This is a genomic window from Streptomyces sp. OZ13, from assembly GCF_052068155.1.
GTDB lineage: Bacteria > Actinomycetota > Actinomycetes > Streptomycetales > Streptomycetaceae > Streptomyces.
On record NZ_JBQHCZ010000011.1, the window covers coordinates 170,410 to 227,010 of the forward strand.

Annotated in this window: 50 protein-coding genes and 3 tRNA genes (2 of these 53 cut by a window edge); 26 read left to right on the forward strand and 27 right to left on the reverse strand. The window is 71.6% G+C overall.

All coding sequences use genetic code 11. The features are described 5' to 3' along the window. Positions 1–106, reverse strand: the beginning of a protein-coding gene (locus tag ACTMTU_RS24005) for a heme-degrading domain-containing protein (RefSeq protein ID WP_441265544.1). 383 nt of this gene lie to the left of the window's left edge; the window shows 106 of its 489 coding nt (coding positions 1–106); it begins with the start codon at positions 104–106; its stop codon lies off the left edge, out of view. Continuing rightward, positions 103–1,194, reverse strand: coding sequence for a Gfo/Idh/MocA family oxidoreductase (locus ACTMTU_RS24010; protein ID WP_441265545.1), 1,092 nt, complete (start codon positions 1,192–1,194; stop codon positions 103–105). Before ACTMTU_RS24010 ends, ACTMTU_RS24005 begins: the two co-directional genes overlap by 4 nt. Before the next feature lie 68 nt (positions 1,195–1,262). Here ACTMTU_RS24010 and ACTMTU_RS24015 point away from each other — a divergent pair, with 68 nt between their 5' ends. The 14 genes from ACTMTU_RS24015 to ACTMTU_RS24080 all read left to right on the forward strand — a co-directional run bounded on the left by ACTMTU_RS24015 (position 1,263) and on the right by ACTMTU_RS24080 (position 15,357). Next, positions 1,263–2,429, forward strand: coding sequence for an ROK family transcriptional regulator (locus tag ACTMTU_RS24015; protein WP_441265546.1), 1,167 nt, complete (start codon positions 1,263–1,265; stop codon positions 2,427–2,429). 132 nt (positions 2,430–2,561) lie between these two features. After that, positions 2,562–3,461 carry a hypothetical protein gene (locus ACTMTU_RS24020; protein ID WP_441265547.1) on the forward strand — a complete coding sequence of 300 codons (900 nt, stop codon included), beginning with the start codon at positions 2,562–2,564 and terminating at the stop codon, positions 3,459–3,461. Positions 3,462–3,590: 129 nt separating this feature from the next. Then, positions 3,591–4,364: a GntR family transcriptional regulator gene (locus ACTMTU_RS24025; RefSeq protein WP_441265548.1), complete on the forward strand. Its 774-nt coding sequence runs from the start codon at positions 3,591–3,593 to the stop codon at positions 4,362–4,364. Between the two features lie 144 nt (positions 4,365–4,508). Further along, positions 4,509–5,621, forward strand: coding sequence for a TIGR03364 family FAD-dependent oxidoreductase (locus ACTMTU_RS24030; protein WP_441265549.1), 1,113 nt, complete (start codon positions 4,509–4,511; stop codon positions 5,619–5,621). Continuing rightward, positions 5,618–6,307: an HAD family hydrolase gene (locus ACTMTU_RS24035; RefSeq protein WP_441265550.1), complete on the forward strand. Its 690-nt coding sequence runs from the start codon at positions 5,618–5,620 to the stop codon at positions 6,305–6,307. The genes ACTMTU_RS24030 and ACTMTU_RS24035 overlap by 4 nt, the downstream gene beginning before the upstream one ends. After that, on the forward strand, positions 6,304–7,383 hold the full coding sequence (locus ACTMTU_RS24040; protein WP_441265551.1) for an ABC transporter ATP-binding protein: 1,080 nt from the start codon (positions 6,304–6,306) through the stop codon (positions 7,381–7,383). Before ACTMTU_RS24035 ends, ACTMTU_RS24040 begins: the two co-directional genes overlap by 4 nt. After that, the gene (locus tag ACTMTU_RS24045) at positions 7,376–8,314 is read left to right on the forward strand and encodes a 2-aminoethylphosphonate ABC transporter permease subunit (protein WP_441265552.1); all 939 of its coding nucleotides are present in this window, start codon (positions 7,376–7,378) and stop codon (positions 8,312–8,314) included. The genes ACTMTU_RS24040 and ACTMTU_RS24045 overlap by 8 nt, the downstream gene beginning before the upstream one ends. Continuing rightward, positions 8,301–9,098 (forward strand): ABC transporter permease, encoded by a 798-nt coding sequence (locus ACTMTU_RS24050; protein WP_441265553.1) that lies wholly within the window; start codon positions 8,301–8,303, stop codon positions 9,096–9,098. Before ACTMTU_RS24045 ends, ACTMTU_RS24050 begins: the two co-directional genes overlap by 14 nt. A 14-nt stretch (positions 9,099–9,112) precedes the next feature. Continuing rightward, positions 9,113–10,171 (forward strand): 2-aminoethylphosphonate ABC transporter substrate-binding protein, encoded by a 1,059-nt coding sequence (locus ACTMTU_RS24055; protein WP_441265554.1) that lies wholly within the window; start codon positions 9,113–9,115, stop codon positions 10,169–10,171. A 139-nt stretch (positions 10,172–10,310) separates the two neighbouring features. Further along, positions 10,311–11,864, forward strand: coding sequence for an alkaline phosphatase family protein (locus ACTMTU_RS24060; RefSeq protein ID WP_441265555.1), 1,554 nt, complete (start codon positions 10,311–10,313; stop codon positions 11,862–11,864). Positions 11,865–11,938: 74 nt separating this feature from the next. Then, positions 11,939–12,718, forward strand: a complete 780-nt coding sequence (locus tag ACTMTU_RS24065) for an HAD-IIA family hydrolase (protein ID WP_159691710.1) — start codon at positions 11,939–11,941, stop codon at positions 12,716–12,718. A 93-nt stretch (positions 12,719–12,811) separates the two neighbouring features. Beyond that, a complete protein-coding gene (locus tag ACTMTU_RS24070; RefSeq protein WP_441265556.1) occupies positions 12,812–13,474 on the forward strand; it encodes a hypothetical protein in 663 nt (220 codons plus the stop codon). Between the two features lie 2 nt (positions 13,475–13,476). After that, on the forward strand, positions 13,477–14,163 hold the full coding sequence (locus ACTMTU_RS24075; protein ID WP_441265557.1) for a class F sortase: 687 nt from the start codon (positions 13,477–13,479) through the stop codon (positions 14,161–14,163). 174 nt (positions 14,164–14,337) lie between these two features. Next, entirely contained in the window at positions 14,338–15,357 is a 1,020-nt protein-coding gene (locus tag ACTMTU_RS24080; protein WP_441265558.1) for a glycoside hydrolase family 6 protein, read from the forward strand. Positions 15,358–15,418: 61 nt separating this feature from the next. Here the strand turns inward: ACTMTU_RS24080 and ACTMTU_RS24085 are convergent, their stop codons facing one another. From ACTMTU_RS24085 to ACTMTU_RS24095, 3 genes are all read right to left on the reverse strand, one after another. Continuing rightward, entirely contained in the window at positions 15,419–17,371 is a 1,953-nt protein-coding gene (locus ACTMTU_RS24085) for a galactose oxidase-like domain-containing protein (protein WP_441265559.1), read from the reverse strand. Further along, positions 17,368–19,323, reverse strand: a complete 1,956-nt coding sequence (locus ACTMTU_RS24090) for a glycosyltransferase family 2 protein (RefSeq protein ID WP_441265560.1) — start codon at positions 19,321–19,323, stop codon at positions 17,368–17,370. Before ACTMTU_RS24090 ends, ACTMTU_RS24085 begins: the two co-directional genes overlap by 4 nt. A gap of 472 nt (positions 19,324–19,795) precedes the next feature. Then, a tRNA-Lys gene (locus ACTMTU_RS24095) sits at positions 19,796–19,869 on the reverse strand. A gap of 195 nt (positions 19,870–20,064) precedes the next feature. Between ACTMTU_RS24095 and ACTMTU_RS24100 the strand changes: the two genes are divergently transcribed. The 4 genes from ACTMTU_RS24100 to ACTMTU_RS24115 all read left to right on the forward strand — a co-directional run bounded on the left by ACTMTU_RS24100 (position 20,065) and on the right by ACTMTU_RS24115 (position 24,070). Continuing rightward, a complete protein-coding gene (locus ACTMTU_RS24100) occupies positions 20,065–21,348 on the forward strand; it encodes a peptidoglycan-binding protein (protein WP_441265561.1) in 1,284 nt (427 codons plus the stop codon). A gap of 69 nt (positions 21,349–21,417) precedes the next feature. Then, on the forward strand, positions 21,418–22,803 hold the full coding sequence (locus tag ACTMTU_RS24105; protein WP_441265562.1) for an SPFH domain-containing protein: 1,386 nt from the start codon (positions 21,418–21,420) through the stop codon (positions 22,801–22,803). A gap of 121 nt (positions 22,804–22,924) precedes the next feature. After that, positions 22,925–23,512 carry a lytic polysaccharide monooxygenase auxiliary activity family 9 protein gene (locus tag ACTMTU_RS24110; RefSeq protein WP_189467560.1) on the forward strand — a complete coding sequence of 196 codons (588 nt, stop codon included), beginning with the start codon at positions 22,925–22,927 and terminating at the stop codon, positions 23,510–23,512. Positions 23,513–23,674: 162 nt separating this feature from the next. Beyond that, on the forward strand, positions 23,675–24,070 hold the full coding sequence (locus tag ACTMTU_RS24115; protein WP_441265563.1) for a hypothetical protein: 396 nt from the start codon (positions 23,675–23,677) through the stop codon (positions 24,068–24,070). A gap of 110 nt (positions 24,071–24,180) precedes the next feature. Here ACTMTU_RS24115 and ACTMTU_RS24120 read toward each other — a convergent pair. The 6 genes from ACTMTU_RS24120 to ehuB all read right to left on the reverse strand — a co-directional run bounded on the left by ACTMTU_RS24120 (position 24,181) and on the right by ehuB (position 28,280). After that, a tRNA-Lys gene (locus ACTMTU_RS24120) sits at positions 24,181–24,254 on the reverse strand. 93 nt (positions 24,255–24,347) lie between these two features. Continuing rightward, positions 24,348–25,106, reverse strand: a complete 759-nt coding sequence (locus ACTMTU_RS24125) for an IclR family transcriptional regulator (RefSeq protein WP_159691728.1) — start codon at positions 25,104–25,106, stop codon at positions 24,348–24,350. A 166-nt stretch (positions 25,107–25,272) separates the two neighbouring features. Further along, positions 25,273–26,037, reverse strand: coding sequence for an ectoine/hydroxyectoine ABC transporter ATP-binding protein EhuA (gene ehuA, locus ACTMTU_RS24130; RefSeq protein WP_441265564.1), 765 nt, complete (start codon positions 26,035–26,037; stop codon positions 25,273–25,275). Continuing rightward, positions 26,027–26,677 carry an ectoine/hydroxyectoine ABC transporter permease subunit EhuD gene (ehuD, locus tag ACTMTU_RS24135; protein WP_441265565.1) on the reverse strand — a complete coding sequence of 217 codons (651 nt, stop codon included), beginning with the start codon at positions 26,675–26,677 and terminating at the stop codon, positions 26,027–26,029. Before ehuD ends, ehuA begins: the two co-directional genes overlap by 11 nt. Next, the gene (gene ehuC / locus ACTMTU_RS24140) at positions 26,674–27,429 is read right to left on the reverse strand and encodes an ectoine/hydroxyectoine ABC transporter permease subunit EhuC (protein ID WP_441265566.1); all 756 of its coding nucleotides are present in this window, start codon (positions 27,427–27,429) and stop codon (positions 26,674–26,676) included. Before ehuC ends, ehuD begins: the two co-directional genes overlap by 4 nt. Continuing rightward, positions 27,426–28,280 (reverse strand): ectoine/hydroxyectoine ABC transporter substrate-binding protein EhuB, encoded by an 855-nt coding sequence (ehuB, locus tag ACTMTU_RS24145; protein WP_441265567.1) that lies wholly within the window; start codon positions 28,278–28,280, stop codon positions 27,426–27,428. Before ehuB ends, ehuC begins: the two co-directional genes overlap by 4 nt. 69 nt (positions 28,281–28,349) lie before the next feature. Between ehuB and ACTMTU_RS24150 the strand changes: the two genes are divergently transcribed. Then, positions 28,350–28,850 (forward strand): DUF3830 family protein, encoded by a 501-nt coding sequence (locus ACTMTU_RS24150; RefSeq protein ID WP_441265568.1) that lies wholly within the window; start codon positions 28,350–28,352, stop codon positions 28,848–28,850. A gap of 3 nt (positions 28,851–28,853) precedes the next feature. Here ACTMTU_RS24150 and ACTMTU_RS24155 read toward each other — a convergent pair whose 3' ends face one another. Both ACTMTU_RS24155 and ACTMTU_RS24160 read right to left on the reverse strand, forming a co-directional pair. Then, entirely contained in the window at positions 28,854–30,239 is a 1,386-nt protein-coding gene (locus tag ACTMTU_RS24155; protein ID WP_441265569.1) for an amidase, read from the reverse strand. Then, complete coding sequence (locus tag ACTMTU_RS24160; protein WP_441265570.1) at positions 30,220–31,182, reverse strand: D-2-hydroxyacid dehydrogenase; 963 nt, start codon at positions 31,180–31,182, stop codon at positions 30,220–30,222. Before ACTMTU_RS24160 ends, ACTMTU_RS24155 begins: the two co-directional genes overlap by 20 nt. A gap of 95 nt (positions 31,183–31,277) precedes the next feature. Here ACTMTU_RS24160 and ACTMTU_RS24165 point away from each other — a divergent pair, with 95 nt between their 5' ends. Both ACTMTU_RS24165 and ACTMTU_RS24170 read left to right on the forward strand, forming a co-directional pair. Beyond that, complete coding sequence (locus ACTMTU_RS24165) at positions 31,278–32,075, forward strand: maleate cis-trans isomerase family protein (protein WP_441265571.1); 798 nt, start codon at positions 31,278–31,280, stop codon at positions 32,073–32,075. Further along, positions 32,072–32,791 carry a maleate cis-trans isomerase family protein gene (locus tag ACTMTU_RS24170; protein ID WP_441265572.1) on the forward strand — a complete coding sequence of 240 codons (720 nt, stop codon included), beginning with the start codon at positions 32,072–32,074 and terminating at the stop codon, positions 32,789–32,791. The genes ACTMTU_RS24165 and ACTMTU_RS24170 overlap by 4 nt, the downstream gene beginning before the upstream one ends. Positions 32,792–32,872: 81 nt before the next feature. Here the strand turns inward: ACTMTU_RS24170 and ACTMTU_RS24175 are convergent, their stop codons facing one another. The 6 genes from ACTMTU_RS24175 to ACTMTU_RS24200 form a co-directional block, all read right to left on the reverse strand. Continuing rightward, entirely contained in the window at positions 32,873–33,853 is a 981-nt protein-coding gene (locus ACTMTU_RS24175; protein WP_441265608.1) for a hydroxyacid dehydrogenase, read from the reverse strand. Between the two features lie 44 nt (positions 33,854–33,897). Next, positions 33,898–34,767 (reverse strand): carbohydrate ABC transporter permease, encoded by an 870-nt coding sequence (locus ACTMTU_RS24180; RefSeq protein ID WP_441265573.1) that lies wholly within the window; start codon positions 34,765–34,767, stop codon positions 33,898–33,900. 2 nt (positions 34,768–34,769) lie between these two features. Beyond that, a complete protein-coding gene (locus tag ACTMTU_RS24185) occupies positions 34,770–35,669 on the reverse strand; it encodes a carbohydrate ABC transporter permease (RefSeq protein ID WP_441265574.1) in 900 nt (299 codons plus the stop codon). Between the two features lie 66 nt (positions 35,670–35,735). Beyond that, positions 35,736–37,067, reverse strand: coding sequence for an ABC transporter substrate-binding protein (locus ACTMTU_RS24190; protein ID WP_441265575.1), 1,332 nt, complete (start codon positions 37,065–37,067; stop codon positions 35,736–35,738). 218 nt (positions 37,068–37,285) lie between these two features. Then, the gene (locus ACTMTU_RS24195) at positions 37,286–39,058 is read right to left on the reverse strand and encodes a glycoside hydrolase family 35 protein (protein WP_441265576.1); all 1,773 of its coding nucleotides are present in this window, start codon (positions 39,056–39,058) and stop codon (positions 37,286–37,288) included. 37 nt (positions 39,059–39,095) lie between these two features. Beyond that, the gene (locus tag ACTMTU_RS24200; protein WP_441265577.1) at positions 39,096–40,154 is read right to left on the reverse strand and encodes a substrate-binding domain-containing protein; all 1,059 of its coding nucleotides are present in this window, start codon (positions 40,152–40,154) and stop codon (positions 39,096–39,098) included. 200 nt (positions 40,155–40,354) lie between these two features. Here ACTMTU_RS24200 and ACTMTU_RS24205 point away from each other — a divergent pair, with 200 nt between their 5' ends. From ACTMTU_RS24205 to ACTMTU_RS24215, 3 genes are all read left to right on the forward strand, one after another. Next, positions 40,355–42,799 (forward strand): polysaccharide lyase 8 family protein, encoded by a 2,445-nt coding sequence (locus tag ACTMTU_RS24205; protein WP_441265578.1) that lies wholly within the window; start codon positions 40,355–40,357, stop codon positions 42,797–42,799. A 104-nt stretch (positions 42,800–42,903) separates the two neighbouring features. After that, a complete protein-coding gene (locus ACTMTU_RS24210; protein ID WP_441265579.1) occupies positions 42,904–44,013 on the forward strand; it encodes an LLM class flavin-dependent oxidoreductase in 1,110 nt (369 codons plus the stop codon). 210 nt (positions 44,014–44,223) lie between these two features. After that, positions 44,224–45,909, forward strand: a complete 1,686-nt coding sequence (locus ACTMTU_RS24215) for a glycosyl hydrolase family 18 protein (RefSeq protein ID WP_441265580.1) — start codon at positions 44,224–44,226, stop codon at positions 45,907–45,909. A gap of 103 nt (positions 45,910–46,012) precedes the next feature. Here the strand turns inward: ACTMTU_RS24215 and ACTMTU_RS24220 are convergent, their stop codons facing one another. Then, positions 46,013–47,791 carry a putative bifunctional diguanylate cyclase/phosphodiesterase gene (locus ACTMTU_RS24220; RefSeq protein WP_441265609.1) on the reverse strand — a complete coding sequence of 593 codons (1,779 nt, stop codon included), beginning with the start codon at positions 47,789–47,791 and terminating at the stop codon, positions 46,013–46,015. Between the two features lie 445 nt (positions 47,792–48,236). Between ACTMTU_RS24220 and ACTMTU_RS24225 the strand changes: the two genes are divergently transcribed. After that, entirely contained in the window at positions 48,237–49,502 is a 1,266-nt protein-coding gene (locus tag ACTMTU_RS24225) for a M6 family metalloprotease domain-containing protein (RefSeq protein ID WP_441265610.1), read from the forward strand. A 62-nt stretch (positions 49,503–49,564) separates the two neighbouring features. Here the strand turns inward: ACTMTU_RS24225 and ACTMTU_RS24230 are convergent. The 7 genes from ACTMTU_RS24230 to ACTMTU_RS24260 form a co-directional block, all read right to left on the reverse strand. Beyond that, positions 49,565–49,638 (reverse strand) — tRNA-Lys (locus ACTMTU_RS24230). After that, positions 49,629–50,246, reverse strand: coding sequence for a bifunctional DNA primase/polymerase (locus ACTMTU_RS24235; protein ID WP_441265581.1), 618 nt, complete (start codon positions 50,244–50,246; stop codon positions 49,629–49,631). Before ACTMTU_RS24235 ends, ACTMTU_RS24230 begins: the two co-directional genes overlap by 10 nt. Positions 50,247–50,643: 397 nt before the next feature. Then, complete coding sequence (locus ACTMTU_RS24240) at positions 50,644–50,985, reverse strand: hypothetical protein (RefSeq protein ID WP_441265582.1); 342 nt, start codon at positions 50,983–50,985, stop codon at positions 50,644–50,646. A gap of 80 nt (positions 50,986–51,065) precedes the next feature. Further along, positions 51,066–52,448 carry an AAA domain-containing protein gene (locus ACTMTU_RS24245; RefSeq protein ID WP_441265583.1) on the reverse strand — a complete coding sequence of 461 codons (1,383 nt, stop codon included), beginning with the start codon at positions 52,446–52,448 and terminating at the stop codon, positions 51,066–51,068. Then, complete coding sequence (locus ACTMTU_RS24250) at positions 52,445–54,043, reverse strand: hypothetical protein (RefSeq protein ID WP_441265584.1); 1,599 nt, start codon at positions 54,041–54,043, stop codon at positions 52,445–52,447. The genes ACTMTU_RS24245 and ACTMTU_RS24250 overlap by 4 nt, the downstream gene beginning before the upstream one ends. Then, positions 54,034–55,200, reverse strand: coding sequence for a hypothetical protein (locus ACTMTU_RS24255; RefSeq protein ID WP_441265585.1), 1,167 nt, complete (start codon positions 55,198–55,200; stop codon positions 54,034–54,036). Before ACTMTU_RS24255 ends, ACTMTU_RS24250 begins: the two co-directional genes overlap by 10 nt. Beyond that, positions 55,130–56,020 (reverse strand): phosphatase PAP2 family protein, encoded by an 891-nt coding sequence (locus ACTMTU_RS24260; RefSeq protein ID WP_441265586.1) that lies wholly within the window; start codon positions 56,018–56,020, stop codon positions 55,130–55,132. Before ACTMTU_RS24260 ends, ACTMTU_RS24255 begins: the two co-directional genes overlap by 71 nt. Before the next feature lie 132 nt (positions 56,021–56,152). Here ACTMTU_RS24260 and ACTMTU_RS24265 point away from each other — a divergent pair, with 132 nt between their 5' ends. Next, positions 56,153–56,601, forward strand: partial view of a histidine phosphatase family protein gene (locus ACTMTU_RS24265; protein ID WP_441265587.1) — the 5' portion only. 148 nt of this gene lie beyond the right edge of the window; 449 of the gene's 597 nt are visible here — the first part of the coding sequence; its start codon is at positions 56,153–56,155; its stop codon lies beyond the right edge, outside the window.

The following is a 56,601-nucleotide window of genomic DNA, read 5'->3' on the forward strand; positions in this document are numbered from 1 at the left end:
CCCACGCGTCGGCGTGGGTGAACCGGCGCAGCGTGAGCCGCCGCTCCTGCTGGACGATCTCGTCGACGGTGAGGTGGGGGACCGGCTTCATCGTGTCCGTGTTCATGCGGTGACCTCCACGGTGACGGTGATCCCTTCACGGGCGGAACGGCGGGCGGCCTCCAGTACGTCCAGGGCGGCCGCGGCCTCCTCCGCGGTGACCGGCGGAGCGGCCTTCTCGCGCACCGCGGCGGCGACCGCCGCGTAGTACGCGGGGTAGTCGCCCGGCACGGTCTCCACGGGAGCGCCCCCGCCCGTCAGCGGCGACTCTCCCGCACCGACCCGGCCCCACATCGACTCCGGCTCCACGCCCCACGGCTTGCCGTCGTCCGGACGGCGGCCGGCGCGCAGAGCGTCCTCCTGCGGGTCCAGGCCGTACTTCACGTACCCGCCTGCGGAGCCCAGAACCCGGAATCGAGGGCCGAGCTGCGCGGTCGTGGCGCTGGCGTACAGATGCGAGCGGACGCCGTTGGCGTGCGTGATCGCGATGAAGGTGTCGTCGTCGGCCTGCGCGCCGGCGCGGCGCACGTCGGACTCCGCGTACACCCGCACCGCGGGGCCGAAGAGGGTCAGCGCCTGGTCGACGACATGGCTGCCGAGGTCGTAGAGGAGGCCGCCGATCTCCTGCGGGTCGCCCGACTCGCGCCAGCCGCCCTTGAGCTGCGGGCGCCAGCGCTCGAAGCGGGACTCGAAGCGCTGCACCTCGCCCAGCTCGCCGGCCTCGATGAGCTTCCGCAGGGTCAGGAAGTCGTTGTCCCAGCGGCGGTTCTGGAACGCGGAGAGCACGAGACCGCGCTCGGCGGCCAGGGCGGCGAGCGCCCGCGCCTCGGCGGCCGTACCGGCGAGGGGCTTGTCGACGACGACCGCGGTACCCGCCTCGAGGGCGGCGCGGGCGAGCGGGACATGCGTCTTGTTCGGTGTGGCGACGACCATCAGGTCGAGCTCGTCGGCCCGGGCCCACAGGCGGTCCGGCGATGCCTCGACGCGGACCCCGGGGAACGCGGTGCGGGCCTGCTCCTGCCGTTCCGGGCTGGAGGTGACGACCGTGTCGAGGACGAGTCCCTCGGTGGCGGCGATCAACGGGGCGTGGAAGACGGAGCCCGCCAGGCCGTAGCCGATGAGTGCGACGCGGAGGGGAGAGCCGGTACCAGTCATGCCGTCCACTTAAGCAACGGTGTTGCCAAACTGCAAGCGGGGCGGACAATGGAGGAGTGAACAGGAGCATGGCGGGAGTGGGAGCCAATCTGCCCGCGCTGCGCAGCCACAATGCGGCGCTCGTCCTCGACCTGCTGCGATCAGCGGGCGAGGGCGGCATCAGCAGGCTCGAACTGGCCGACGGCACGGGGCTCACACCCCAGGCCGTCAGCAAGATTGTCGCCCGGCTGCGCGAGGAGGGCACGGTCGCGGAGGCGGGACAGCGCGCGTCGACCGGCGGTAAACCGCGGACGGTGCTGCGCCTGGTGCCCTCCGCGGGGTACGCGCTGGGCGTTCATCTGGACCGGGACGAGCTGACGGTGGTCCTGGTAGACCTCGCCGGCACCCGTGTCGCCGGCCGGAAGGTCCCGCTGGACCTCGGAGCGGGCACCGATGCGGTCGTCACCAAGACGGTGGCAGAGGTCGGGGTCCTCCTGGCCGACGCGGACCCGGCAGGACCCGCCGGTCTCGTCCTCGGTGCCGCCGGCCTGCGGGTGCTCGGGGTCGGCGTCGCCATGCCGGGACCGCTCGACCACTTCAACGGCGTGACCCAGCGCGTCACCGGTTTCCCGCAGTGGGAGGGCTTTCCGCTGCGGGACGTGCTCGCCGGACGTCTCGGGCTGCCCGTCGTCCTCGACAAGGACACCAACGCCGCGGCCCTCGGCATCGCCCTGCGCGGCCCCGGCGACTCCTTCGCCTACCTCCACCTCGGCACCGGGCTCGGCGCCGGACTCGTCCTCGGCGGCGTGCTCTACCGGGGCGCACGCACCGACGCGGGCGAGTTCGGCCACCAGGTGATCCAGCTCGACGGGCCCCTGTGCACCTGCGGCAGACGCGGCTGCATCGAGGTGCTCTGCCTGGAAGCGGTCGCCCGTGGCGACATCGCGGGCGCCGCCCGTGTCCTCGGCGTCGGCGCCACCAACCTCGTGGAACTCCTCGACATCGAACGGGTCCTCCTGGGCGGCCGTGTCGTCGACGCCCAGGCGGACGATTTCGTACAGGGAGTGCGGGCCGTGCTCGCCCAGCGCGCCGATGTCCCCGTGACGGCTGCCGCGGGGGACGGCGAGCAGACCGTCGCCGACGGCGCCGCCCAGCTCGTGCTCGCCCCGCTCTTCGGCCGGTCGGAAGCGGTCGCCCCGGCCGCCGCGTCCCCGGAGGGACCGCAGGCCAATCCTCCGGCGCCGGAAATACGCTGACAGGAGGGGCGTTCGGCCGCTGATCGGCCGTACCGGGCCCGCGGTGCCCGCGCCGGCGGGCACACATGGCACGGTCCCGGGCCACGCCCGGGCGATCCCGGCAGTACGCGAGCAAGCAAAGGCCTGCCTCTCATGCGAACGCGCAATGCCCTCGCCCTCGGAGCCGTCGCGGCGCTGATCGCGTCCGCGGTGGTCAGCGGCTCCGCCGCCATCGCCGCCCGCGGCACCCAGCGGTCCGTCACCGCCGCGTCCACCGCGCCGGCCGAGGACCGGTCGGGCGACCGGCCCGCCGACCGCGCGCCCACCTGCGGCAAGGTCTCCGACCCGGTGTTCCCGATCGGGACCCGGATTGATGGCGGTCCCACCACCGTCCGGGCGGGGTCGGGCTTCCACTCCTGGTCGGTGGAGCTCACGAACAGCACCCGCGAGACCTGTCACCGGATCCACCCGGTGATCGTCCTCACCGCCCAGGACCGCGGACTCACCGAGGACCGCGTCACCCTCGAGTTCTACGACCCGGACGCGGAACGGTGGCGCCCGGTCGTGCTCGAGGAGACCACCGAGGACGAGATCGTCGGCGTCTTCGACGGCTTCCAGGGCTTCGTCGTACCCGCCGGCGGGACGCTCACCGTACGGACCAGGCTCTCGCTCTCCGCCGACACGCCCTCGAACACGGTCACGGTCAACGCCGCCGTCGTGCAGCGCAAGGGGGACGACGGCGACTGGGTGGGGGCCTCGGGGGACCACCGCTTCACCGTCGTGGCGGGGGAGGGGAGCCGGTCAGCCGGGCCCAGCCCCGCCCGGACCACCACGGACCCGTCCCGCAGCGCGTCGCCGGCCCCGGTCACGCCCGCCGGGGTGTCGCCGAGCCGTTCCGGCCAGCTCGCCACCATCGGCTCCGGACCGCTCACCCGTATCGGCGTCGGGGTCGGGGGCGCGATCCTGCTGGGCGCGGGCGCCCTGGCGCTCCTCACCCGCCGCCGGCGCGTCGCCCGGCCCCGCCGGCGCGTCGCCCGGCCCCGCCGGCGCTGAGCCGCGCCGGCCCACGGGCCGGCCGGGCAGCCCCCGGGGGCATCCGCTCCAGCCGCGCCCGCCGGCCGCCGGCGGCCGGTCGTGCCGGGCCGACGCCGAACGTTCACCCGGGCCTGGGAACATCCACCGGTGGACTACCCGAACGACCAGGCACCCGGCGCTCCCGTCCGCTCCGGCATCCCGGAGCACGGACGCATCCCCAAGTACTACGCGGTCAAGGCCCGTATCTCCGCGCTGATCGACGAACTCGGCGAAGGCGGCAGGCTGCCTCCCGAACGCGACCTCGCGCCGCGCTTCGACGTCTCCCGTGAGACCGTCCGCCAGGCACTGCGCGAGCTGCTGCTGGAGGGCCGGCTGCGCCGGCAGGGGCGCGGCACGGTGGTCGCCGGTCCCAAGCTGGAGCAGCCGCTGTCCCTGGCCAGCTACACCGAAGGCGTCCGCAGGCAGGGGCGCAGGCCGGGCCGCCGCCTGACCGCGCTCGACCGCTTCCCCTGCTCCGCGGCGCTCGCCGCGGAGATCGGTGTGCCGCGCGGAGAGCCGGTGTGGCACATGGAGCGCGTGCTGCTCGCCGACGACGAGCGGGTGGGACTCGAGAGCACGTACGTCGCCGTGGCCCGGGTACCGGACCTGGAGACCGACTTCGATCCCGACTCGTCCTTCTACGCCTACCTCCGCGACCGGCTCGGGATCTCCTTCGGCGACGCGGACGAGCGGATCGAGACCGTCCTCGCCACGCCCCGGGAGGCGCTGCTCATCGGCACGCCGCCCGCGCTGCCGATGCTGCTGCTCCACCGGGTCTCGCGGGACACGGCCGGTGAGCCGCTGGAGCGTGTGCGCACCCTCTACCGCGGTGACCGGTTCAGCTTCACCACGCGGCTGGACCGGGGCGCCGGCGAGGACTGAGCGGACGGCCGGGGCGCGCGGCCGGCACCCCGTCCCTCAATGTCACGAGAAGATAACGGGTCTGGTCCAAGTTTGGGTGCCCGTTCACCGGCCCGTCGCTGCACGGACCGGGGCAGGACACCGCCCACCGCGACCGTTCGAGGCGTGAGAGTCATCGTCGTAGGAGCCGGCGTGGTGGGAACCATGCACGCCTGGCACGCAGTGGAACGCGGCCACGAGGTCGTACAGATCGAACGGGAGAAGGAGGCCAGGGGCGCGAGCCTGCGCAACTTCGGGCAGGTGTGGGTCAGCGGCCGGGCCGGCGGCGAGGAGCTGGAGACCGCGCTGCGCGCCCGCGAGCTGTGGGAGGAGATCGGCGGCCGGGTACCGGGCGTCGGCTTCCGGGCCAACGGCTCGCTCACCCCCGTCCGCACGGACGCCGAACTGGCCGTCGCTCAGGCGGCCGTCGCCCGGACGGACGCCGCCGCCCGCGGCTACAAGCTGCTGACGCCCGCGGAGGCCCGGGCGGTCAATCCGGCACTGCGCGGCGCTTTCACGGCGGCGCTGTACTGCGAGCGGGACGCCGCCGTCGAGCCGCGTACCGCGCAACTCGCCCTCAAGGAAGCGCTGCTGGCCTCCGGCCGCTACACCTTCCTCGGCGGACGCGAGATCCGCGACCTCGTCGGCGAGCACGGCGTACGCGACGACCACGGCGATGTGCACACCGGGGACGCGGTCGTGCTGTGCCCCGGCGCGGCACTCTCCGGCCTCGTCCGCGAACTCGTCCCGGACCTGCCCGTACGGCGCGTCCGCCTCCAGATGATGCAGACCGACCCGTTGGGCGAGCCGCTCACCACCTCCGTCGCCGACGCCGACAGCTTCCGCTACTACCCGGCGTACGACTCCGCGGCCCTCGACGCCGCCCAGCCGCAGGCGCCGGTCGCCGCCGAGCACCGGATGCAGCTGCTGATGGTGCAGCGCCGGGACGGCGGCCTGACCATCGGCGACACCCACGAATACGAGCACCCCTTCGCCTTCGACACCGTCGAGGAGCCGTACGAGCACCTCACCGAGCTCGTCGAGGGCTTCCTCGGACGGCCGCTGCCGAGGATCCGCCGCCGCTGGGCCGGTGTGTACGCGCAGTGCACCGACACCGCCCGTGTCGTCCACCGGCAGCAGGTCCGTGACGGCGCCTGGCTGGTGACCGGGCCCGGCGGGCGCGGCATGACCTGTTCGCCGGCGATCGCCGAGCGCACCGCGAACGAACTGGGCTGGTGAGGAAGTTGACGTCCCTGAACCTCGTCGTACTGGACATGGCCGGTACGACCGTCGCCGACGGCGGCCTCGTCGAAAAGGCCTTCCGGCTGGCCGCGGAACGCCTCGGCGAGGACCCGGCCACGATGATCGACCACGTCCGGGCGACGATGGGCGAGTCCAAGATCTCCGTCTTCCGCCATCTGCTCGGCGACGGGACGCGGGCACAGCAGGCGAACGCGGCCTTCGAGCAGGCGTACGGCGAGCTCGTCGACGGCGGGCACATCGCGCCCGTGCCGGGCGCCGCCGAAGCGATCGCACGGCTCCAGGGCCAGGGCCGGACCGTGGTCCTGACCACCGGGTTCGCCCGCGTCACCCAGGACGCGATCCTCGCGGCACTGGGCTGGCAGGACCTCGTCCCGCTCACGCTCTGCCCGGCCGACGCCGGCGGCCGGGGACGCCCCCACCCGGACATGGTGCTCGGCGCGTTCCTGCGGACGGGCGCCGTGGACGACGTGCGACGGACGGTGGTCGCGGGCGACACCTCGTACGACATGCTCAGCGGCGTGCGCGCCGGGGCCGGTGTCGTCGCGGGCGTGCTGACCGGCGCGCACGGCGCTCCGGCACTGCGGGCCGCGGGCGCGACGCACGTCATCGGCTCGGTCGCCGAACTGCCCGGACTGCTCGCACGGGTGGAGCGCGCGGAATGACCGGCACCACCGCCCCGGTCCGCATCCGGTCCGGCATCCGCTTCGACTCCGTCTCCGTCGCCTACGGCGGGAACACGGTCCTCGACGCCCTCGACCTCAATGTCGAGCCCGGCGAGGTCATGGCCCTGCTCGGCCCCTCCGGCTCCGGCAAGACCACCGCGCTGAGGGCCGTCGCCGGCTTCGTCCGGCCGGCCGCCGGGCGGGTGTTCATCGGTGACCGTGACGTCACCGACGTGCCGCCGCACCGGCGCGGCATCGGGATGGTCGTCCAGCAGTACGCGCTCTTCCCGCACATGCGGGTCAAGGACAACGTGGCCTTCGGACTGAAGGCCCGGAAGACGCCCAAGCGGGAGATCCCCGGCCGAGTGGCGGAGGCGCTGGAACTCACCGGCATGGCCGCGTACGCCGAGCGGCATCCCCGTGAGCTGTCCGGCGGGCAGCAGCAGCGCGTCGCCATCGCACGGGCGCTGGCGATCCGGCCGGACGTCCTGCTGCTCGACGAGCCGCTGTCCGCGCTCGACGCGCAGCTGCGGTCGGGGATGCTCGGGGAACTGGCGCGCCTGCACCGCGAACTGCCGGACGTCTCGATCCTCTACGTCACCCACGACCAGGTCGAGGCCCTGACCCTCGCCGACCGGATCGCGGTCATGGACCAGGCACGGCTGTGGGACTGCGGCACGCCGCAGGAGCTGTACCGCAGGCCGCGGACGCACTTCACGGCGTCGTTCGTCGGCAACGCGAACCTGCTGCCGGTCCGCGTGGTCGCGGGCGGGGTGTCCTTCGCGGGCACGGACCTCGCGGTGGCCACCGACCGGGCCGCACCGGGCGCCGACGCGACGCTGTGCGTACGCCCGCACCTGGTGGGCCTGGGGGAGGGCCCGAACGCCCTTCGGGGCACGCTCTCGGAGGTCCAGTGGCGGGGCGCCACGCACCGGCTGTACGTGGACGTGGCCGGCCATCGGGTGAAGGCGGACCTGCGCGAGCTGCGCGATCCGCCGGAGCTGGGCGCGGAGGTGACGCTGCACTTCGCGCCGGAGGACGCGGTGCTGCTGGGGGCGGGGGTGTCCGATGCGTAGCACGTCCTCGCCGGCTGGGACGCCGTCCCCCGCGACGCCCGCCCCCGGCGGAGCCGCGGGCGGTGCCGCGCCTGTGGCGGCACGCGCCGGGACCGGGGCCGGCCCCGCGCCGGCGCCACGGCGGCGTCGTACGGGCGTGCCCGCCTGGGTATGGGTGCTGCCGCCGGTCGTCGTGCTGGGCCTGGTGTTCCTGTACCCGCTCGCGCTCGTCGTCCGGGAAAGTCTCGCGCCCGGGGCCTACGCGGACGTGCTGGCCTCCGAGGCGTTCCGGGACGCGCTCGTCACCACCGTGTGGCTCGCCGTCGGAGCCACCGTCGGGTGTCTCGTCCTCGGGTTCGTACTCGCCCTCGTCATCGCCTTCGTGCCGTTCCCCGGCGCCAGGGCGGTGGCCCGGTTCGTCGACGTGTTCCTCTCCTTCCCCTCGTTCCTCATCACCCTCGCCCTGCTGTTCGTCTACGGCACCGTGGGCATGGCCAACGGGCTGTGGACCGACGCCACCGGGGCCGCGGAGGGGCCGTTCCGGTTCCTCACCACCCCGTGGGGCGTACTCCTCGCGGAGATCACGTACTTCACGCCCTTCGTGATGCGGCCGCTGCTCGCCGCGTTCTCGCAACTGGACACCGCGCAGCTGGAGGCCGCCTCCTCGCTGGGCGCGCGGCCGGCACGGATCGTGCGCCGGGTGATCCTGCCCGAGGCGCTGCCCGCGCTCGCCGCCGGCGGCTCCCTCGTGCTCGTGATGTGCCTCAACGAGTTCGGCATCGTCCTGTTCACCGGGGCCAAGGGCACAACCACCCTGCCGATGCTCGTCCACAGCAAGGCGATCCTCGAGTCCGACTACGCGGCGGCCTGCGTCGTCGCCGTCGTCAACGTCGCGCTCTCCGTGGGTCTTTACAGCCTCTACCGAATGGTCGGCCGCCGTGTTGGTGCATAGCCGCACGGGGAAGTGGGCCGCCTGGGCGCTCTTCCTCGTCCTCTTCCTGCCGCTGTTCGCGCTGCCGCTGCTCGTCGTCGTCGCGGCGTCGTTCGCCACCAACTGGTCCGGAGCCTTGCCGTCCGGTCCGACCGCGGAGCACTACGCGTCCGCGCTGCGCGGCGAGTCCTTCCAGGCGCTCACCACCAGCCTGGTCACCGCCGTGACCGCCAGCCTGCTCGCGCTGCTCCTCGGCAGCTGGGCGGCGCTCGCCGCCGCGTCCCTCAAGGAGCCGGCACGGAAGGCGGTGGACGCGCTGTTCATGCTGCCCGTCGCCGTGCCCTCCGTCGTGGTGGGCCTCGCCGTCCTTGTCGCCTTCTCGCAGCCGCCGATCCTCCTCAACGGCACCCGCTGGATCGTGATCCTGGCGCACACCGTCCTCGTCACCGCGTTCGCCCACCGGTCGGTCTCCGCGGCGATCCGGCGCCTCGACCCCGTGTACGAACAGGCGGCGGCCAGTCTCGGCGCCCCGCCCCGGTACGTGCTGTGGCGGGTGCGCCTGCCGCTGCTGCTGCCGTCCCTGAACGCTGCCGCCGGGCTCTGCTTCGCCCTCTCCATGGGCGAGTTGAGCGCCACGATGATGCTCTACCCGCCGGACTGGCTGCCCCTGCCGGTGCTGGTCTTCACCGCCACCGACCGCGGCTCCCTGTTCACCGGCTCCGCCGTCGCCGTCGTCCTGATGGCGGCCACGCTGCTCGTCCTGCTCGCCGTCTCCCGCGTCCGTACCAAGGCATCCTTCCGCTAGGAGAAGCACACGTCATGCGCAAGAACCTCCGCCCGCTCGCCGCCGTCACCGGCAGCCTCGCCCTCGTCGCCGCCCTCACCGCCTGCCAGGGCGGCTCCACGGCCGCCGACGAGAAGACCGTCACCGTCTACAGCGCCGACGGCCTCAAGGGCGAGAACGGCGACGGCTGGTACGACCGGGTGTTCAAGGACTTCGAGAAGGAGACCGGCATCCGGGTCGCATACGTCGAGGGCGGCTCCGGCGAGATGGTCCAGCGTGCCCTGCGCGAGAAGCGCAACACGCAGGCCGACGTCCTGGTCACCCTGCCGCCGTTCATCCAACAGGCCGACTCGAAGGGGCTGCTCCAGGCGTACGAGCCCGAAGGCTCCGACCAGGTCGGCGACGGCGACAAGTCCGGCGACGGCAAGTGGACCTCCGTCGTCAACAACTACTTCTCCTTCATCTACAACAAGAAGGAGCTGAAGGAGGCGCCGAAGACCTGGCAGGAGCTGCTGGACGGGGAGTTCAGGAACAGGCTCCAGTACTCCACCCCCGGCGTCGCCGGGGACGGGACCGCCGTCGTCATCAAGGCCATGCACGACTTCGGCGGCCAGGAGCCGGCCATGGAGTACCTGGAGAAGCTCCAGGCCAACAACGTCGGCCCGTCCTCCTCCACCTCCAAGCTGGCGCCCAAGGTCGACAAGGGCGAACTGCTCGTCGCCAACGGCGACGTCCAGATGAACTTCGCGCAGTCCAGGTCCATGCCCAACCTCGGCATCTGGTTCCCGGCCGGGGACAGCGGCAGGCCGACCACCTTCGCCCTGCCCTACGCCGCCGGCCTCGTCACCGATGCCCCGCACACCGCCAACGGCAAGAAGCTGCTCGACTTCATGCTCGCCCGGAAGGCGCAGCAGCAGGTCAGCGAGATCGGCGGCGGCTTCCCCGCCCGCAAGGACGTCGAGCCCGTCGACGCGAACGCGACCGCGCTGTTCCGGCTGATGGAGGGCGTCGACGTGTTCGAGCCGGACTGGAAGTCCATCGACAAGAACCTCCCCGCGTACATCGACGCCTGGAAGTCCGCGACCGGTGGCTGAGAGTTCACCGCATCGCTCTGGCGACCCGCGCCCGGTAGCGAAAAGATAACGGGTACGGACCAACGCCCCTGCCTGGCAGGGGCGTTGGCGTGCGCGTGCCACCTTCCCGACGAACGCCGACCTCTCGACGGAGGAACCCGTGCCGATCAACGGCATCTCCCGCCGCACCGTCCTCGCCGCCGGCGCCGCCGGCGCCGCCACCGCGGCGACCGCGGCCACCACGACACTCGCCGCCGCCACGGCCCACGCGGCCGCACCCACCCTCCCGAACGGCACCAGCAAGGACAAGGTGCTCGTCATCGGCATGGACGGGCTGCGCCACGACCGCATCGACGCCGCCGACGCGCCGCACCTCAAGGCGATGATGGCGAACGGCACATACGGAACGTCCCTGCTGTACGCCCACCCGATGGCCGCCACCTCCTCCGGCCCCGGCTGGTCGACCATCTCGACCGGTGTCTGGCCCGACAAGCACGGCGTCAGGGACAACACGTTCACCGGCAAGAACTACGGCCGCTACCCGGGCTTCCTGGCCCGCCTCTCCCAGGTGCGGCCCGAGCTGTCGACGTACGCCGCCGTCGACTGGAAGCCGCTGGACACGCAGGGCACGGTCACCCCGGGCGCCGACGCCAAGCTCGTCCTGGACGGCGACCGCGACGGCTACACCGGCCACGACGCCACCATCGCCACCGAGACCGAATCGATCCTGCGCCACCAGAACCCGGACGTCCTCTTCGTCTACTTCGGCCAGACCGACATCGTCGGCCACAACTCCGGTGCCGCGAGCAGGGCGTACCTCGACGCCATCGCCGTCCAGGACGGCTACGTCGGCCGGCTGTGGGCCGCCGTCAAGGCCCGCCCCTCGTACGCCACGGAACGCTGGACCGTCATCGTCGCCACCGACCACGGCCACCTCGACGCGGGCGGTCACGGCGGCAGCGCCATCGAGGAGCGCCGCACCTTCGTCCTCGCCCAGGGGCCGGGCATCGCCGCCGGGGCGCGCCCGGTCGACACCCGGCTCGTCGACGTCGCCGCGACGGTCTTCAAGCAGCTCGGCATCACCCCCGACCCGGCCTGGGCCCTGGACGGCAAGCCGGTCCAGGAGCGCTCGGCCGACCCCTTCGACTCGCTGTACTCCTCGCTCTCCACACGGGTCGACGAGACCGGCATCCCGGCCGGGACCACCGGCTTCACGCACACCCCGCCCAGTGGCTGGTCCGTCGTCAACAACGCGATGGGCACCGGCGGCACGACCGAGTGGCGCGGCTGGGCCTTCGCCACCGACGAGTTCTGGTCCCGGACCCAACGCGACCAGTCGCGTGAGCTCAACGTCCGCTCCCGCGGCGTCTTCGCGGTCGCCGACTCCGACGAATGGGCGGACAGGTCCTTCTCCGGCACGTACGACTCGACCCTGGTCGGCCCCGCCTACGACGTCTCCGGCGCGAGCAGGGTGACGCTCTCCTTCACCACGCTCTACCGGCACGAGGGCGGCCAGACCGCACGGGTCCTCGCCTCCTTCAACGGCGGTACGCCGACGCTGGTCAAGAGCTACACCGCCGATGTCCTGTCCCAGCCGCAGTCGCTCGCCGTGGACGTGCCCCCCGGCGCCTCCAGCGTGAGTTTCCGCTTCCACTACACGGGCGCCAACAACTGGTACTGGGTGATCGACGGGGTAAGGATCCGGACTTCCTGATTAGGCTGGGGGCGTCGCCACAGCGCAGTCGCGGCGCCCCAGCACGCACGATCCGTACGGCAGGAGTCCGTCTGATGGCAGAGCGCAAGCCGATCGAATCCTGGCTCACCGACATGGACGGTGTCCTCATCCACGAGGGCGTCCCGATTCCCGGCGCCGACGCCTTCATCAAGAAGCTGCGGGAGACCGGGAAGCCGTTCCTGGTCCTCACCAACAACTCCATCTACACGGCCCGCGACCTGCACGCACGCCTGGCCCGCATGGGTCTCGACGTGCCGGTGGAGAACATCTGGACGTCGGCGCTGGCCACCGCGCAGTTCCTCGACGACCAGCGGCCGGGCGGCACCGCCTACGTCATCGGCGAGGCCGGGCTGACCACGGCGCTCCACGACATCGGCTACATCCTCACCGACCACGACCCCGACTACGTGGTGCTCGGCGAGACCCGCACCTACAGCTTCGAGTCGCTGACCAAGGCGATCCGGCTGATCAACGGCGGCGCCCGGTTCATCTGCACCAACCCCGACAACACCGGCCCCTCCGCGGAGGGGCCGCTCCCCGCGACGGGCTCCGTCGCCGCGCTGATCACCAAGGCGACCGGCAAGGACCCGTACTTCGCGGGGAAGCCCAACCCGCTGATGATGCGGACCGGACTGAACGCCATCGGCGCGCACTCCGAGACCAGCGCGATGATCGGCGACCGGATGGACACCGACGTGCTCGCCGGGCTCGAGGCCGGCATGGAGACCTTCCTGGTGCTCACCGGTTCCACGACGCCTGCTCTGGTCGACCGCTACCCGTTCCGGCCGTCCAAGGTCGTCGACTCGATCGCGGACCTCGTCGACCGTATCTGAGCAGGTCAGCGGCGTCGGCCGGGATCGGCGGCCGGTCCTGCGGATGCGGAAACGACCCAGACGCGTGACTCTGGCGGTATCAGGAGGTTCACGATGCGTACTGGTTCCATAGCTTTCCGTGTGGCAGGGGTGGTCGCCGTGCTGGTCATGGCGCCCGCGACCGCCGCATTCGCCGGCAACTCCGTGAAGGTCACGGTGAACCCCGCCGCCACCCGGCCCGGCGGCGAGGTCGAGATCCGCGTCGTGGGCTGCCGGGACAGATCCGGCGCCGCCCGGTCCCACGCCTTCGTCGGCGACGCCGAACTGTCGGCGAAGGGCGGGCACGGCTGGCTGACCGGCAGGGCGGAGGTCAGAGCCGACGCCGAGCCCGGCACCTACGCCCTGCGGGTCACCTGCGACCTCCGCGACCACCGGGACGCGGGCAGCGTCCAGGTCGAGCGCCACCCGCACCGGCCGTCCCACCCGGCGCGGCCGTCGCAGCCGTCGAAGCCGAGACCGTCGCACACCCCCGGGTACGAGGAACCACCGGACCGCCCGTCCCCCGGCGCGCCACCGCCCCACGAATCACCCGTCGCCCCCGTACGGGCGGGTGGCGGCGGCGCCGCCGTGCTCGCCGCCCCGGTCTCGACCGTCGACGCGGAGGACGCCGGACCCAGCACCCCGCAGACCGTCGTCGGCCTCGCCCTCGCGGGTGTGGCCGCCGTCGCCGTGGCCCTGCGCAGCGCCCGCCGCCGCCGGCGGACGGGCGCCGACTAGTCATGTCCGGCGCCGACCGTCCCGCGCCCTCGTCCCCCACCCCCGGCAACGGCCGACTCGTCACCGGAGTGGCCTGGGCGGTGCTGGTCCTCGGACTGTGGCTGTGGGGGAGCGAGGCCCCGGGCGCGCACCTCGGCAGCTCCGCGCCGACCACCGGCGACATCGCCGCGGTGGGCCGCCCGCCCGGCATCCCGATGCCCGCCCCGCACCGGCCGATCGACGCCGCGGAACCCCGGCGGGTGTCCGTTCCCGCCGTCGGCATCGCCGCGCCCGTCGTGCCGCGCGGCCTCGACGCCGCCGGAGCGGTCGACCCGCCCCCGTTGGAGACTCCGCAGACCGTGGGCTGGTACGGCGACGGCACCGAGCCCGGGGAGCCCGGCGCCGCGCTGCTCGTCGGGCACGTCGACACGGAGACGAAGCCCGCCGTGTTCTACGGGCTGAGCGCCGCCCGGCCGGGCGAGAGGATCGAGGTGACCCGGGCCGACGGTTCCGTCGCGGAGTTCACCATCGACGACGTCAAGGTCTTCTCCCGCGACCGGTTCGACCCGCAGAAGGTCTACGGCCCGCGCCAGGAGGGCCGTGCCGAACTGCGCCTCATCACCTGCGGCGGCACCTTCGACCGTGCGGCCGGCACCTACACGGCGAACGTTGTCGTGTACGCGTATCTGACGGGCGTCTCCGCGGCCTGACAGACCGCTCGGGCACGCGGCCGCCGGCGCGTGGCGGGCGCTCGTCACGGTATGCCGACGAGAGCGGGCGGACCTGAGGAGCGCCGCCCCGTGTGTGCCAGGATGGATCGACCGGTCCTGTCCGGGGGGACCCACGGGACCGGACCGTACGCACTGTGCACCAAGGGGGAGTGGATGTACCGCAGTTTGGTCGGCCTGGGTGCCCGGACGGGCGCGTGCCTGGCCGCCGCGGGAGCGGTGCTGCTGACGGCGGGCTGTTCCTCCGACGGCGACGGCGGCAAGGACGACCGGCCGGTCGTCAGCCAGCAGCCCAAGGGCGACGACCCGTTCTGGGTCAACCCGGACGGCAAGGCGGCCCGGCAGGTCGCCGCCTACCGCGAGAACGGCGAGACGGAGAACGCCGAACTGATCAGGAAGATCGCGGCGCAGCCGGCCGGCGAATGGATCGGCCCGGACGATCCGGCGGCGGAGGCCGAGGGCATCACAGAGGCGGCCGCGAAGGCCGACCGGGACGCCGTGCTCGTCCTCTACAACATCCCGCACCGCGACTGCGGCCAGTTCTCCAAGGGCGGCGCCGCCGACGGGAACGCCTACCGGGCATGGGTCGACAGCGTCGCCAAGGGCATCGGCGACCGGCGGGCCACGGTGATCCTCGAGCCGGACGCGGTGCTGCACCTGGTGGACAGCTGCACCCCGCAGGAGTTCCACGAAGAGCGGTACGACCTGCTCAAGGGAGCCGTGGAAAGGCTGAAGCGGCAGCCGGGGGCGAAGGTGTACCTGGACGCCGGCAACGCGGGCTGGTCCAACCCGGACGCGCTGTACGAGCCGCTGAAGCGGGCCGGTGTGGAGCAGGCCGACGGTTTCGCGGTGAACGTCTCCAACTTCTACCCGACCGACGCCAGCAAGCAGTTCGGCAAGAAGCTCTCGGAGAAGTTCGGCGGGAAGCACTTCGTCATCGACACCAGCCGTAACGGCAACGGCCCCTACACGGAGGGCGATCCGGCGGAGAACTGGTGCAACCCGCCCGGCCGTGCGCTGGGTGAGCCGCCGACCACCAAGACCGGCGACCCCCTCGTCGACGCCTATCTGTGGGTCAAGCGGCCCGGCGAGTCCGACGGCGACTGCAAGGGCGGCCCCAAGGCGGGCGACTGGTGGCCCGAGTACGCGCTCGATCTGGCCCGGAACACCAAGTAGAGATACGGGAGGGCCCGGCAGCCGGGGACGCGCTGCCGGGCCCTCCCGCGTTCAGGGGCCGTTACGGGACCTCGACCCACACCGCCTCGGACGGTGTGCCGGCCTCGTCCGTCACGAAGAACATGTAGTAACCGGACGGCACGAGTGCCCTGTTCCTGGGCACGGTGATCTCCACGCCGTCAGCGGTCTTCTTCATCTCCAGCGCGATCGAGCGCTGGTCGACGTCGGTGACGTGGGTGACCGCGCTGGGACGCATCAGCTTCGCCGTCTTCAGCGCCTTCCCGCTCTTGACCTTGAAGGTGCCCTTCTCGCCGCGTTCGATCGTCTTCGGCCCGCCGGTCACCTCGGGCCTGCTGTCCCGGTAGAGGTAGGGCGGGGTGTAGATCTCGATGCGCTGCTCGAAGACACCCGGCCGGGTGTTGGCCTTGTCGGAGAAGAGGGAGTCCGAGCCGAAGATCATGACCCGCCCGTCGGGCAGCAGCACGGAACCGGAGTGGTAGTTGCGGCCCACGGCCGGGTCGGCGACGCGCTTGTACGTCCCCGTCTTCGGGTCGTACGTGCGGGCCTGGAGCACATCGGATCCGCCGCGCCCCCGGTAGTCCTCCGAGCCGCCGGTGACGAGTACGGAGTCGTCGGGCAGCAGCGAGGCGCTCGGGTAGCGGGTGCCCCTGTCCAGCGAGGGTCCGTCCTTGAAGCGGGGATTGTCGGCCTTGAGGTCGACCAGCCGGGACTTCTCGCTCGACTTCTCCGACTCGCCGACTCCGCCGCCGCCGATGACCATGAACTTCTGGTCCTGGGCGGGCGGCAGCATGACCGTCGCGGAGGTCTCCATCCGGTCGGGGTCGGACAGGCCGGGGATCTTGGTGAACTTGTTGGTGTCCAGGTCCCAGACGCCCGGGTCGCGGCCCACCTCGGCGGGCCCGTAACCGGCGTTGGAGCCGGAGTAGAACAGCTTGCCGTTGTCCATCAGGAAGATCGCCGGGTAGGTGGGGAACTTCCTGATGACCCCGGTGTACTCCCAGGTCTTCGTCTTCGGGTCGTAGATCTCGTCCTTGCCGGGCACGATCTGCCCGATCTCGTCGAGGCCGGAGAGCGAGAGGACCTTGCCGTCCTCGAGGGTGGTCAGCGTGGGATACCAGCGGGCCTCGTTCATGGGGTCGACGGGGACGTACTTCTCCGCGACCGGGTCGAACTCGAAGGCCTCCTTGATGCCCTGGAAGTCCTTCTTGTCGAGGGCGAGTTTCTGGGCGATGCCGTAGACGTTGCGTGCGTCGGATCCCTTGAGGCCCTGCACACGGTAGTTGTCCTCGGTGCCGGTCTCGTACTGCTTGCCCGACTGCTCGGCCTCGACGTAGATGCGGCCGAGGCCCGCCTCGGTGCGCAGGAAGCGGCCGGTCTTCGGGTCGAAGATCTTCTTCGCCTTCTCCACCAGGACCGGGTCCTTGGAGACGAACGTCCTGCCGTTCTTCTTCCCGGTGAACTTGGTGCCCGCGGGCAGGGTCTTGGGCGCGTCCGGGTCCTCGTTGTGGACGATCATCAGGCCGCCGGCCTTGGTGACGTCGCCCTTGAGCTTCTCGTACCGCTTGGTGCCGCCCGCGACCAGCAGCTTGCCGTCGGGCAGCTGGGTGTGCCCGGCGCAGAACATGTCCTTGGGGGTGGGGATCTTCTTGAACTTGTTCGTCTCCGGGTCCCACAGCACCGACTCGAACTTCTTGGCGTCGAAGTTCTTCTGGTTGTTGCCGGAGCCGGCGATGAGCAGCACCTTGCCGGTGTGCAGCAGCGCGGCGTGGATGCTGTTGATCCTGAACTCGGAGGGGACGTCGAGGAAGTCCCAGTGTCCGTTCGCCGCCTTGTACTCCGGCTTGTTGATCTCGTAGTCGTGGTACTGCTCCGAGCCGAAGCGCCAGATGGCGGGCCCGTTGAACCCGGCGACCACCACGATCACCGCCGCGCCGATGGCTATTCGGCGGGCGCGGTTCTTGCGGTGGTTCGGCCGCGCGGGCATCGTGCTCATTTCTTACGTCCCCCAAGGGCGATCTGCATGGTCTGGTCCGTGGCCGCTCCGGGACCTGGTCGGGGGTCCGCGAAGCGGGGCCGTTGCTGCGGCACATGAGGTCCGCCGGAGCCCGGCCCGTCCGGGGGCCCGTCTCCCGTGCGCCCTCTCCTGCGCTTCTTCTTCTCCGCGGCGATGCCGTGCCGCCAGGCGAAGATGGGCGCGGCCGTGATCAGCAGCGCCAGCGACGCCCAGGTGATCATCGCCGGATGGTTGTGCCCGAACCAGAACGACGAGGCGAGCGAGCCCCCGAAGACGGCGATGAAGAACAGGTGGATGCGGAACGTGCCGAACAGGGTGTCGGGGCTGGACGAGTCGCCCTTGGGGGTCACCACGAACGAGCTCTTGCGCCGCAGCACGGCGTCCATCAGCGAACGGGCGTAGATGGGCGCGGAGAGCGCCGACATCACCATTCCGGCGAGACCGCCGGAGCCCTCCGGCTCGTGCGGCGACACGTTGTGCCGGCGGTTCCAGATGTACAGGCCGATCTGGAGGGCGGAGGCGTTGCCGTAGAGCATCATCCAGATGGCCGGGTCGATCTGCACGCCGGAGGCGCCCATGCCCAGGAACAGCGCGCAGCTCAGCGCCGCGAGGATCCAGTTGAGGGCCGACATCGGATAAAAGATGATCATCATCGTGTAGTTGAAGAGCTTGCCGGGCGGCAGGGTGCCGAAGCCCTTCCAGTACTGCTTGAGGATCGTCTCGTACGTGCCGCGGGACCAGCGCAGCTGCTGGGTGAAGAAGTCGGTCCAGGCCGTGGGGCCCTCGCCGACGGCCAAGACGTCGGGCGTATAGACCGAGCGCCACTTGTTGCCGGTGGCCGGGTTCGTGGCGCGGTGCATCTCGAAGCCGGTGGCCATGTCCTCGGTGATCGAGTCGTACAGGCCGCCGATCTGCTTGATGGCCCTGATGCGCACGGCGTTGGACGTGCCGACGAACATCGGTGCGCCGTAGCGGTTGCCCGCCCGCTGGATCAGGGCGTGGAAGAGGAACTGCTGCGACTCGGCGGCCTTGGTGACGAAGGTGTCGTAGTTGCCGTAGACCTGCGGGCCGATGACGAAGCCGACGTCCGGGTCGCGGAAGTAGCCGAGCATCCGCTCCAGGTAGTTGGGCAACGGGACGTGGTCGGTGTCGACGGAGGCGAAGAAGTCGTAGTCGCCGCCGTGCGCCTCGAGCCAGGCGTTGTAATTGCCGTGCTTGGTCTTCGCCCGGTGCGCGCCCTTCTCCTGGTTCCACCTGGCGACGCCCTTGCGGGAGAAGTGGTGGACACCGAGACGGGCGCAGACCTCCTTGACGGCCGGGTCGTCGCCCTCGTCGAGGAGCCAGACGTGCATCGGACCCCGGTGCCGGATCTTCACCGCCGCCTCCAGGGTCTTCGTCACCATCTCCAGGGGCTCCTTGCCCGGCACGAAGGAGGTGAGGAAGGCGACGCGGGTGCCGGACTCCGGCACCACCGGCACCGGGTCGCGTGCCACCAGCGTCGCGTGGGCGTTGGACAGCACGTTCATCGTCCGGAACAGCTCGATCAGACCGATCGACACGAGCATGACGATGTCGAGGACGAGCAGCAGGTCGTTCTTGAGGTTCGGGTCGCGGTCGGTCCAGTGCTGCGGCTGCATCAGCCAGGCGAACAGGCCCAGCGACAGCAGCGGCGCCGCGCCGAGCAGCAGCGCGGCACGTATCCGGTGGGGCTCCTGCGAGAGGAGGGAGCGGTACCGGACCTTGTACGGCCGGTTCGGGTCGGGCTGCGTGAGGGGGCCCGCCAGCCGGCTGTAGTGCTCGTAGTCGTAGCGCGGCAGCGCCTTCCTGGGGCGCAGCCGCGCGGTGGCGGCACGCAGGTGCGCGGGCACCCGCAACTGTGTGGTCCGCGAAGAGTCTTCCGGCTGCCCGGTGCCGTCCGGCATCGACGTCATTGATCATCCCCCCGCACGCGGGGTCGGCGCGTGCTGTGGTCGGTCGTGTCACCTGGGGCCGCAGGATCCCCTGTACCTGCTGTCCCGGGCGTGTGAGTGGTGGCTGGCCACCGTCCCTACAGACATGAAACGGTCACCCTTCGGTTGCATGATGCCCGCCTCGTGTTCCGACCGTGACGGGGCCCCCGCCCCTTGCTCCGCGCACCGGAAGCGGCCCCCGAAACCGCACCCAACTGCCCAAACCGGGCGTCCAATTGGGGTGACCGGCTCCACCATAGGTTCTCGGAGCCCCGTCATGATCGCAAGGGTGAAACGGGCCGTTAACCGATCGTATGCGCGATTTGACACCCTCTCGGGCCGGAGGTTTCCGACCGGTAGGCATTGGCCGGAAATGATCGTACGCACGGCCATGAGGGCGTCGGCGGTACGACCGAGGCCCCCTCGCCTGTGGCGAGGGGGCCTCGGTCGCGCGTGCGCCGCCAGGGACTCGAACCCCGGACCCGCTGATTAAGAGTCAGCTGCTCTAACCAACTGAGCTAGCGGCGCCTGCTGACCTGGAGAACTCTACCGGAACTCCGAGGGTGCTCCGTGCCGACACCGGCGTCGCGAGGGCGCGCCACGGCCTGTCGAATCATCGTTTTTAACCTTTGATCCGTCAAAATGCATTATGTCCAGGCCGCTGGGACACTGGCGCCCGTGAAGCATCGTCAGAAGATCTTGCTGAGTGCGGAGGGGACAGACATGGCTGCCGTACCGGTCTTCGAGGAGTTCGAGCCCGCCGCGGACTGCGACTGCGCGGGCTGCGCGCACCGCCGCCGCACGCTCGCCGCCGGGGAACACCTCTCGGCACAGGGCCGCCGCAGGGCGCTGGTCGTGGTCACCGCCGCCGGGGTCGTCCTGGGAGCCACGGGAACGGGGGCGACGGCGAAGAACGCCTCGCCCGCCGCCGTGCGATCCGGGGAGCGGACCGTGGACCCGGGGCCGCCCACCGAGCAGGGCGGCACCGCGCCGCTGCACGGCCCCGCCGGCCGGCCCGCCACCACGAAGGCGCCGCTGCGCGCCAGCACCCGCGCGGAGATCATCAACCGCGCCAAGAAATGGGTCGACGCCAAGGTGCCGTACAGCATGTCGAAGTACTGGTCCGACGGGTATCGCCAGGACTGCTCCGGCTATGTGTCGATGGCCTGGAACCTGGCGAAGAACGAGTGGACCGGAAGCCTCGCCCAGTTCGGCGACCGGATCATGCGCGACGATCTCCAGGCCGGGGACATCCTGCTCTTCCACAATCCCGCCGACCCGTCGGGCGGCTCGCACGTCACGATCTTCGGCGGCTGGACCGACTACACGCACAGCTACTACACGGCGTACGAGCAGACCAAGCCGCACACCCGCAAACAGGCCACGCCGATGGCCTACTGGAACAACTCCGCCTCCTACGTCGCCTACCGCTACAAGGGCCTCGGCACCGGCGCCGGCGGGGGGCAGCGGGACGCCGTTCCCTTCCCGGGCGTCTCCCGCGTCGGACCCGGCACGGACAACGCGTCCGTCACGCGCCTCGGCGAGATGCTCGTGGCGCGCGGCGGCAAGCGGTTCTACCGCGAGGGGCCCGATCCGCGCTGGACGGAGGCCGACCGGCGGGCGACCCAGGCGTTCCAGCGCGCCCAGGGCTGGCGCGGCAAGGAGGCGGACGGCTATCCGGGGCCGCACACCTGGCGGCTGCTGGTGAACAAGCAGGGCAAGCACATCCCCGCGGCGAAGCCGGCGACGAACGGTCCGAACGCCGGCAAGCCGGCCTTCCCCGGGCGCGCCCACTTCCGGCCCGGCCGCTCCAGCGCGTACGTCACCCAACTCGGCAAGCGCCTGGTCGAGCGCGGTTACGGCAAGCACTACACGTCCGGACCGGACCCGCGCTGGCGCGAGGCGGACCGCCGCAACGTCCAGGCGTTCCAGCGCGCCCAGGGCTGGCGGGGCAAGGAGGCGGACGGCTATCCGGGGCCGGAGACCTGGAGGCGTCTCTTCTCCTAGGACCCGGTCCCACGGCACCGGACACGAGCACACCCGACGACACAACAGCGACCAGCTAAGGCGGCAGGCATGAACACCACGACGTCGGAGCCGGAGGGCACCGTGCCGTCCGAGAGCCCGCGGCGCAACTTCGTCATCGCGAGCGAGACCACGACCGAGATCCCCGTCCACCTGCTGTTCAGGGACGACGCGGCCCCGCTGCGGCCCACCGTCGTCTCCCGGCGGCAGGGCACGGGCGAGCAGCCGAGGGTAGGGCACGAGCCGCCCGCCACGCCCGAGGGCGCCCGGCCCGACACCGAGCCGGGCACCCTCGACCTGCAGAAGACGGATCTGCGGAAGACGGATCTGCGGAAGACGGACGCCCGGAAGGCCGATACGGACCAGGCCGATCCGACCGAGCGCGGCCCCCACGAGCACCCGGACGGGCCCGATCCGCGCCGGCCGGGCCAGGACGGGTCCCGACCCCGGAAGCCGGAACGGCAGAAGCCCGGACCGCAGCAGCCAGGATCGCGGAAGTCCGCCGCCGCGGCCCGGCCCGCGCCGTCCGTCGATCCGCAGCTCGCCGAGCGCCCCGGACCCGTACTGCCGGGGTGGACGGCGCTCGTCGCGGGCGGCTGCTCGCTGGCCGGGATCGGTGCGGTGATCTGGGGGACGGGTGCGGTGCCGGACGCGCTCGCGACGCCGTTCGGGCTGACCCCGCCGCCGTACGGGGGCATCGGGATCTGGTTGTGGTGCCTGCTCACGCTCGGGGTGATCCTTGCGCTGTTCTCGCTCGGCGGACTCGGGCGGGGCGAGGTCGGCCGGGCGTGGGTGCTCACGCTCTGCGGCGACTACCGCGGCAGCGTGCGGCGTACCGGGCTGGTGTGGGTCAGCCCGCTGGTGCTGCGCCGGCGGATCGACGTACGGCTGCGGCACTGGCGCAGCGAGCCGATGGCCGTCGTCGATGCCGAGGGAACGCCGCTGCGTGTGGTGGTGCTGGTGGTGTGGCGGGTCAAGGACACGGCGCGCGCCGCGCTCGGCGTCGCCGACCACGAGGCGTATCTGCGGGAACAGGTGGAGGCGGCCACCGCACGGGTCTTCTCGCAACTGCCCGCCGACGCCTTCCTCCCGGCGGTGCCGACGCTGCGCAACGCGGAGGCGGTCGGGGACAGGCTGACGAAGATGCTGGTGGCACAGTGTGCGGCGGTGGGGATCGAGGTCTTCTCCGCGCAGCCGGTGGCCATCGACTACGCGCCGGAGGTGGCGGCGGCGATGCAGCGCCGCCGCGTCGCGGCCATCGACGCCAAGCACCGGAACACCGTGCTGACTTCGGTGGTGGACGCGGTCGAGGAGACGGTGGGCCGGCTGACGGCGCGTGGACTGGTCGATCTGGACGACTACGAGCGCAAGGCACTGGTCAAGGATCTGACCGTTGCCTTCTACACGGGTCGGGCGGGTGCCGTCGAGGCCCCGTGATTGGTCTGGACAACTCCAACGGGCGTCAATACATTGGAACTTGGTCTAGACCGGAACAAGCGATACCGCACGCGTGCAGCAAGTGCCTCGGAACTCCCCCACGTTCTATCAGGAGCCAAGCATGCGAAAGAAGATAGGCGCGGCCGCGGTCGGCCTCGTCGTGACGGGTGCGACTCTGCTCGCCACCGGCAGCGCGAGCAGCCACGGCTACACCGACTCACCGATCAGCCGGCAGAAGCTCTGCGCCAACAAGACGGTGAGCAACTGCGGCCAGATCCAGTGGGAGCCGCAGAGCGTCGAGGGCCCGAAGGGCTTCCCGGCCGCGGGTCCGGCCGACGGCAAGATCTGTGCGGGCGGCAACGGCCAGTTCGCCGAACTGGACAACCCGCGCGGCGGGGCGTGGCCCACCACCAAGGTCAGTTCGGGCCAGAACTACACCTTCCGCTGGCAGTTCACCGCCAGGCACCGCACCACCGACTTCAAGTACTTCATCACCAAGGCCGGCTGGAACCCGAGCCAGCCGCTGACCAGGGCCGCGTTGGAGTCGCAGCCCTTCCTGACCATCCCCTACGGCGGTCAGCAGCCGCCGGCCACCCTGTCCCACTCCGGCAACCTTCCCCAGCGGTCGGGCCGCCATCTGATCCTGGCGGTGTGGACGGTGCACGACACGGCGAACGCCTTCTACGCCTGCTCCGACGTGCAGTTCTGACCGCAGGCCGGTCACACCGCGGCGACCCCTTCCGCCGGGGGTCGCCGCGGTCGTGTGCCCGTTGTGCCCCGTGATGGTCATGGAAAGCGGGTGCACCTGGCAGGATCATCGGATGACCGTGAATCGATCCCTCCTCCGCCGTCCGGAGGGCCGCCCACAGCCATGCTGATCGATCTGGAGAAAACCGAACAGCTCCCCGGCGGACTGTGCCTCGCTCACGCACGCACCCCCATCGGACCGGTCGTCGCCCGCTGGTGCGGTGACCCCGCCGCGCTGCCCGGCCGGTACGACGCCGAGTGGACGGTCGACGAGGACGTGGCCTGGCTGGCCAACACGCATCCCGCCCCCGAGCAGTCCTACCGGATCGGCCCGCTGTCGGACGGTCTGCTGCTGCGCGGCCGGCTCGACGAGGTCGCCCGTGCCGCCGCCGTCCTGGACCTGGCGGGGACCTTGATCCTCCTGGACCTGGCCGGCCCGCTGCCGGACGGGGCCCTCGGGACATGGATCGACATCCACGCGGAGCGGGAGAAGGTGGCCCTCTATCCGTACGAGCTGTGAGGAGGGCCACATCGACGCAAGAAGCCGGCGCGGAACGGCCGAGGCGCACCTCGCACGGAAAACCCTGTGGGGCATCCCGGATCACCGGAATGCCCCACAGGGTTTGGTTGTGCGCCGCCAGGGACTCGAACCCCGGACCCGCTGATTAAGAGTCAGCTGCTCTAACCAACTGAGCTAGCGGCGCCTCTTTCGTCTGCCGCTCCGCGGCTGACTCATTAATAGTACCTGGTCCGAAGGGGTGCTCCGGACCAGGTACGAGGCGGCGCCGCGGACGGCTCTAGATCGCGAGCGAGAGCACCACCGGGGCCGCCCGGCGGTTCAGGGTGTCGGCGGCCGAGCGCAGCCGGTGCGCGTGCTCGACCGGGAGGGAGAGCGCCAGACAGCCCACGGAGGAGCCGGCCGTCAGCGGTACGGCGGCGCAGACGGTGCCCACCGCGTATTCCTGGAGGTCCAGGACGGGGACCGTCGGCGGCTGGCTGTCCAGCTTGGAGAAGAGCAGCCGCTCGCTGGTGATCGTGCGCGACGTGAGGCGGGCGATCTTGTGCCGGGAGAGATGGTCGCGGCGACCGTTCACGTCGAGCTGGGTCAGCAGGCACTTGCCGACCGCGCTGGCGTGGGCGGCGGAGCGGAAGTCCACCCATTCGTTCACCTTGGGCGTGCCCGGGCCGTCGGCGAACTGGGTGATCTTGACCTCGCCGTCGATGTAACGGCTGATGTAGACGGCGGCTCCGACCGAGTCGCGCAGCTCGGTCAGGGTGTCCTGGAGCTTGGCCGCCAGCGCCTCCTTGCGGGTGGCGCCGGAGCCCAGCAGGACCAGCGATTCACCGATCACATAGGCGCCGTCGGCGACCTGCTCCACATACGCCTCGCGGCGGAGCATGGCCAGCAGCGGGGCGAGGTGGCCGGTCGGCAGGCCGGTCTCCCGTGCGATCTGGACGTCGGTGACTCCGCCACTGTGCTTGGAGATCGTCTCCAGGACGCGCAAGACGTATTGCACCGAGTGGAACGGCGCGGTCGGCTCGGGCTTCAGCGCCACGGTTTCCCCCTAGCAGGTTGTTACCGCAAGCTTCCCTACCACGATAGCGGCCAAGACCCGTTCATTGGGCGTCTGTTGGCGTAAATGATGAGGCGCCCCGCGTCACACGCTGGGGCGCATCACCATGGCATATGTCAGAGGCATTCCTGACCGACGGAGTAAGAGGTCAGAGCACCGCACCGAGGAATTCGCGAGTACGTTCGTGCTCCGGATCCGAGAAGATTTTTTCCGGCGGACCGGACTCGATCACCTTGCCGGCGTCGAACATGAGCACGTCGTCGGAGATGTCACGGGCGAAATTCATCTCATGGGTCACACAGAGCATCGTGATGTCCGTGGTGCGCGCGATGTCGCGCAGCAGGTCCAGCACGCCGGCGACCAGCTCGGGGTCGAGCGCCGAGGTGACCTCGTCGAGCAGCAGAACCTGCGGCCGCATGGCCAGCGCCCGGGCGATCGCCACCCGCTGCTGCTGGCCGCCGGAGAGCTGCGTCGGCTTCGCGTCGCAGCGGTCGGCCAGCCCCACCAGGTCGAGGAGCTCCTTGGCGCGCACCTCGGCCTCGTCCCTGGAGAGACCCAGAACCCGGACCGGGGCCTCCGTCAGGTTCCGCAGCACGGTCATGTTGGGGAACAGGTTGAACTGCTGGAAGACCATGCCGATCTTCTTGCGCGCCTCGCGGCGCTCCTTCTCGGGGGCCGGGTAGAGCCGGTTGCCGTTCACCTGGATCGTGCCCTCGTCGGGCCTCTCCAGAGTCATCAGCAGCCGCAGGATCGTGGTCTTGCCCGAGCCGGACGGACCGATCAGCGTGACGTGCTTGCCCGGTCGGACCGAGAAGCAGAGGTCGTCGAGAACCGTGTTGTCGCCGAATCTCTTGGTGACGTTGTCGAACCGGATCAGGGTGTCGGGCGTGGTGCCGGTGAGGTCAGCGGACAAGGCGGCGCTCCAGGGCTCGTACGAGAAGTGAAGCCGGATAGGCGATGAGGACGAAGGCGATGCCGATCAGGGTCAGCGGCTCGGTGTACTGGAACGTCGACGCGCTCTCCAGCCGCGACTGCTGGAGCAGCTCCAGCACGCCGATGGCGGCGAGCAGCGGAGTGTCCTTGAGCATCGCGATGACGTAGTTGCCGAGCGCAGGCGTGATCCGGCGCACGGCCTGCGGCAGGACGACCGCGATCCAGGTGCGGTGGGCGGGCAGGCTCAGTGCCGTCGCCGCCTCCCACTGCCCGGGCGGCACGGCTTCGATGCCGGCGCGGTAGACCTGCGCGGTGTACGTCGAGTAGTGCAGCCCGATCGCGATCGTGCCCGTGGTCAGGGCGGAGAACTGCACGCCCCACTCCGGCAGCACGAAGTAGAGGAAGAACAGCTGCACCAGCAGCGGGGTGGTGCGGATGAACTCGGTGACGAGGTTCACCGGCCACCGGACGAAACGCGTCGGCGCCCTGAACGCGATCGCCCAGACGAGGCCGAGGGTGAAAGAGATCAACGAGCCGAGCACCAGGACCTGCAGCGTGATCAGCACGCCGTCCCAGAAGCGCGGCATGAAGTCCGCGATCGCGGACCAGTCCCAGGTCACTTCGAAGCACCCCCCGCCACCGCGGTACCGGCGAGCTTGTCCTCGGCGCGCTCACTGCCCGGGCCCTTGGCGAACAGGCCGCCGAGCAGACCGGGCGGCGACTCGATGCCGATGTTCCGTTTGGTCCTGCGCTCCAGCGCCTTCATGGAACGCGTCAGGGCGAAGGCGAGCACGAAGTAGATGACCAGGCTGATCGTGTAGATCTGCGCACTCTCCTGGGTGGCCAGCCGCACCAGGTAGGCGGCGAAGGAGACGTCGCCCACACCCAGCAGCGACACCAGGGCCGTGCCCTTGAGCAGCTCGATCAGCAGGTTGCAGAACGACGGCATCATCTCCGGCACCGCCTGCGGCAGCAGGATCAGCCGCAGCCGCTGCCACGGCGTGAAGCTCAGCGCGATGCCCGCCTCGCGCTGCGCGACGGCCACCGAGTTCAGGGCGCCCCGCACGATCTCGGCGCCGTACGCGCCGTACGACAGGCCGAGTGCCAACACGGCGGCCCACATGGGGACGAGCTGCCGGCCCATCAGCGGGGGCACCACGAAGAACAGCCAGAACATCAGCACCAGCGCGGAGGTGCCCCGGAAGATCTCGGTGTAGAAGCCCGCCAGGAAGCGGACGGTCCGTGAGCGGTGGGTGCGTGCCGTGCCGACGGCGAAGGCGACGACGGCCGCCAGCGCCGCGCTGTAGACCAGCAGTTGAACGGTGATCCAGATACCGGGCAGCACCCAGTTCTGCCAGAGTCCGGCTGTCATCGGCACAGCTCCTCGGCAGTGAGCGTGGTCATCTCGTTCTTCGTGAAGCCGAACGGCTTCAGGATGCGGAAGAGCTCGCCGCTCTTCTTCATCTTGTGGATCTCGACGTTGAAGGCGTCACGCAGTTCGGTGTCCGTCGGCCGGAACGCGAACCCGCCGCCGTCGATCTGCTTCTCGCCGTCGATGACGGCCGCGAACGGCTCGGTCGCCTCCGCCTTGGAGCTCTTCTTCACCACCTCGCGGGCGGTCAGTGCCGTGCCCGCGAAGACGTCCACACGTCCGGACTCGACGGCGTTCAGCCCGGCCACCTGGTCCTGGAGGATGACGATGTCCTTCTCCGGAATGCCCGCGGCGACCGCGTAGGCGATCTCGGCGTAGCCCGTTCCGGTGGAGAATTTCGCCTTTGTCCTCACCACGTCCTCGTAGGTGCGCAGGTTCTTCGGGTTGCCCTTGCGCACGATGAACGAGTCGAGCATCTGGTACTCGGGGTCGGCGAAGATGACCTGCGCGCACCGCTCCTTGTTGATGTACATCCCCGCGGAGACCACATCGAACTGCTGCGAGTTCAGCCCGGGTATGAGGGAGGCGAAGTCGGTCGCGACCGGCTGGACACTGTCTATCCCGAGCCGCTGGAAGATGACCCGGGCCAGCTCAGGGGCCTCGCCCGTGAACTCGCCCTGTTCATCGACATAGCCGTACGGCACCTCGCCCGCGATGCCGAGGCGCACGGTGCCCTGGGACTTCAGCCGGGCCAGCGCGTCGCCTGAAGGCACACGACTGCACCCCGCCGCACCGGCGACGGTCAGCGCGCCGGCGGCCGCCGTGCCGAGCAACAGGGCGCGTCTGCTCATCGATCCTGGTTGTCTTGTACGAGCCATGGGCGCGCGGCTACCCGGGCGCTCGTCGGGTATGCGTACGTAATGGCCGACCGATACCTGACCGTTGCCTTGAGCAAGCGAGGCGTGGAGTGCACCGCCCGCCTGCTCTTCGACAAAGCCCCGCTGACCTGCGCGGCGGTGTGGGAGGCGCTGCCGCTCGCCGGAGATGTCTACCACGCGAAATATGCGCGCAATGAGATCTATGCGCTGCTGCCGGCCTTCGCCGCGCAGGAGCCACCGCTGGAGAACCCGACGGTCACCCCCATCCCGGGTGATCTGTGCTATTTCACCTTCACGGACGTGCAGTTGGGCACGGACTCCTACGGCTACGGGGCCACCGCCGCGCACCGCGGGCGGGCGACGGTCGTGGACCTCGCGCTGTTCTACGAGCGCAACAACCTGCTGCTGAACGGGGACACCGGGTGGGTGCCGGGCATCGTCTGGGGCGAGGTCGTGGATGGGCTCGACGTGATGGCCGACGCGTGCCAGGACCTGTGGCGGACGGGGGCGGCGGGGGAGACGCTGTCCTTCCGGCGGGCGTAGCGGTCACAGTCCCGGTACGCCCGACTCGTACAGCGTGTGCGCCGCGCGCAGCACCACCGCGTCCGCGTGCCGTGGTCCGACCAGTTGGACGCCGATCGGTAGGCCCGCGTCGTCCGTGCCGCACGGCACCGACGCCGCGGGCTGCTGCGTCAGGTTGAAGGGGTAGGTGAACGGGGTCCACCCCGTCCAGCGGTGGTGCGGTGAGCCCGCGGGGACCTCCGCGCCCGCCTCGAACGCCGTGATCGGCAGCGTCGGCGTGACCAGCAGGTCGTACGACGTGTGGAAGCGGCCCATCCGCCGGCCCAGCGCCATCCGTTTGTCGACCGCCGCCAGATAGTCGAGCGCGCTGTACTCCGCCCCGGCCGCGACGATCTCCCGGAGGCCGGGGTCGAGCAATTCGCGCTGCTTCGTGCCCAGGTGCTGCACCAACCGGGCCGCGCCGCTGAACCACAGGGTGTGGAAAGCCTCGACGGGGTCGGTGAAGTCGGGGTCGGTCTCCTCCACGTACGCGCCGGCCTCCGCCAGCGCGCCCACGGCCCGCCGTACCGCCGCCGCGACGGCGGGCCGTACCGCGACCTGGCCGCCGAACGACGGTGAGTACGCGATCCGCAGGCCCTTGACGCCCTCGGCGAGGCCCGCGGCCACCGAGGAGGAGGGGCCCAGGTGGGACCAGTCCCGCCAGTCCTCGCCGGTGATCACGTCGAGCATCAGCGCCGCGTCCGCCGCGTCCCGTGTCAGCGGCCCGACGTGGGCCAGCGTCCCGAAGGGGCTCGACGGATACATCGGCACCCGCCCGTACGTCGGTTTGAGCCCGAAGACGCCGCAGAAGGAGGCCGGGATACGGACCGAGCCGCCGCCGTCCGTCCCGAGCGACAGCGCGCCCGCGCCCAGTGCCACGGCCGCCGCGCTCCCGCCGCTGGAGCCGCCCGCGGTGCGCGACGGGTCCGCGGGGTTGCGGGTCACCCCGTGCCGGGGAGAATCGGTGACGCCCTTCCAGCCGAACTCGGGGGTCGTCGTCTTGCCGAGGAACACCGCGCTGTGGGCGCGCAGCCTGGCGACCGACGGCGCGTCCTCGTCCCAGGGGCCGTCGCCGCCGATGGTCCATGAGCCGCGCAGTGTGGGGCCGCCGCGCTGCAGGAGGATGTCCTTCACCGTGACGGGCACCCCGTCCAGCAGCCCTTCCGGCTCACCGCGGTGCCATCGCCGGGCTGACGCCTCCGCCTGGGCCATGGCCTCCTCCGCGTCGACCCGGACGAAGGCGTTGACCCGTGGTTCCGTCTCTTCGATCCGTTCCAGTGCCGCGCGGGTCGCCTCGACGGGGGAGAAGTCGCCCTTTCGGTAGCCGGCCAGCAGTCGACGTGCGGTGAGGTCAGTCAGGCGAGTCGTCATGCATGGGGACGTACCCACGTTTCTTGTCCACCACGTTCGGAAGGGGCTTTCCGGCGGACCACAGCTCGTACATGTCGACGAACTGTTCCCCGAGCCGGTCGCGCCAGCCGACCGTGTCTCCGCTCATGTGCGGCGAGACGATCAGGCCCGGCGTGTCCCACAGCGGACTGTCGGGCAGGAGCGGCTCCTGCTCGAAGACGTCGAGGGCGGCTCCGGCGATCCACCGCTTGTCGAGCGCGGCGACGAGGTCGCTCTCGACCACCAGCGGTCCGCGTCCGACGTTCACGAAGCGCGCGGAGGGCTGCATCAGGTCGAAGCGCCGGGCGTCGAACATGCCCCGGGTGTCGTCGGTGAGGGGCGCCGCGCACACCACCCAGTCCGCCCGGGCCAGCAGCGGATCGAGGTCGCGGACGCCGTGGATGCCGTCGCGAGGCGTCCGGCCGACGACGGCGGTGCGGATCCCGAGCGCCCTGAGCGTGCGGGAGATGGCCCGGCCGATGGGTCCCGCCCCGACCACCGCCGCCCGTGTCCCGGCCACCGACAGGCCCTCGCGGTGGCGCCAGCGCCGCTGCCGCTGGAGGTCGAGGGTGCCGGGCAGGTCCTTGGCCATCGCCAGGACCAGGGCGGCCACGTATTCGGCGATGGGCGCCTCGAAGATTCCGCGGGCGTTGGTCACGACGGTGTCGGATTCGGCCAGTTCCGGGCAGAGCAGCCGGTCCACTCCGGCGCTCGGGGTGTGCACCCAGCGCGGTCTCGGGCCCTCGCCCGGCCAGGCCCGGCGGACCGCGTCGGAGGTGAAGTCCCACACCAACAATGCGTCCGCGGAAGGCAGTTGGTCAGCGAGAGTCTCCTCGTCCGCGTAGGCCACACGGACCTTTCCGGTCAGCCGGCCGAGCCGCGGCAACGGGTCGGCGGCCAGTACGAGAAGTTTCGGTTCGGACATCGGGCGGAAACCGCTTCCTCACGTCTGACATGTACGGATTGACCACGCTCGCACCCGAACCTACCGTCGTCAACAAGACACCAAGGGGGCCTGCGATGGATGTCTCCTTTCTGGGTGGACCGCAGCCGCAGCACGGCGTGGGTGTGGTCGCCCCGTTCGACTTCGCGCTCGACCGTGAGCTGTGGCGCTGGGTCCCCGACGACGTCTCGCTGCGTCTGACGCGCACCCCTTTCGTGCCCGTGGGGGTCTCCCTCGACCTGGCCCGTCTGGTGAGCGAGCACGAGACGCTGCGTGAGGCCGTACGGGCGCTCGGCGCGTCCGAGCCCGAGGTCATCGCGTACGCCTGCGCCTCGGGCAGTTTTGTGGGGGGCCTCGCCGGGGAACGCGCCATGTGCGAGGTGATGAACGCGGCGGGCGAGGTGCCCTCCCTCACCACCTCCGGGGCGCTGCTCCAAGCGCTGGAGGAGCTCGGCGCCTGTCGGATAGCCCTGGTCACGCCCTATACGGAATCGGTCACCCGCTCACTGGAGGCCTATCTGGGAGAAGCTGGAGTGACGGTGACGGGCTGCGCCTTTCTGGGCCTGACCCGCCACATCTGGAAGGTGCCGTACCGGGCGGTGGTCGACATGGCGAGAACGGCGGTGGTCGGTGCGGCCGACGCGCTGTTCATCAGCTGCACCAACCTGGCGACGTACGACACGATCCCGCAGCTGGAGGCCGAACTGAGGATGCCGGTGCTGTCCGCCAACCAGGTGACGATGTGGGCCGCGCTGCGTGCCATCGGCTCCCGGGCCGTCGGCCCCTACCAGGCACTTCTCATGGAGCCGGAGGCACTCGCAGGGACGCTGCCGGACGGGCAGCCGGAGCCCGAAGAACAGGAAGGCTGGACATGACGACGGTCGGACTTCTCTACCCGGGACACTCCGCGGAGGACGACTACCCACGGCTCGAGGTCCTGCTGGACAGCGACATCAGGCTGCCCATCATCCACACCGACATCGGAGAGGACGCGCACCGCGTCGACGCGCTGCTGAAGATGGGCTCGCCGGAGCGGCTCGCCGCCGGTGTGGAGGCGCTGCGGCTGGAGGGGGCCGAGTCGGTGGTGTGGGCGTGCACCAGCGGAAGCTTCGTCCTCGGGTGGGAAGGCGCCCACGAGCAGGTCCGCGAGCTCGCCAAGGCGGCGGGGATGCCCGCGTCCAGCACCTCGTTCGGCTTCGTGAACGCCGTGCGGCACCTGGGTACGCCGCGGGTCGCGATCGCCGCCACCTATCCGGCGGACGTCACCGAGTACTTCGCGGCGTTTCTCGAGAAGTCCGGCGCCGTGGTCGTCTCGGGCCGGGACGCCGGCATCCTGACGGCCGAGGAGGTCGGCACCTGGGACCGTGAGCAGGTCCTCGACCTCGCCCGTTCGGCCGACCATCCCAACGCGGACGTGGTGCTGATGCCCGACACGGCCCTGCACACCGTCGCCCACCTGGCCGACCTGGAGGAGGCGCTGGGCAAGCCGGTGCTCACCGCGAACCAGGTGACCGTGTGGGAGGGACTGCGGCTGGCGGACCGGCGTGCCTGGGGCGACAAGCTGGGCCGGCTCTTCGCCCGCCCCGACTGAGCGCCCGACCCTTGCCGGGACGGCCGGCCGGCGTTCCCCGGAGGAACTGCCGGCCGGCCGTCGTGCGGGCCGCCCCGCCGGTCACGCGGACCGGGCAAGTGCTTCCGGGTGGACCGGATCGGCGAACGGCAGACCGCGCCCGTACCGCTCCAGCTCGTCCAGCGCCGCGTGCGTCATACGGCCCAGCTCGTTGCCGAGTGAGCCGGCCACATGGGGCGTGAGCAGCACGTTCGGCAGGTCGTACAGCGGGGAGTCGGCCGGCAGGACCTCCGGGTCCGTCACGTCGAGGACGGCGTTCAGCCGGCCGGAGACCAGCTCGTCGGTCAGGGCGGCGGTGTCCACGAGCGAGCCCCGCGCCGTGTTCACGACCGTGGCCCCGTCCGGCAGCGCCGCGAGCCGGGCACGGTCGAACAGGTGGCGGGTCTCCGGCAGCTCCGGGGCGTGCAGGGTCACCACGTCGCTGCGGCGGGCGAGGGTGTCCAGATCCACCGGGAGGGCGCCGAGCCGCTGCGCCTCCTCAGCCGGGAGGTACGGGTCGTGCAGCAGGATCCGCAGGTCGTACGGACGCAGCAGTTCGACCACCCGCCGCCCGATCCGGGAAGCGCCGACCACCCCGACCGTACGGCCGTAGTTGCCGTCGGAGCCGATGACGTCGATGGGGCTCACCCAGCGGCGCTGTTCCCGGTACACGCGCGCCGTGTGCAGCACCCGCTTCCCGGCGAAGAGGACCGCGGCGACCGTGTACTCGGCGACCGGCAGGGCGTTGGCCTGCGCCGCGGAGGCGACCGTGATGCCCCGCTGCCAGCAGGCGTCGGTGATGTGGTGCTTCACGGACCCGGCCGCGTGCACGACCGTACGGAGCCGTGGCATCCGCTCGAGTGCCCCGGCGGTCAGCGGCGGGCAGCCCCAGCCGGTGAAGAGGGCCTCCGCCTCCGCGAGCCGGCCCGCGACCGCCGGGTCGGCGAAGTCGTCTACCACGCACGACGGGTCGGTGTCCGCGACGGCGAGAAGCCGGGCGAGTGCCGCGTCGTCGAACAGGGCCCGGTGGACCGGCAGGTCCATCGCGAGGACGGTACGGGGACGGCGGTACGGGTGGTGCTCGGACGTCACTTGACGGCTCCCGCGGTCAGGCCGGAGCGCCAGTAGCGCTGGAGCGCGACGAAGGCGGCGGCGAGCGGCACGATGGACAGCAGCGAGCCGGTGATGACGAACGCGTAGAACTGCGGCTCCTGCGCGAGGGTGGCGTTCCAGTTGAACAGGCCGAGGCCCACCGGATAGAGCGCGGAGTCGTTCAGCATGACCAGCGGCAGGAAGAAGTTGTTCCAGCTGCCGGTGAACGAGAAGAGGAAGATCGTCATGAACGCGGGCGACAGCATCGGCAGTGCCACGGAGCGGAACGTGCGCAGCTCTCCCGCGCCGTCGATCCGGGCGGCCTCCAGGGTCTCGCCGGGGACGTAACTCTCCGCGAAGACCCTCGCGAGATACACGCCGAACGGATTGACCAGGCCGGGGACGAGCACGGCCCAGTAGGTGTTCACCAGGCCGATCTCCGAGGCCATCAGGTACATGGGCAGCGAGATCACCGTGTGCGGGACGAGGATGCCCAGCAGCACCAGGCCGTACAGCTTCTCCTTGCCCCGGAAGGCGTACTTGTCGAAGGCATAGCCCGCGAGGACCGAGATCAGGGTCGAGGCGAGAGCGCCGGCGACCGAGTACAGCATGCTGTTCGCGAGCCAGCGGCCGAAGATCCCGTCCTGGTACGCGAAGAGATCGGCGACGTTGGAGAAGAGGTTGAACTCGGCGAGCCGGAAACCCGGCCGGCCGAACAGGTCGCCGTTGTTCTTGGTGGCGTTGACCAGCAGCCAGCTGAGCGGCATGAGGGTGTACAGGGCGACGAGGGCGAGCAGCGTGTTGACGACGGTGCGCGACGCCCAGGTGCTGGTCGAGGCGGCCGGGGAGGTGCTCGGGGCGGACATGCTCACGCCTCCTTCCAGCGGTTGCCGAGCCGTGTGATGACGAACGAGAGCGCGGCGCCGAGCAGCGCCAGCATCAGTGAGGCGGCGGCGGCGAGGCCGTAGTCGTGTTCGGTGAAGGCGGCCTGGTAGATGAACATCACCGGGCTCCAGTCCTGGGATATCGAGGACGCCCGGGTGCGCAGCACCTCCGGCTCGTTGAAGAGCTGGATCGCGCCGACGGCGGTGAACAGCATGGTGAGCACCACGGAGGACCGGATCATCGGGAGCTTCACGGACCAGCCGGTCCGCAGCTCGCCCGCGCCGTCCACGGTGGCCGCTTCCAGGGTCTCCCTCGGCACCGCCTGAAGGGCCGCGTAGAAGATCACCATGTTGTAGCCGATCCACTGCCACGCGGCGGCGTTGACGAGCGAGAAGATCACCGCGTCCGGCCCCAGGAAGTCCCAGTCGGCCCCCAAGGAGGAGAGGAGGTCGATGACCGGGCTGAGTCCTGGCGTGTAGAGGAAGCCCCAGATGATCGCCGCGATCAGGCCGGGTACGGCGTGCGGCAGGAAGTAGGCGAGCTGGAAGAACTTCTTCGCCCGGGCCATCGCCGAGTCCACCAGCAGGGCGAGGACGAGCGCGCCGCCCACCATGACCGGGATGTAGATCAGGCAGTACAGGGCCACATGCAGGAAGCCGCGGCGGAAACCGGGGTCGCCGAAGGCGCGCAGATAGTTGTCGACGCCGACGAAGAGGGTCTGCGTGCCGCCGAACCCCAGGCCCGAGGTGGCCTGTTCACGGAAGAGGCTCATCCACACCGCGTAGCCGACGGGGGCGACGAGGGTGGCGAGGAAGAGGAGGAAGAAGGGGGCGATGAAGAGCACCGGTGTGCTGCGCCGCCCGATGCCGGGCCGGGGTGTCATCGGCGGTAACTCCTTGGGACGATCGGCTCGTCGGGCCGGGCGGGAGAGCCCGGCCCGACGCGGGGACTACTTCGCGAGCTTCAGGCCCCGGTCCGTGATCGCCTTCTCCGCCGCCGCCTGTCCGGCCCGGAACGCGGCCCAGAACTCGCCGCTCTTCTGCGCCTTGCCGAACTCGGCCTGCATGGTCATGGTCGTGGAGTTGTGCACGGGGCTCCAGCTCCAGCCCGCGGCGATGGCCGGCACCTGCTCGCCCGCGACCGCGTAGATGTCCTGGCCGCCGAAGAAGGAGGCGTCGAACGTCGATTTCGCTGTGGCGCGCAGCTTCTCCGCGGCGGGCAGGGCGCTGGACGTCCCGGCGGCGAGACGGGCCTTGACCGCCTCCTCGTCGGTGGTCGCCCACTTGATGAACTCCGCCGCGGCGGCGGCCTTCTTGCTGTCCTTGGTGATGGCGAAGGCGGAACCGCCGACGGCGCCGGTCACCGGCTCGCCCCAGTGGGGGAGCGGGGCCTCGGCCCACTTGCCCTGCTGCTTCGGGTACGTCGTCTTGATCGATCCGGCGCTCCAGGACGCGCCGATCAGGGCGATCGCCCTGCTGTCGGTGACGGCCTTGGTCGCCTCGGGGCTCCACGCCTTGTGGTTGAGCACGAGGTCCTGCTTGACCAGGTCCTTCCAGTAGTCGGCGACCTTCTTGGTGGCCGGGTCGGTGATGTCCACCTTCCAGGCGTCGCCACTGGAGCCGTACCACCGGGCCCCCGCCTGCTGGGCGAGGCCGGCCCAGGTGGCGGTGTCGTCGCCCCAGAAGTCGAGGAGGCGGGCCTCGCCCTTGGAGGCGGTCTTCACCTTCTCGGCTGCCGCCTTGAACTCGTCCCACGTCGTGGGGACCTCGATGCCGTACTGCTCGAACAGGTCGGTCCGGTAGTAGAGCGTCTGGGGGCCCACGTCGTAGGGAGAGGCCCAGGTCCTGCCGCCGAGTTCGACCAGGTCGCGGACGGCCTCGGGGGCGTAGCTCTCGACGGAGTCGCCGAGCTCGGCGGAGGAGTCGCGGAGCAGGCCCTGCGTGACGAGGTCCGGGACGGCCTGGTACTCGACGTTGACGACGTCGGGCGCGTTGCCCGCCTTCACCGCCTTGGAGATCTTGTCGTAGCCGCCGTTCAGCCCCGCGGGGATCTCCGCGAAGGTGACCTTGATGCCGGGGTGGCTCTTGTTGAACGCCGCGGCCATGTCCTTGGTGCCGGGCATCCAGGACCAGTAGGTGATCTCGACGGGCTTTCCGGCGGTGCCGGTGCCGGCGTCCGCCTGGTCCCCGCCGCCGTTGCCCCCGCACGCCGTGGCGAGGACCGCGAGGGACACGACGGCTGCCGCGAGGGCTATGGAGGACGTACGGGAAGTGGTGTGCATGAGCGCTGCTCCTACGGGAGGCCTGGGGGCTCGTCCGGCCCTGACCCGCCGGACAGCCCCGAGGGGGCGGCGAGTTGCTGCACATCTTTCGGCCAGCTTCGAACAGAGTCAATAGCAAATGAACAAACGAGCAAAAACGATCGCGACTTCGATCCCTTGTGTTCGGTCGCTCAGCTCGGCCCGGCCGCCGCAGCCCGCCTCGCCGCCGCGGACCCGCCTCAGCCGAGCTCGGGCGCCTCGCGCAGCTCCACCACCGGACGGCGGTCCCGGGGCAGCGGCCCGTCCAGCTCCAGGACGGCGATCTCGTTGCGGCCCCGCCGCAGCAGCGGCCACGGCACATGGAGCGTCCGCTGCGGGCCCCGCTCCCAGTAGCGCCCCAGGCAGAAGCCGTTGACCCAGACGTAGCCCTTGCGCATGGCGGGCAGCGCCACATGGCTGTCGGCCGGCTCCGAGACGTCCAGGAACCCCCGGTGGAAGACCGGCCCGGGGCCGGAGCCCGCCGTACCCCACGGCAGACCGTCGGGCGTGCCGTGGCCGAGCTCCATGGCCCGCGCGGACCAGCCGTGGAGCATCTGCTGGGTGTGCAGCACCCGGGCGACCCCCTTGCGATCACCGAGGGCGGTCCCGTAGTTGACCCGGCCCATCGACTCGACGAGCAGCTCCACCCGTGCGTGCCGCCCGGCCACGGCGATGCCGGGCAGCGACTCGACCGCGTCCCGTTCCAGCACACCGGCCTCCGCGCCGTCCACGAAGACGTGCGCACGGTCGGCGAGCCCCTGCACCGAGAGGGGATAGGGGCCGCGCGGGCCCGGTATCCGGCTGCCGTACAGCACCAGACCGTGGCCGATGCCCAGTTCCTCGAACGACGGCGGCTCCGCGGCCCGAACCTCGGGCCCCGCCAGCAGGTCCAGCACGTCGAAGAGGCGTACGGACTCCTCGAGCGCCACCTCGCCGGCCGGCAGCAGCGGCGCCGGCGGCTCGGGAGCGGGAAGCGGCCCGTCCGCGTACCGCTCCAGCACCTTGCGGAACGCCCAGAACTTCTCGGTCGCCGCTCCCCGCTCGTCGACGGGCGCGTCGTAGTCGTACGAGGTCACGGTGGGCCGGTAGCCCGTACCGGCCGCCGGGTCCTCGGTGTTGGCGCCGGCCCAGGTGGAGAAGTTGGTCCCGCCGTGCGCCATGTAGATGTTGACCGAGGCCCCGGCCGCCAGCAGTTCCTCCAGGACGCCCGCGGCATCGGCCGGGTCACGTACGACGTGGTCGGTGCCCCAGTGGTCGAACCAGCCGCACCAGAACTCCATGCACATCGCGGGATCGTCCGGGCGCAGCCGCGCCAGGTCCGCGAGCGCCTCCGCCGGGCGGCTGCCGAAGTTGACCGTGGCCAGGTGCCCGGGGAGGGTGCCGCCGGTCAGGAAGAAGTCGTCGGGGCCGTCGGAGGTGAGCAGCGGCACGTCGATGCCGCGTGACCGCAGCCCGGCCGCCAGGTGCTCCAGGTAGCCCGTGTCCGTGCCGTAGGACCCGTACTCGTTCTCGACCTGCACCATGAGCACGTTCCCGCCGTGGCTGACCTGGTGGGCGGCGACCACGGGGATCAGCCGGTCGAACCAGCGGTCCACATGCGCGAGATACGCCGCGTCCTGGCAGCGCAGCGCGCGTACCTCCGGGTCTGCCAGCAGCCACCAGGGCAGTCCGCCGTTCTCCCACTCGGCGCAGATGTACGGCGAGGGCCGGACGATCGCGTGCAGCCCGGCCTCGCGGGTCGCGTGCAGGAACCGGTCGAGGTCGGCGATCCCGTCGAAGTCGTACACGCCGGGGCGCGGTTCGTGGAGGTTCCACGGCACGTACGTCTCCACGGTGTCGAGGCCCATCGCGCGGAGCATCCGCAGCCGGTGGGGCCACTGCTCGGGCAGCACCCGGAAGTAGTGGAGCGCGCCGGACAGCAGGCGCAGGGGTCGGCCGTCGAGGGAGAAACCCTCGGTGGAAACACGGAACATGAGGGTCTCTCCGTCGGACGTGATGGTTGCCGGTCGATCAGGCGCTGGAAGAGCGGACGTGCAGCTCGGGCAGGATCGCCAGCCGGTGCCTGGCCCTGCCCGGGTCGGCCAGCCGGCGGGCGAGCAGTTCGACGGCCGCCGCCCCGACGGCGTGCTTGGGCGGGGCGATCGCGCTGAGCGGGATGTCGGCGAGGGAGGCGACCTCGTCGTCGTAGGCCACGATGGCGACGTCACCGGGCACGTCGATGCCGCGCGCCCGCAGGCGCTGGAGCACGACGATGGCGTCGTGGTCGTTGTGGATCAGCGCGGCGTCGAGCCGGCCGTCGGTGACCGCCGTGGTGAAGTCCGCCAGCAGCCTCTCCCGTTCGGCCGCCTCGCCGGCCGGCGGCGGCAGCCGGTACGGACCGGCTCCCGGTGCGTCGAGGCCGGCAGCCGCGAGACCGCCGCGGTAGCCCTCCAGCACCGGTTCTCCGTGCGGACTGTCGTCGCGGAGCATCAGGCCGATGCGCCGGCGTCCGGTGCCGGCCAGATGCTGTACGGCGAGCCGCGCCCCGTGGACGTGGTCGGTGACCACGCGCTCGGCGCCGGAGGCGTCGTCGCCGGGGCGGCGCTCCACCAGCACGTGCGGCACGGGCAGTTCGGCGAGCCAGGGCTGGGCGACGGCGAAGCTGCACGGCGTGATCAGCAGCCCGTCGATGCCGTCGGCGAGCATCTGGCGCGCCTGCGCCCGTTCCTCGTCGGAGCTGTACTGGGAGATGCCGAGGACCAGCCGTACGCCGTGCTCCGCGGCCGCCTCGCGGGCGCCCTTGATGACCTCGGGGTAGTAGTAGTCGGCGGCCGGGACGATCAGCCCGAAGACCGGCTCCTCGCCGCGGGGGCGGGGCCGCGACTCACCGCCCGCCGTCCCGGTGCGGGTCTCCGGCAGGACGGCCCCTCCGTGCACCCGGGCGACGAGGCCGCGTTCGGCGAGGGCCTCCACGTCCCGGCGGACCGTGACCGGCGAGACCTGCAACTCCTCGGCGAACTCGGTGACGCGCAGCGATCCGTGCTCGCGCAGCCTGCGGAGTATCGCCTGATGCCTCTCTTCGGCGTGCATCTGCTCGGGTTCCCCTTCCCTCGGGCTGAGCTGCAGTGTAGCCGCCCTCTGATCGACTGTGCACGTTTCTGCTCGAACAATCAATTCGAGCAGAGAATGCGCGATTCATTGACTCGTTGTTCGGGCCTGTGAGAGAAACCGCTCACCCCGAGCGTGGGCCCGAGGCCCACGACGCCCCCTGGCTCCGGAGGTTCCTCCGCATGTCCTCCACCGTCCCCGCCGCCTTCCTGTCCCGCCGCGCCGTGCTGCGCGCCGCCTCGGTCGCCGCCCTGGCCGCCGCCGCGGCCGGCCCGCTCACCACGGCCGCGGCACCGCCCGCGCACGCCGCCGACGCCTACGACGCGCTCCGCCTCACCTGGCACGATCTGATCCTCGGCACCGGTTACAGCCCCACGGCGGAACCGTACGCCTCCAAACTCGCCGCCCTCGGCCGCACGGCCGCCGCCCTCCGCTCGACGATGGCCCCCGCGAACGGCTCGCTCTGGCCCGAACTGCCGTACGCCGACCCGGAGCCGGACACCGACGCCGAGTCGTACACCTACTCCGGCAACCTCGGCATCAGCTTCAACCGGCTGCGCACCCTGGCCGAGGCCCACAGCAGGCCCGGCACCGGCCTGACCGGGGACGCCGGCCTGCTCGCCGACATCCTCACCGGCCTCGACCACCTGCACGACGAGGCGTACCACGCAGGCGGCGTCCGTTACGGCAACTGGTACAACTGGCAGATCGGCATCCCGCAGGCGCTGCTCGACATCGACGTCCTGCTCCACGACCACCTGGGCGCCGCCCGGCTCGCCGACCACTGCGCGGCCGTCGACCGTTTCGTCCCGGACAGCGTCGTGGCCCAGTACACCGGCACCTCCACCGGGGCCAACCGTGTCGACCTGTGTCGCGTCCTCGCCCTGCGCGGGGTGATCGGCAAGAACTCCGCCAAGCTCGCCCTCGCACGAGACGCGCTCTCGCCGGTCTTCCCTTACGTCACCTCGGGCGACGGCCTCCACGCCGACGGCAGCTTCATCCAGCACACCTACGTCCCCTACGCGGGGTCGTACGGCGCCGTCATGCTCGGCGGCCTCTCCCTCATGTTCGCCCTCCTCCAGGGCTCCGCCTGGGAGATCACCGACGCCGGCCGGCAGATCGTCCTCGACTCGGTGGAGAAGGCGTACGCGCCCTTCCTCTTCAACGGGCTCGCCATGGACGGCGTCTCGGGGCGCGCCGTCAGCCGGGGCGTGCAGAAGTCGGACACCACCGGGCTCCACCAGGACGACCACCAGCGCGGCCATTCGATCATGGCCTGCATCGCGCTGCTCGCCCGCAGTGCCTCCGCCGCGGAGAAGGCCCGCTGGGACTCGATGGTCAAGGGCTGGATCGACCGCGATTACTACCGCCCGGTCCTGACCAGCCAGGCGCTCGGGGTGGCTCAGCTGTCCCGGCTGAAGGCCGTCGCCGACGGCCCGGCGCTGCCGGGCCCGGAGCCGGTCGGCCACCGTCTCTTCCCGGCGATGGACCGGGCGGTGCACCGCCGCCCCGGCTGGGCCGCCGCGCTCTCCATGGCCTCCCAGCGGATCACCTACTACGAGAACGGCAACGGCGAGAACCTCCGCGCCTGGCACAGCGGCTCCGGAATGCTCTACTGGTGGGGCGACTCCTTCGCCAACGGCCAGTATTCGGACGACTTCTGGCCCACGGTCGACCCCTACCGGCTGCCGGGCACCACCGCCTCCCGCAAGACGCTGGCGGACGGCGAGGGAGGCACCTGGGGGGCGGCCCGCCCCGACGCCCGCTGGGTCGGCGGCGCGAGCGACGGGACGTACGCGGCGGTCGGCCAGTACCTCAAGGGGCTGTCCTCCACGCTCCTCGCCAAGAAGTCCTGGTTCTTCCTCGACGACGCGGTCGTCTGCCTCGGCGCGGGCATCCACGGCCGGGACGGCACGGGCGTCGAGTCCGTCGTCGAGAACCGCAACCTCGGCGCGGACGGCGTGCACGGCTTCACCGTCGACGGCACGCCCCGGCCCACCGCGCCCGGCTGGAGCGCCACCCTGACGGGGGCCCGCTGGGCCCATCTCGCGGGCCACGCCGGCTACGTCTTCCCGGGCGGCGCCACCGTGAAGGCCCTGCGCCAGGCCCGCACCGGCGCCTGGTCGGACATCAACAAGGGCGCTGTGACCGACCCGGTCACCCGCCGCTATCTGACGCTGTGGTTCGACCACGGCACCGACCCGACGTGGGCGACGTACGCGTACGTCCTGATGCCGGGCGCGAGCGAGGCGCAGACCGCCGCACGGGCAGCCGACACGGAGTGGCTCACCGTCCTCGCGAACACCGCCGACCATCAGGGGGTGCACGTCCCCAAGGTCGGCCTCACCGGCGTGAACTTCTGGTTCGGCGGCACGGTCGGGGCGCTGACCGCGAGCGCGCCGGCCTCCGTGATGATCCGCGAGAGCGGGGCCGGCACCGCGACGGTGTGTGTCTCCGGACCGTTGCGGGACGGCGCCACGATCGACCTGACATGGGACCGCCGCGTCTCCTCCGTGACCTCCCAGGACAGCTCCGTGCGGGTGCTCGCCACCGGCCCGTCCCTGAAGCTGCGGATCACGCCCGGCACGCTGGGCGCCGTGCACAGGGCGGTGGTCCGCACGGCCTGAGCGGGGCGCCGCCGGCCCGGGCCTCCGGACGTGCGGGGAATAACCGGAGTCGCCCTCCTGTTGGCTGTCGAGGCTACGTACGACAGACGCAGGAGGGCTCAGCGGTGAACGCAGACGCAGTGGACGAGATCCGAGGCACGGCGGCCGGGACCGCCCCCGTACCCCTGTCCGTGCTCGACCTCGTCACCGTCGGCAGCGGGCGCACCGCCACCGACGCGCTGCGCACCAGCGTGGACCTGGCACGGCTCGCGGAGAGCCGCGGCTACCACCGGCACTGGGTCGCGGAGCACCACTCCATGCCCGGTGTCGCGTCCTCGTCCCCGGCCGTGATCCTCGCCCACCTCGCCGCCCACACCGAGCGCATCCGCCTCGGCTCCGGCGGCGTGATGCTGCCCAACCACGCGCCGCTCGTCATCGCCGAGCAGTTCGGCACGCTGGAGGCGCTCGCCCCGGGCCGGATCGACCTCGGTCTCGGCCGGGCCCCCGGCACCGACGGCGCGACGGCGGCGGCCCTGCGCCGCACCGACCGGCTGAACGAGGGGGCGGACGACTTCCCGCAGCAGCTCGCGGAGCTGACCCGCTTCCTGGACGACGACTTCCCCGACGGGCACCCGTACGCCCGCATCCACGCCGTCCCCGGCCCCGTGCAGGCGACCGCGCCCGGCGGTGTCCAGTCGCCGGCCCGCCCGCCGCTGTGGCTGCTAGGTTCCTCCGGTTTCAGCGCACGGCTCGCCGGTGTGCTCGGGCTCCCGTTCGCCTTCGCGCACCACTTCTCCGCGCAGAACACCGTCCCGGCGCTGGACCTCTACCGCGAGTCCTTCCGGCCGTCCGCGGTGCTCGACGCCCCGTACGCCCTGATCGGCGTCTCCGCGCTCGCCTCCGACGACGAGAAGGAGGCCCGCCGGCAGGTCCTCACCGGCGCGCTGTCCATGGTGCGGCTGCGCACCGGCCGTCCGGGGCTGATCCCGACGCCGGAGGAGGCGGAGGAGTACGACTTCGGCCCGATGGAGCGCGAAGTGGCCGAGAGCTGGCTGCGCAACGTGGTGCACGGCACGCCGGACGCCGTCCGTGCCGGACTCGACGACCTCCAGAAGCGCACCGGCGCCGACGAGTTGATGATCACGGCCAACGCGCACGGCGGCGAGGCCCGACTGCGCAGCTACGAACTCATCGCCGACGCGTACGGACTTCCGGCCGCGCCGGTTCCTTCCTGAGCCGTTCGGCAGTGGCTCATTAACGAGGGCTTAAACCGCTCGTCACCCAGGGTGGCGGGCGGTTTTTCGCAACGGGTGCAGGCCTCTGACAAGTTGCTTCTGGCTCAAATTGGTCTAGTCCTCATTTGGTGCAGACCATTGACGCGGGGTTCGGGCGGCGGCTATCACTGCTCCAACTCCCGTACCACGCACCCCCCTCGGAGGCCGCACGTGCACGTCCGCAGACCCTTGCTCGCAGCGCTCACCAGCGCGGCACTCGCCGCCGGAGCGCTGGCGGCCGTCGTCGGCCCCGGTTCCGCCCAGGCCGCCGACGCAGCGCCGGCGGCCGCTTCGACCGGTGGCGTCAAGATCGCCTACTACGACCAGTGGAGCGTGTACGGCAACGCCTTCTACCCCAAGCACCTCGACACCCGGGGCATCGCGGAGAAGCTCGACGTCATCAACTACTCGTTCGGCAACATCCACCCCACCGAACTGACCTGCTTCGAGGCCAACAAGGCCGCCGGCGACGACGCCAACCCCAACGCCGGTGACGGCGCGGGTGATTCGTACGCCGACTACCAGCGCTCCTTCTCGGCCACCGACAGCGTGGACGGCGTGGCCGACACCTGGAACCAGCCGATCGTGGGTGTCTTCAACCAGTTCAAGGAGCTGAAGGCCAAGCACCCGCACCTGAAGATCAACATCTCGCTGGGCGGCTGGACCTACTCCAAGTACTTCCACGACGCGGCCAAGACGGACGCGAGCCGCAAGAAGTTCGTCGCCTCGTGCGTCAAGCAGTACATCGCCGGAGACCTGCCCGTCGAGGGCGGCTACGGCGGCCCCGGCACCGCCGCCGGCATCTTCGACGGCATCGACATCGACTGGGAGTACCCGGGCTCGCCCGACGGTCACCTCGGCAATCACTACGGCCCCGAGGACAAGCAGAACTTCACGCTGCTGCTGGCCGAGTTCCGCAAGCAGCTCGACGCGTACGGCGCCGCGCACGGCGGCAAGAAGTACCTGCTGACGGCCGCCCTCCCGGCCGGCCAGGACAAGATCAGGCACATCGAGACCGACAAGATCGGCGCGTACCTCGACTACGCGAACATCATGACGTACGACATGCACGGCGCCTGGGACGGCGACGGGCCCGCGTACCACCAGTCGCCGCTGTATTCCCCGGCGTCCGACCCGACCGACCCCGTCAAGCCGGGCACCCAGAAGTACTCGATCGACAACGCCATCGACGCGTGGATCGACGGCAACAGCGCCTACGGCATCGCCGGCGGATTCCCGGCCGGCAAGCTCACGCTCGGGTACGAGTTCTACTACCGCGGCTGGAAGGGCGTCCCGGCGGGCACCCGCAACGGCCTCGGCGGCAGTGCCACCGGCGCGTCGGCCGCCCGGCCCGTCAGCCAGCAGGCGGGCATCGCGCACTACAAGGAACTCGGCGGCATCGTCGACAACCCGGCGACCACCTTCTGGGACGACGAGGCGAAGGCCGCGTACTTCTACAAGGACGGTGAGTTCTTCACCGGCCTCGACCGGCGGGCCGTCCAGGCACGGGCGGACTACGCGCACGAGCGTGGGCTGGCGGGGGCGATGATGTACTCGCTGCTCGGCCTGGACACGGGGGCGACCCTGTTCCACCAGATCGTGACCGCGGTCGGTTCGTCCCCGACGGACCCTGAGCCCACGCCGACGCCGACGCCGACCGAGCCGACCCCCACGCCGACGCCGACGGAGCCGCAGCCCGGTTGCACCGCGGCCGCCTGGACCTCCACCGCCGTCTACAACAACGGCGGCGAGGCCTCCCACAAGGGCCGTCTCTGGAAGGCCAAGTGGTGGACACAGGGCGAGGAGCCGGGCACCACGGGCGAGTGGGGAGTCTGGCAGGACCTCGGCGCCTGCTGAACCGACCCACCACGTACTGATCCCCCACGGCCGGCGGCCGTGGGGGATCCCCGTGTCCGGACCGCGGCACCCCCGCCGCCGTGAGCGGCAGGGCGAGGATTTCTCAGCCCGGAGTCGTGGCCGGCTGAGGGCAGGGCCCCGCGCCCAGCATCTCCGCGATGCGCTCCGGACCGACCGCGCGTGAGTAGAGCCAGCCCTGGCCCGTGTCGCAGCCGATCCGGCGCAGCCGGGACGCCTGGCCCGAGGTCTCCACGCACTCCGCGGTGACGGTCAGGCCGAGCCGGTGGGCCAGTTCCACCAGGGCCTGGACGATCGTCTCGTCGGCCGGGTTGGCGTGGGCCTCGTCCTGGAAGCCGCGGACAAACGTTCCGTCGAGCTTCAGTACGGATACCGGCAGCCGGCTCAGGTACGCGAGGTTGGAGTAGCCGGTACCGAAGTCGTCGATGGCGATGTGCACGCCCATGTCGCTCAGCGCCTGGAGCGCCTGGAGCGGCCGGCCGGCCGACCCCATCACCGCGGACTCGGTGAGCTCCAACTGGAGCAGATGTGCGGGCAGACCTGTCTCCGCGAGGATCTCGGCGACATCGGCGACCAGGTCGGAGTCCCAGACCTGCCGCACGGCGACGTTGACGCTGACGAACAGCGGCGGGACGTCGGGGTGGTCGAGCTGCCACTGTCTGGCCTGCCGGCACGCCGTGCGCAGCACCCACTGCCCGAGCTGCACGATCGAGCCGTCCTCCTCGGCGATCGCGACGAACCGATTCGGCGTGAGCGTGCCGAACCGCGGGTGGTTCCAGCGCACGAGCGCCTCCACACCACGCGTCACTCCGTCGGCCATGCCCACCAGCGGCTGGTACTCGAGGGTGAACTCCCCGCGTTCCACGGCCGGACGCAGCATCGAGGAGAGCGCCTGCCGGGTCATCCGGTGCGCGTTCCGCTCGGGGTCGAAGAGCGTCCAGCGGGACTTGCCGTCCTCCTTCGCCCAGTACAGCGTCGTGTCGGCGGCCTGCATCAGGCCGGTCGCGCTCGTCCCCGACACCGCACGCTCCACGACACCGATCGACGCGGACACCGACAGCCGCTGGCCGGCCAGGTCGAACGGCTCCTGGAGGGCGGCCAGTACGGACCTGGCGAGGTCGGCGACCTGCTCCGTGCCGGTGGAGTCCTCGACGAGGATCGCGAACTCGTCACCGCCGAGCCTGGCGACCAGATGGCCGCCGCCCCGCCCGGTGCCGCCCGCGTCCGCGCACTCGGCCAGTCGGGTGGCGACGGCGGCGAGCAGCCGGTCGCCGACGCGGTGCCCGAGGGTGTCGTTGACGGCCTTGAACCCGTCGAGATCGAGGTAGCACAGGCCGATCCGGCCGGTGGAGCCCTGGTCGTAGGGGGAGGACTCCAGTGCGGCGGTCAGTCGCTCGAAGAACAGCGCCCGGTTGGGCAGCCGGGTCACCGGGTCGTGCATCTGGAGGTGCCGCAGCCTGGCCCGCAGTTCGCGCCGGTCGCTGATGTCCGCGACGGACAGCAGCACGGTGCCGCTGTCGGGCACGGGGGAGACGGTCACCTCTGCCCACAGCGCACGCCCGTCCGGGTGCTTGAGGCGGCGGGTGCAGCGGAACCGCGAGCGGCGGCCGCGCAGCACCTCGCGGTACGCGTGCCAGGTGCGGGCGTCGGAGGCGAGGTCGATGAGGTCGGCCGCGTACCGGTCGCGCAGCTCCACGGGCCGGGTGCCCAGCAGCGCGGCGAGCGCCTCGTTGGCGCTGATCACCAGGCCCCGGTGGTCGACGACGGCCATGGCCAGTTGTGCCGCGTTGAAGGCGGCCCGGTAGTCGCGCAGTTCGGACGACGTCCGGCCGAAGTTGTGACGCTCCGTGACCGAGGGTCGGATGCTTCCGGGGACTGCGACGCCCGCGGGCCCTTGTCCTTCGGAGGTTCCGCTCACCGCTCACTCCCGCAGTGCAGTTGTGTCGTACAGGGTCGTACAAATGTGGTCGGGGGACGGCCCGCCAAGGCAGTCGGCGAAGAAATCCAGCAAGAACTCGGGGAAAGTGTGCCGATCATAGAGGCAGCGGACGCGGCCCTTCCAGCGTGACCATCATGCGACAGGGCCTCCAGAGGGAACGGCCGATCGTTTCTGCATGGGTCCGGACCGGGCTCTGGCGACCCCTGACCGAATGTGACTTTCCGTGAGCCATCGGAGTGTCGTCGGGTCTCGGAGCGGCATCGGCCCGGTGTCAGGTCGGTCACCCGAGTGGGGCACCGGAACAGGGCGAACCATCAGAAAACATCACAAGGTGGGTGACGCAACCTGCATTCCGCAGCCGGAGGTCCACGTGGAGGGTCAGCAGTCGCCCGAGGGAACACCCGGGAGAGTGGAAAGGGCGCGGCTGCGGAGTGCCGCCGCCGGGCTCACTTCCCTCTTGGCGTTCGCGGCCACCTCCCTCGTGGCCGGTCCGGCCGTCGCCGACTCCGTGGGCGGCCCCTGCGCGCTGCCCCGGACCGCGGCCCACCACTCGCTGGGCCTCGACACCTGGAACGCCGCCTACACCCGGCCGGCCACCGGCCTCGACGCGGTGATGATCTTCCTCTCGTTCCCGGACTCCGAGCCGCTGAACGCCCCCCACGAACTCGCCGCCGACCACTTCCCCGCCACCAGCGACTTCTTCCTGCGCGCCTCGTACGGGAAGTTCTCGCTGCGTGCCGAGCCGCTGACCGAGTGGCTGCCCATGCCCAAGCCCTCCGCCGCCTACGGAATACAGCGCGACTGGGACCCCGAGAAGCGCGCCGCCTATCTCCGGGACGCGATCGACGTGGCCGACCGCGAGGTCGACTTCTCCGAGTACGACATCGTCTACCTGGTCGCCGACCCCGACGCGCCCGGCGTCGACTCGGACGCGACCAAGGTCGTCAACTTGGACCGGTCGCTGAACGCCGATGGCACTGACATCCGGCGGGTGGTCACCGTCTTCGAGCGCCACCCGCCGGACCGCAACGTGCTCGCCCACGAGACCGGCCACGTCTTCGACCTGCCCGACCTCTACCACCGGCCCGTCGACGGCAACGGCGACTGGGACACCCACGTCGGGGACTGGGACGTCATGGGCAGCCAGTTCGGACTCGCACCGGACCTGTTCGGCTGGCACAAGTGGAAGCTGGGCTGGCTGACCCGGCAGGAGGTGCGGTGCGTCTCCGCGGAGCGCGGCAGCGGCATGGTGACCCTCGAACCCGTGGCCGCCGCGCCCGTGGGCGGCGGGAGCATCGGGACCCGGCTGGCGGTCGTCCGCACCGGACCCGACAGCGCGCTCGCGATCGAGGCCCGCGGAGCCACCGGCAACGACACCTACACCTGTACGGAGGGCGTGCTCCTCTACCGGGTGCGGGCCGAGACGGCGTCGGGAGCCGGGCCCGTCGAGGTCGTCGACACCCACCCGGACACGGACGCCTGCTGGGAGGAGTCGGTCTTCCCGCCGCTCGCGGACGCGCCACTGCGGGTCGGTGAGACCTTCACCATGCCGGGGCCGCCGGGCGGACGGGCGCGGGTGGAGGTCGCGGAAAGGACGCAGACAGGGGCGTGGACGGTGAAGATCACCACTGCCTAGCGCCGTCCTGTTCCGGACACGAAGAAGGTCCCCCGCTCTCGCGAGGGACCTTCTTCCGTCTGTGCGCCGCCAGGGACTCGAACCCCGGACCCGCTGATTAAGAGTCAGCTGCTCTAACCAACTGAGCTAGCGGCGCCTGCTGACGTCGTAGACCTTAGCATCCTGATCGGCGGGAGGAAAAATCGATACACGCACCCCCGCGGAGGCCTTCGCGCGGACCGCCCGTACACACGCCCACAGCAGGACCTCCGGGCCCGGGAGCCAGGGCCGGCGGGTGTCCGGGGCGACCACCCAGCGCGGTTCGGAGGCGGTGTTCGCGGGGATCAGCGGCGGGACGGTGACCGCGTCGCCCGTGCCGTGGCACAGCAGTGGCGGAACGGAGTCGCCCCACTCCTCCCAGTCGAGCAGCGACGGCAGCCGCTGAGCCGTGCCGGGCGCGGCGAACAGCATCATCCGGCCCCGGTGCACGGCGACGGGCCCGGACCCGGGGCCCTCCTCCCACAGCCGGTCCAGCATCCGGCGGCCGAAGACCGAGGGCACGGTCACCACGTCGAACACGGAGCCGCAGGGCAGCACGGCGGGGGCGGTCGGCCGCGCCTCCCACTGGGCGAGCGCCGACCGCGGGTACGTCTCCGCGGAGGCGAGCCAGCCGGCGCCGGGGGGTGTCACACGGGCCGCGGCGCGGTCCTCCTCGTCGGCGGCCACGTGCGTCAGCAGGGATGGGTCTCGAAGCCATGCGGTCATGCTTCATGCTTACCGGGGGTGATACTGCAATTTCACCGGGTTGGCAGAAACAAGGACAGGACGGGGCGGAGGGGAGTATCTTGCGCCGTCGGCATATGCGAAGTGATGTTGACGGGAGCCCCGCCCCCACTCCCCGTAGCGGCGGCTGCCCGCCCGGGCCCCGCGGAGCGGGCCAGGGTCTTTCGTTTGGATCAGGCCGGATCAGCGAGCGGGGTCCGGTGCGTGCGATCGCAAGGCGGAGGAGGGAGGCTGGGGGTGCCCCCGTGCCCGGAGGGCTACGGGGGAGGAGCCATGCCGACCTACGACAACGCGGCGTGGGGGCACCTCCCGTGCCCGGAGGGCTACGGGGGAGTGCGTGCCAGGGCCCGCGAGCCCGGCATGATCCAAACGAGAGGCCCTAGGTGACAGCGCCGCGCAGGAGCTCCTCGCCGAAGTCGATCATCTTGCGGGCATAGTCCTCGGTCCAGCCCGCCCGCTCCGCGATGTCCGCGGGCGTCAGCCGGTCGAAGCGGCGGGGATCCGCCAGCTGGGCCGCCGCGACGGCCTGGAACTCCACCGCCCGGTCCGTCGCCGCCCGGAAGGCGAGTGCCAGCTCCGTCGCGCGGGCCAGCAACTCGCGCGGGTCCTCCATGGACTCCAGGTCGAAGAAGTGCTCAGGGTCGGCGGCGGCCTCCGACGGCTCGAAGAGCAGCGGGCCCGGCCGCATCCTGCGCTCGGTCGTCCGCTCCGGTTCCGCCATGTCCGTACTCCTCCTCGTCACGGCCCGCGCCCCGGACCGCCATCCATTGTCCCGCGCCGCGCAAGAGGGCCTCAGGCCATTCAGGGCCGCCACAGCACCCGGTGCTCGGCCAGATGTGCCAGCGCCGCGTGATTCGCCTCCCAGCCGTCCGGGAACTTCACCGTCACGCCCAGCTGGACCGGCTCCGTGGACGGGTGCTCGTCGAGCAGCTCGCCCACACCGGCACGGCACACCACGATGCAGGCGTGCCGGTGCCGGGAGGCGAGGACGCACAGCCGGCCGGTCTCCAGGTGGAACGCCGTCGCGTCGGGCCGGCCGGACAGGGGATGGAGTACGACGGTCACGTCGTACTCACGGCCCTGGAGGCGGTTCGCGGTGTCGACCGTGACGCCGGTGACGCCCAGGTCCGCCAGCGCGGCGCGCACCGCGGCGGCCTGGTCGCGGTGGGCCGTGCCGACGGCGATCCGGTCCGAGGTGAGCGGCACCGGCTCCTCGGACCGCTCCGAGACCGCGGCGCCGCCGCGATCGAGCAGCCGGCGCACCACCAGCGCCACGGCCCGTACCGCCTCCGGATCGGTCCGCGGCGTGTGACGCGGGGGAAGCTCCAGCAGTCCCCAGCCGGAGGCGGCCGCCTCGTCGAGAACCCGGTCCGGCCCGGACCCGTCGGACGGCACACCGAACGAGAGCCTCCGGTCCCCGTCGCCCGTGCCGCTGCGGAACGGTGTGTACGGGTAGAACGCGTCGGACACCAGCGGCGCCGCGGACGCAGGCAGCCGCCAGGAGACCGGCAGCCGGTGCTGCGGCAGCTCCGGGTTGTGCGCGAGGAGCGTCGACACCGCGCTCGCGGACGGATCGTAGGAAAGGCCAGCCCACTGCTCGGCACCGACCACGGAGAACGGGTCGAGCTGGCCCGGGTCGCCGACGAAGAGCGCACGCTCGAAGAGCCCGGCGACGGCGAGCAGCGCGTCGGAGCGCATCTGGTACGCCTCGTCGACGATGGCGTGTCCCCAGGGCTCGACGCCCTGCACATGCGCCCACTTGGCCGCCGTGGAGATGACGACGTCCAGACCGGCCAGGTCACCGGCCTTCGCCGACTTGCGGACGTTGTCCAGTTCGTCGAGAGCCTTGTCGTACGGGTCGGAGTCGTTCGAGTGCAGACGGCCGACGGGAAGCCCCGGCTCCTTCTCCGCGAGCCGCAGCACCAGGTCGTCCACCTGCGCGTTGGTCTGCGCGACGACCATCAACGGACGGCCCGCCGCCGCCAGTTCGAGTGCCGCCCGCACCACAAGGGTCGACTTGCCGGCGCCCGGCGGGGAGTCGACGACGACGCCCCTGGCGGAGCCGTGGAGGGTGTCGGCGAGGATGTCGGCCGTGGCACGCGCGGCCTCCGCGGCGGGATCGAACGGCGCCGAGGGAACCGGCGCCGTGGCCGGAGGGAACGGCGCGGCGGAAGGGGGTGTCACAGGAGGTCCTCCGGGGTGACGAGGTCCGGGATCTCGGCCGTGTCGGTGCGCGGCGGCCCGCCGTGCGTCCACGGCGTCTCCTCCGGATCCGGCAGTTTCGGCCCGCCCCGCTGGTCGTGCTCGAACAGGGTCCAGGCGATACGGTCCCCCTTGGCCGGCACCGACCCCTCCGCGGGGTCCTTGGCGCGGCCCATCCGGTCCATGACGCGCAGCACCAGCGTGCCCTCGTCCTCGTACCGCACGAACTCGGCCGTCTGAGGCTTTCCCTCGAGCGAGCGGTACACCTTCACCCGCTCGCCGAGGTGGGGGCGGTCGTCCGTGCGGACGGTCACCAGCGGACGGGGACTCGGCCGCTTCGACTCGGACCAGGCCATCTCCACGTCGATCACCTCCGACAGGAACGCCTCGCCCGCCAGCCGGCGGCCCGCCAGCACCAGCGGATCGTCCAGCGCCTCCTGGGCCTCCAGTTGCGCCTGCGCCGTCTCCCGCGCGGCCAGCTTCTGCGCGGCGGTCACCGCGTCGTCGCGCCGCGGCTGGGGCGGCTCACCGGCGCGGACCCGGTCGCGGTGCGCGGTGAACGACCACCGGTCACGGGTCCAGCGGTCCTCGACGCGGGAGCCCTCCGGCAGCGCGCGCATCAGCTCGACCGTGCGCCACACGGCGGACCAGGTGGGCCGCATCTGGTCCGCGACCAGGCGCCGGATCTCCCGCTCCGCACGGTGCAGCTCGCCCAGCCGCTCGTCGGCGCTGCCGCCGTCCTCGGCCGTCGCCAGCAGTTGCCGGGCCCGGTCGTAGCGCTCCATCGCGGGCGCCAGCCGCCGGTTGTCGAAGACCGGGTCGGTCGCCGGCCCCGCCGGCGGGCACAGCAGCATGCCCTCCCGGTCCCGGCCCAGCTCGGCCCGCAGCGCGGCCTCGGCGCCGGACTCGCCGTCCGGCGCGTCGTCCGCCTCGATCCAGGCGAGCAGCGCGCCCAGGTGCTGGTCCTCCAGCGAGGACTGGCCGGTCGCCCAGTGGCGGTTCAGCAGATCCGTCGCCGCGAGCAGCAGGGAGGAGCCCGGGACCCGGGCCCGCTCCCCGTAGTGGGTGAGCCAGCGGCCCAGCAACGGCACCCGGGGCGGCGCCGGGTAGGGCGTGTCGGGGTCCTGCTCGGCCGTGCGACGGAACCGCATCGAGCGTCCCAGCAGCCGCACGAACTCCACGCCCGCCCGGCTCGGCACGATCAACTGCGGCGCGTCAGCGCACAGTTCGACCTCGACGGTGACCCTCTTGCCGGTCTCCGCGTCGGTCTCCTTGCGCTCGACGTGCTCCACCTCGTCCCCGAAGCCGTCGAGATACGGCAGGACCACGTCGGCCAGCTCCGTCAGGAACGCCGAACGCAGGTCGCGATCGCGCGGCTGGGCCACGACCAGCAGCCGCGGCTCCTCGGGGTCCGTCCCCACCAGCGCGCCGAGCGGTGCCCCGGCCTCACCCGCGGTCGTCAGCGGCACGAACACCAACGGGCGCTCGGCCACCCGCCGGTGGCGGACCGTCGCCAGCGGCTGCGCCCGGCCCCTCTCGACCGCCTCCAGCCGGGCGAGGGTGGCGATCAGCGACATGCTCCGGCCTCCTGCCCCGCCGCCGCGCCCCGCTGCGCAGGATCCGCCTCGGCCAGCGCCTCGGCCCGCAGCGCGGCCGCCCGCCGGAGCGCCGCCACTGCCGGGTCGGCAGGGTCCCCGGCCTCGCCGCGTGCCGCCGCCAGCACCTCGCCGATGGTCGTCAGCCCGCCCAGCTCACCGCGGACCGACCGGCCCAGCGTCTCCACCGCACCGGCCTGCCTGGCCCGGTCACGGCAGTGGAAGGCTAGCTCGCAGGCGGCGAGGCACTCGGGCGCGTACGCGTGCGGGACGGACTCGACCGCAGCCGTCAGCTCGTCCGGCGAACAGCCGTCGAGGTCGAAGGTGACGCCCTCCGGAAGCCCGGCCGCGATGTCCTCGACACGGGTGAGCCTGGCCAGCTGACGGCGGGTCACCGACAGCTGCTTGCGCACGTCCACGGCGGACGCGGTCGGCAGGTTGGAGAAATCCTTGGGGCAGACCAGCAGGATGCTGTGCGCGACCCGCGCGCCGTCCGTGACGGCGGCGACCCGCTCCAGCGCCAGGACGTACACCGCGGCCTGGCGGGCGGCCGCACCGACCTTCGACGCGTCCGCCGACGCGTCGACCATCGGGAACGACTTGATCTCCACGACCGTCCACCGGCCGTCGGGGTGCACCACCACCGCGTCCGGCTCCAGATACGCGGGCGAGCCCGCCACGTCCAGGGCGAGCAACGGATGGTCGAGCAGCGTCCACGCCCCGGCGGCCGTCGCCTCGCGCAGCGCCAGCGCCGTACGCGCGGCACGCCCCTCGGGGCCGGCCGCCGACAGATCCGGCACCAGGGCGCCCGCCGGGTCGTCGAGCCCGAGCAGGCGCAGCAGCTCCTTGCCGCCGTCGGCCTTCACCTTCGCCTCGAAGGCGTTCCCGCGCATGAAGGCGAACTGCGACTGCCCGAACGTCCCCGGAGCACCCAGCGCGGAGGCGAGCGCCGCCTTGTCCACCCCGGCGCCGTCCAGCAGCGCCCGGCGCCGGCACCCCGGGTTGGCGGCGAGGGCCGCGAGGGCGCGGGCGTCCAGCGGATGGGGCTGCGCGGCAGGGCCCCGCAGCTCAGCGAGCCGTTGCCGGAGTGCTGTCGTCGGCGCCTGCGGAGGGGGTCCGCTGCCCAGGGATTCGCTCACCCGCGGAAGTCTCGCATCCGCCACCGACAACAGGGGAGGCGGCGACCGCCGCGGTGGGGCGCGGCCCGCCGGTGAACCGTTCGCGCGTGCGGTCGGCGAGACGCAGGGCGGGCCTGGTCAGCAGTGCCCCCGCGCACATGACGGCGGCGCCGGCGACCGCGTCGAGGAAGTAGTGGTTGGCCGTGCCCATCACCACGACCGTGGTGAGCAGCGGGTAGGCGACGGCCAGAGCCCGCACGAGCGGCGTACGGCCGTGCCGCCACAGCATCACACCGACCCACAACGCCCAGCCGACGTGCAGGCTCGGCATCGCCGCGTACTGGTTCGTCATGCCGCCGAGCCCCCGCGGCGCGCTCGCCTCCGCGCCCCACCAGCCGTACGAGCTGTACTGCGCCATCGTGTCCACGAACCCGTGGCCGGCGTCCAGCAGCCGCGGAGGGCAGGTCGGCATCAGCGTGAAACCGGCCAGCCCGAGGAGCGTCGAGAGCATCAGCCAGGTGCGGGCCGCGCGGTAGTGGAGCGGGCGGCGGCGGAAGAGCCACACGAGGACGGCGGGGGTGGCCAGGTAGTGGAGCGAGGCGTACGCGAAATCGGCGGGTATGCCGAGCGCGGGCATCTCCGTGAAGAGACGGTTCAGCGGATGCTCGGCGTTGAGCAGGAGTGCCTTCTCGGCCCGGAGTATCGCGAGTCCGTTGTCGACGGCCGTGGAGACGTCGCCGCGGGCGAGGAGCCGGCCGGCCGAGTACGCCGCGTAGACGACGGCGATCAGCAGCAGCTCGGTCCACCAGCGAGGCCGGTGGCGAGGCGCGGTCTGCGGCATCCGGTCGGTCTCCGTCCCCCGTCGGGATCACTCGTCCGGGGAGGGGGACGCCGAGATCGGCGCGGAGGTTGCCTGAAGTTCAGGTGCGGGATGATGGAGCGACATCGATCGTGAACCTCAGGAGAGCTCCCCATGGCACCGCGGATCCTGCTCGCCCGGCACGGCCAGACCGAATGGTCGCTGCTCGGAAGGCACACCGGCAGGACGGACATCCCCCTGCTCGAGGAGGGCCGGCGCGGCGCCAAGCTGCTGGGCGAGCGGCTCCACCGGGCGCCGTGGTCGGGGCTGGAAGGGGTCGAGATCCGTACCAGCCCGCTGATCAGGGCGAGCGAGACGTGCGCGCTGGCGGGCTTCGGGGAGCGGGCGCAGGCCTGGGACCCGCTGATGGAATGGGACTACGGCGCGTTCGAGGGCCTCACGCCGGCCGAGATCCAGGACATCCGGCCCGGCTGGCTCCTGTGGAGCGACGGCGCACCCGACGGCGAGACCCTCGCGGACGTGTCCGCCCGCGCGGACGAGGTCGTCGAATGGGCCCGCTCGGCCGACCGCGACGTACTGGTCTTCGCGCACGGCCACATCCT

What these genes read in the sequence shown, in the direction of transcription:
- ACTMTU_RS24105 (WP_441265562.1), top strand. Translation starts at nt 21,418, where the DNA reads ATGAACACCACGACGTCGGAGCCGGAGGGCACCGTGCCGTCCGAGAGC.
- ACTMTU_RS24110 (WP_189467560.1), top strand. Translation starts at nt 22,925, where the DNA reads ATGCGAAAGAAGATAGGCGCGGCCGCGGTCGGCCTCGTCGTGACGGGT.
- ACTMTU_RS24260 (WP_441265586.1), bottom strand. Translation starts at nt 56,020, where the DNA reads ATGCCGCAGACCGCGCCTCGCCACCGGCCTCGCTGGTGGACCGAGCTG.
- ACTMTU_RS24190 (WP_441265575.1), bottom strand. Translation starts at nt 37,067, where the DNA reads ATGCACACCACTTCCCGTACGTCCTCCATAGCCCTCGCGGCAGCCGTC.
- ACTMTU_RS24170 (WP_441265572.1), top strand. Translation starts at nt 32,072, where the DNA reads ATGACGACGGTCGGACTTCTCTACCCGGGACACTCCGCGGAGGACGAC.
- ACTMTU_RS24200 (WP_441265577.1), bottom strand. Translation starts at nt 40,154, where the DNA reads ATGCACGCCGAAGAGAGGCATCAGGCGATACTCCGCAGGCTGCGCGAG.
- ACTMTU_RS24100 (WP_441265561.1), top strand. Translation starts at nt 20,065, where the DNA reads ATGGCTGCCGTACCGGTCTTCGAGGAGTTCGAGCCCGCCGCGGACTGC.
- ACTMTU_RS24115 (WP_441265563.1), top strand. Translation starts at nt 23,675, where the DNA reads ATGCTGATCGATCTGGAGAAAACCGAACAGCTCCCCGGCGGACTGTGC.
- ACTMTU_RS24205 (WP_441265578.1), top strand. Translation starts at nt 40,355, where the DNA reads ATGTCCTCCACCGTCCCCGCCGCCTTCCTGTCCCGCCGCGCCGTGCTG.
- ACTMTU_RS24235 (WP_441265581.1), bottom strand. Translation starts at nt 50,246, where the DNA reads ATGACCGCATGGCTTCGAGACCCATCCCTGCTGACGCACGTGGCCGCC.
- ACTMTU_RS24195 (WP_441265576.1), bottom strand. Translation starts at nt 39,058, where the DNA reads ATGTTCCGTGTTTCCACCGAGGGTTTCTCCCTCGACGGCCGACCCCTG.
- ACTMTU_RS24165 (WP_441265571.1), top strand. Translation starts at nt 31,278, where the DNA reads ATGGATGTCTCCTTTCTGGGTGGACCGCAGCCGCAGCACGGCGTGGGT.
- ACTMTU_RS24040 (WP_441265551.1), top strand. Translation starts at nt 6,304, where the DNA reads ATGACCGGCACCACCGCCCCGGTCCGCATCCGGTCCGGCATCCGCTTC.
- ACTMTU_RS24070 (WP_441265556.1), top strand. Translation starts at nt 12,812, where the DNA reads ATGCGTACTGGTTCCATAGCTTTCCGTGTGGCAGGGGTGGTCGCCGTG.
- ehuC (WP_441265566.1), bottom strand. Translation starts at nt 27,429, where the DNA reads ATGACAGCCGGACTCTGGCAGAACTGGGTGCTGCCCGGTATCTGGATC.
- ehuB (WP_441265567.1), bottom strand. Translation starts at nt 28,280, where the DNA reads ATGAGCAGACGCGCCCTGTTGCTCGGCACGGCGGCCGCCGGCGCGCTG.
- ACTMTU_RS24180 (WP_441265573.1), bottom strand. Translation starts at nt 34,767, where the DNA reads ATGTCCGCCCCGAGCACCTCCCCGGCCGCCTCGACCAGCACCTGGGCG.
- ACTMTU_RS24010 (WP_441265545.1), bottom strand. Translation starts at nt 1,194, where the DNA reads ATGACTGGTACCGGCTCTCCCCTCCGCGTCGCACTCATCGGCTACGGC.
- ACTMTU_RS24015 (WP_441265546.1), top strand. Translation starts at nt 1,263, where the DNA reads ATGGCGGGAGTGGGAGCCAATCTGCCCGCGCTGCGCAGCCACAATGCG.
- ACTMTU_RS24160 (WP_441265570.1), bottom strand. Translation starts at nt 31,182, where the DNA reads ATGTCCGAACCGAAACTTCTCGTACTGGCCGCCGACCCGTTGCCGCGG.
- ACTMTU_RS24045 (WP_441265552.1), top strand. Translation starts at nt 7,376, where the DNA reads ATGCGTAGCACGTCCTCGCCGGCTGGGACGCCGTCCCCCGCGACGCCC.
- ACTMTU_RS24240 (WP_441265582.1), bottom strand. Translation starts at nt 50,985, where the DNA reads ATGGCGGAACCGGAGCGGACGACCGAGCGCAGGATGCGGCCGGGCCCG.
- ACTMTU_RS24175 (WP_441265608.1), bottom strand. Translation starts at nt 33,853, where the DNA reads ATGGACCTGCCGGTCCACCGGGCCCTGTTCGACGACGCGGCACTCGCC.
- ACTMTU_RS24085 (WP_441265559.1), bottom strand. Translation starts at nt 17,371, where the DNA reads ATGAGCACGATGCCCGCGCGGCCGAACCACCGCAAGAACCGCGCCCGC.
- ACTMTU_RS24090 (WP_441265560.1), bottom strand. Translation starts at nt 19,323, where the DNA reads ATGACGTCGATGCCGGACGGCACCGGGCAGCCGGAAGACTCTTCGCGG.
- ACTMTU_RS24055 (WP_441265554.1), top strand. Translation starts at nt 9,113, where the DNA reads ATGCGCAAGAACCTCCGCCCGCTCGCCGCCGTCACCGGCAGCCTCGCC.
- ACTMTU_RS24080 (WP_441265558.1), top strand. Translation starts at nt 14,338, where the DNA reads ATGTACCGCAGTTTGGTCGGCCTGGGTGCCCGGACGGGCGCGTGCCTG.
- ACTMTU_RS24155 (WP_441265569.1), bottom strand. Translation starts at nt 30,239, where the DNA reads ATGACGACTCGCCTGACTGACCTCACCGCACGTCGACTGCTGGCCGGC.
- ACTMTU_RS24075 (WP_441265557.1), top strand. Translation starts at nt 13,477, where the DNA reads ATGTCCGGCGCCGACCGTCCCGCGCCCTCGTCCCCCACCCCCGGCAAC.
- ACTMTU_RS24250 (WP_441265584.1), bottom strand. Translation starts at nt 54,043, where the DNA reads ATGTCGCTGATCGCCACCCTCGCCCGGCTGGAGGCGGTCGAGAGGGGC.
- ACTMTU_RS24065 (WP_159691710.1), top strand. Translation starts at nt 11,939, where the DNA reads ATGGCAGAGCGCAAGCCGATCGAATCCTGGCTCACCGACATGGACGGT.
- ACTMTU_RS24020 (WP_441265547.1), top strand. Translation starts at nt 2,562, where the DNA reads ATGCGAACGCGCAATGCCCTCGCCCTCGGAGCCGTCGCGGCGCTGATC.
- ACTMTU_RS24150 (WP_441265568.1), top strand. Translation starts at nt 28,350, where the DNA reads ATGGCCGACCGATACCTGACCGTTGCCTTGAGCAAGCGAGGCGTGGAG.
- ACTMTU_RS24185 (WP_441265574.1), bottom strand. Translation starts at nt 35,669, where the DNA reads ATGACACCCCGGCCCGGCATCGGGCGGCGCAGCACACCGGTGCTCTTC.